This is a genomic window from Halomonas sp. 25-S5 (assembly GCF_029889845.1).
Lineage (GTDB): Bacteria > Pseudomonadota > Gammaproteobacteria > Pseudomonadales > Halomonadaceae > Halomonas.
Window position 1 is genome coordinate 1 of the sequence record NZ_JARANV010000016.1, and the last position, 55,208, is coordinate 55,208.

At 67.1% G+C, this 55,208-nt stretch carries 53 protein-coding genes, 1 pseudogene and 1 riboswitch (1 of these 55 running past the window's edge); of the genes and pseudogenes, 22 read left to right on the forward strand and 32 right to left on the reverse strand.

Annotation, left to right across the window (positions count from 1 at the left end; all coding sequences use genetic code 11):
- A partial coding sequence (locus OP498_RS11925; RefSeq protein ID WP_280553731.1) for a type II toxin-antitoxin system RelE/ParE family toxin occupies positions 1 to 100 on the forward strand: 100 nt, incomplete at its 5' end.
- A gap of 580 nt (positions 101 to 680) precedes the next feature.
- On the forward strand, positions 681 to 866 hold the full coding sequence (locus OP498_RS11930) for a hypothetical protein (protein WP_280553672.1): 186 nt from the start codon (positions 681 to 683) through the stop codon (positions 864 to 866).
- Between the two features lie 38 nt (positions 867 to 904).
- Here OP498_RS11930 and OP498_RS11935 read toward each other — a convergent pair whose 3' ends face one another.
- The 5 genes from OP498_RS11935 to OP498_RS11955 all read right to left on the reverse strand — a co-directional run bounded on the left by OP498_RS11935 (position 905) and on the right by OP498_RS11955 (position 5,229).
- Complete coding sequence (locus OP498_RS11935; RefSeq protein WP_280553673.1) at positions 905 to 1,327, reverse strand: hypothetical protein; 423 nt, start codon at positions 1,325 to 1,327, stop codon at positions 905 to 907.
- A gap of 551 nt (positions 1,328 to 1,878) precedes the next feature.
- A complete protein-coding gene (locus OP498_RS11940) occupies positions 1,879 to 2,652 on the reverse strand; it encodes an ADP-ribosylglycohydrolase family protein (protein WP_280547317.1) in 774 nt (257 codons plus the stop codon).
- Between the two features lie 106 nt (positions 2,653 to 2,758).
- Positions 2,759 to 3,604: an MOSC N-terminal beta barrel domain-containing protein gene (locus OP498_RS11945; protein ID WP_280553674.1), complete on the reverse strand. Its 846-nt coding sequence runs from the start codon at positions 3,602 to 3,604 to the stop codon at positions 2,759 to 2,761.
- A 51-nt stretch (positions 3,605 to 3,655) separates the two neighbouring features.
- Entirely contained in the window at positions 3,656 to 4,000 is a 345-nt protein-coding gene (locus OP498_RS11950) for a hypothetical protein (protein ID WP_280547319.1), read from the reverse strand.
- Positions 4,001 to 4,149: 149 nt separating this feature from the next.
- Entirely contained in the window at positions 4,150 to 5,229 is a 1,080-nt protein-coding gene (locus OP498_RS11955; protein ID WP_280547320.1) for an NAD(P)-dependent alcohol dehydrogenase, read from the reverse strand.
- Positions 5,230 to 5,425: 196 nt separating this feature from the next.
- On the opposite strand from OP498_RS11955, the gene OP498_RS11960 reads away from it, so the two are divergent.
- Positions 5,426 to 6,307: a DMT family transporter gene (locus OP498_RS11960; RefSeq protein ID WP_280553675.1), complete on the forward strand. Its 882-nt coding sequence runs from the start codon at positions 5,426 to 5,428 to the stop codon at positions 6,305 to 6,307.
- 34 nt (positions 6,308 to 6,341) lie between these two features.
- Positions 6,342 to 7,097 (forward strand): Mut7-C RNAse domain-containing protein, encoded by a 756-nt coding sequence (locus OP498_RS11965; protein ID WP_280553676.1) that lies wholly within the window; start codon positions 6,342 to 6,344, stop codon positions 7,095 to 7,097.
- Here the strand turns inward: OP498_RS11965 and OP498_RS11970 are convergent.
- The 5 genes from OP498_RS11970 to rbsD are packed head-to-tail and all read right to left on the reverse strand — an operon-like array spanning position 7,078 to position 11,967.
- Positions 7,078 to 8,097, reverse strand: coding sequence for a substrate-binding domain-containing protein (locus tag OP498_RS11970; RefSeq protein WP_280553677.1), 1,020 nt, complete (start codon positions 8,095 to 8,097; stop codon positions 7,078 to 7,080). The genes OP498_RS11965 and OP498_RS11970 overlap by 20 nt on opposite strands.
- Positions 8,098 to 8,110: 13 nt before the next feature.
- A complete protein-coding gene (rbsB, locus tag OP498_RS11975; RefSeq protein WP_280553679.1) occupies positions 8,111 to 8,998 on the reverse strand; it encodes a ribose ABC transporter substrate-binding protein RbsB in 888 nt (295 codons plus the stop codon).
- 50 nt (positions 8,999 to 9,048) lie between these two features.
- Positions 9,049 to 10,014: a ribose ABC transporter permease gene (gene rbsC / locus OP498_RS11980; protein ID WP_133635279.1), complete on the reverse strand. Its 966-nt coding sequence runs from the start codon at positions 10,012 to 10,014 to the stop codon at positions 9,049 to 9,051.
- A gap of 4 nt (positions 10,015 to 10,018) precedes the next feature.
- Positions 10,019 to 11,542 (reverse strand): sugar ABC transporter ATP-binding protein, encoded by a 1,524-nt coding sequence (locus OP498_RS11985; protein WP_280553732.1) that lies wholly within the window; start codon positions 11,540 to 11,542, stop codon positions 10,019 to 10,021.
- Positions 11,543 to 11,547: 5 nt separating this feature from the next.
- Positions 11,548 to 11,967 carry a D-ribose pyranase gene (rbsD, locus tag OP498_RS11990; RefSeq protein ID WP_280553680.1) on the reverse strand — a complete coding sequence of 140 codons (420 nt, stop codon included), beginning with the start codon at positions 11,965 to 11,967 and terminating at the stop codon, positions 11,548 to 11,550.
- 563 nt (positions 11,968 to 12,530) lie between these two features.
- Here rbsD and OP498_RS11995 point away from each other — a divergent pair.
- Positions 12,531 to 13,007, forward strand: coding sequence for a peroxiredoxin (locus OP498_RS11995; protein WP_280547322.1), 477 nt, complete (start codon positions 12,531 to 12,533; stop codon positions 13,005 to 13,007).
- Positions 13,008 to 13,171: 164 nt separating this feature from the next.
- On the opposite strand, the gene OP498_RS12000 is transcribed toward OP498_RS11995, so the two are convergent.
- From OP498_RS12000 to OP498_RS12025, 6 genes are all read right to left on the reverse strand, one after another.
- Positions 13,172 to 13,945, reverse strand: a complete 774-nt coding sequence (locus OP498_RS12000) for an enoyl-CoA hydratase-related protein (protein WP_280553682.1) — start codon at positions 13,943 to 13,945, stop codon at positions 13,172 to 13,174.
- A gap of 250 nt (positions 13,946 to 14,195) precedes the next feature.
- Positions 14,196 to 15,041 carry a 3-hydroxybutyryl-CoA dehydrogenase gene (locus tag OP498_RS12005; RefSeq protein WP_280553684.1) on the reverse strand — a complete coding sequence of 282 codons (846 nt, stop codon included), beginning with the start codon at positions 15,039 to 15,041 and terminating at the stop codon, positions 14,196 to 14,198.
- A gap of 204 nt (positions 15,042 to 15,245) precedes the next feature.
- Positions 15,246 to 16,874 (reverse strand): acyl-CoA synthetase, encoded by a 1,629-nt coding sequence (locus OP498_RS12010; RefSeq protein ID WP_280547325.1) that lies wholly within the window; start codon positions 16,872 to 16,874, stop codon positions 15,246 to 15,248.
- 61 nt (positions 16,875 to 16,935) lie between these two features.
- The gene (locus OP498_RS12015) at positions 16,936 to 18,744 is read right to left on the reverse strand and encodes an acyl-CoA dehydrogenase (RefSeq protein WP_280553685.1); all 1,809 of its coding nucleotides are present in this window, start codon (positions 18,742 to 18,744) and stop codon (positions 16,936 to 16,938) included.
- 58 nt (positions 18,745 to 18,802) lie between these two features.
- Positions 18,803 to 20,176 carry an MFS transporter gene (locus tag OP498_RS12020; protein ID WP_280547328.1) on the reverse strand — a complete coding sequence of 458 codons (1,374 nt, stop codon included), beginning with the start codon at positions 20,174 to 20,176 and terminating at the stop codon, positions 18,803 to 18,805.
- Positions 20,177 to 20,295: 119 nt separating this feature from the next.
- Positions 20,296 to 20,934 (reverse strand): class I SAM-dependent methyltransferase, encoded by a 639-nt coding sequence (locus tag OP498_RS12025; RefSeq protein ID WP_280547329.1) that lies wholly within the window; start codon positions 20,932 to 20,934, stop codon positions 20,296 to 20,298.
- A gap of 39 nt (positions 20,935 to 20,973) precedes the next feature.
- Between OP498_RS12025 and OP498_RS12030 the strand changes: the two genes are divergently transcribed.
- The 4 genes from OP498_RS12030 to thiC all read left to right on the forward strand — a co-directional run bounded on the left by OP498_RS12030 (position 20,974) and on the right by thiC (position 24,913).
- Positions 20,974 to 21,366 (forward strand): VOC family protein, encoded by a 393-nt coding sequence (locus OP498_RS12030; protein WP_280547330.1) that lies wholly within the window; start codon positions 20,974 to 20,976, stop codon positions 21,364 to 21,366.
- A 68-nt stretch (positions 21,367 to 21,434) separates the two neighbouring features.
- Positions 21,435 to 21,818: a DUF4870 domain-containing protein gene (locus OP498_RS12035; protein WP_280547332.1), complete on the forward strand. Its 384-nt coding sequence runs from the start codon at positions 21,435 to 21,437 to the stop codon at positions 21,816 to 21,818.
- Positions 21,819 to 21,821: 3 nt separating this feature from the next.
- Positions 21,822 to 22,751, forward strand: a complete 930-nt coding sequence (locus OP498_RS12040) for a lysophospholipid acyltransferase family protein (protein WP_280547333.1) — start codon at positions 21,822 to 21,824, stop codon at positions 22,749 to 22,751.
- 67 nt (positions 22,752 to 22,818) lie between these two features.
- A riboswitch (TPP riboswitch) is annotated at positions 22,819 to 22,930 on the forward strand.
- Positions 22,931 to 23,008: 78 nt separating this feature from the next.
- Positions 23,009 to 24,913, forward strand: a complete 1,905-nt coding sequence (thiC, locus tag OP498_RS12045; protein ID WP_280547334.1) for a phosphomethylpyrimidine synthase ThiC — start codon at positions 23,009 to 23,011, stop codon at positions 24,911 to 24,913.
- A gap of 96 nt (positions 24,914 to 25,009) precedes the next feature.
- On the opposite strand, the gene OP498_RS12050 is transcribed toward thiC, so the two are convergent.
- Together OP498_RS12050 and OP498_RS12055 are read right to left on the reverse strand one after the other, a co-directional pair.
- Positions 25,010 to 25,522: a porin family protein gene (locus OP498_RS12050; RefSeq protein WP_280547336.1), complete on the reverse strand. Its 513-nt coding sequence runs from the start codon at positions 25,520 to 25,522 to the stop codon at positions 25,010 to 25,012.
- 230 nt (positions 25,523 to 25,752) lie between these two features.
- Entirely contained in the window at positions 25,753 to 26,256 is a 504-nt protein-coding gene (locus OP498_RS12055) for a porin family protein (protein WP_280547337.1), read from the reverse strand.
- 254 nt (positions 26,257 to 26,510) lie between these two features.
- On the opposite strand from OP498_RS12055, the gene OP498_RS12060 reads away from it, so the two are divergent.
- The 3 genes from OP498_RS12060 to OP498_RS12070 all read left to right on the forward strand — a co-directional run bounded on the left by OP498_RS12060 (position 26,511) and on the right by OP498_RS12070 (position 31,144).
- Positions 26,511 to 27,704: an acetate/propionate family kinase gene (locus tag OP498_RS12060; protein WP_280553687.1), complete on the forward strand. Its 1,194-nt coding sequence runs from the start codon at positions 26,511 to 26,513 to the stop codon at positions 27,702 to 27,704.
- Positions 27,691 to 29,868: a phosphate acetyltransferase gene (gene pta / locus OP498_RS12065; protein WP_280553689.1), complete on the forward strand. Its 2,178-nt coding sequence runs from the start codon at positions 27,691 to 27,693 to the stop codon at positions 29,866 to 29,868. Before OP498_RS12060 ends, pta begins: the two co-directional genes overlap by 14 nt.
- Positions 29,869 to 30,007: 139 nt before the next feature.
- The gene (locus tag OP498_RS12070) at positions 30,008 to 31,144 is read left to right on the forward strand and encodes an aminotransferase class V-fold PLP-dependent enzyme (protein ID WP_280547340.1); all 1,137 of its coding nucleotides are present in this window, start codon (positions 30,008 to 30,010) and stop codon (positions 31,142 to 31,144) included.
- A 115-nt stretch (positions 31,145 to 31,259) separates the two neighbouring features.
- On the opposite strand, the gene OP498_RS12075 is transcribed toward OP498_RS12070, so the two are convergent.
- Both OP498_RS12075 and OP498_RS12080 read right to left on the reverse strand, forming a co-directional pair.
- Complete coding sequence (locus tag OP498_RS12075) at positions 31,260 to 31,940, reverse strand: CBS domain-containing protein (protein ID WP_280547341.1); 681 nt, start codon at positions 31,938 to 31,940, stop codon at positions 31,260 to 31,262.
- A 144-nt stretch (positions 31,941 to 32,084) separates the two neighbouring features.
- A complete protein-coding gene (locus OP498_RS12080) occupies positions 32,085 to 32,819 on the reverse strand; it encodes a DeoR/GlpR family DNA-binding transcription regulator (RefSeq protein ID WP_280547342.1) in 735 nt (244 codons plus the stop codon).
- A gap of 128 nt (positions 32,820 to 32,947) precedes the next feature.
- Between OP498_RS12080 and OP498_RS12085 the strand changes: the two genes are divergently transcribed.
- The 6 genes from OP498_RS12085 to cdd all read left to right on the forward strand — a co-directional run bounded on the left by OP498_RS12085 (position 32,948) and on the right by cdd (position 38,848).
- Entirely contained in the window at positions 32,948 to 34,216 is a 1,269-nt protein-coding gene (locus OP498_RS12085) for a NupC/NupG family nucleoside CNT transporter (protein ID WP_280547343.1), read from the forward strand.
- 70 nt (positions 34,217 to 34,286) lie between these two features.
- Positions 34,287 to 35,063, forward strand: coding sequence for a deoxyribose-phosphate aldolase (gene deoC, locus OP498_RS12090; protein WP_280547345.1), 777 nt, complete (start codon positions 34,287 to 34,289; stop codon positions 35,061 to 35,063).
- On the forward strand, positions 35,063 to 36,391 hold the full coding sequence (gene deoA / locus OP498_RS12095) for a thymidine phosphorylase (protein ID WP_280547346.1): 1,329 nt from the start codon (positions 35,063 to 35,065) through the stop codon (positions 36,389 to 36,391). The genes deoC and deoA overlap by 1 nt, the downstream gene beginning before the upstream one ends.
- Positions 36,388 to 37,680 carry a phosphopentomutase gene (locus tag OP498_RS12100; RefSeq protein ID WP_280553690.1) on the forward strand — a complete coding sequence of 431 codons (1,293 nt, stop codon included), beginning with the start codon at positions 36,388 to 36,390 and terminating at the stop codon, positions 37,678 to 37,680. Before deoA ends, OP498_RS12100 begins: the two co-directional genes overlap by 4 nt.
- On the forward strand, positions 37,680 to 38,414 hold the full coding sequence (deoD, locus tag OP498_RS12105; protein WP_280553691.1) for a purine-nucleoside phosphorylase: 735 nt from the start codon (positions 37,680 to 37,682) through the stop codon (positions 38,412 to 38,414). Before OP498_RS12100 ends, deoD begins: the two co-directional genes overlap by 1 nt.
- Positions 38,411 to 38,848 (forward strand): cytidine deaminase, encoded by a 438-nt coding sequence (gene cdd, locus OP498_RS12110; RefSeq protein ID WP_280553692.1) that lies wholly within the window; start codon positions 38,411 to 38,413, stop codon positions 38,846 to 38,848. The genes deoD and cdd overlap by 4 nt, the downstream gene beginning before the upstream one ends.
- Positions 38,849 to 38,870: 22 nt before the next feature.
- Here cdd and OP498_RS12115 read toward each other — a convergent pair whose 3' ends face one another.
- On the reverse strand, positions 38,871 to 39,710 hold the full coding sequence (locus tag OP498_RS12115; RefSeq protein WP_280547352.1) for a cysteine hydrolase: 840 nt from the start codon (positions 39,708 to 39,710) through the stop codon (positions 38,871 to 38,873).
- A 106-nt stretch (positions 39,711 to 39,816) separates the two neighbouring features.
- Here OP498_RS12115 and OP498_RS12120 point away from each other — a divergent pair, with 106 nt between their 5' ends.
- Positions 39,817 to 40,725 (forward strand): AraC family transcriptional regulator, encoded by a 909-nt coding sequence (locus tag OP498_RS12120; protein WP_280553693.1) that lies wholly within the window; start codon positions 39,817 to 39,819, stop codon positions 40,723 to 40,725.
- 222 nt (positions 40,726 to 40,947) lie between these two features.
- Here the strand turns inward: OP498_RS12120 and OP498_RS12125 are convergent, their stop codons facing one another.
- The 5 genes and pseudogenes from OP498_RS12125 to merF form a co-directional block, all read right to left on the reverse strand.
- Entirely contained in the window at positions 40,948 to 43,392 is a 2,445-nt protein-coding gene (locus OP498_RS12125) for a cation-translocating P-type ATPase (RefSeq protein WP_280553694.1), read from the reverse strand.
- A gap of 130 nt (positions 43,393 to 43,522) precedes the next feature.
- Positions 43,523 to 44,179, reverse strand: coding sequence for a cytochrome c biogenesis protein CcdA (locus tag OP498_RS12130; RefSeq protein WP_280553695.1), 657 nt, complete (start codon positions 44,177 to 44,179; stop codon positions 43,523 to 43,525).
- Positions 44,180 to 44,183: 4 nt separating this feature from the next.
- Positions 44,184 to 44,852: a MerR family transcriptional regulator gene (locus OP498_RS12135; protein WP_280553696.1), complete on the reverse strand. Its 669-nt coding sequence runs from the start codon at positions 44,850 to 44,852 to the stop codon at positions 44,184 to 44,186.
- 88 nt (positions 44,853 to 44,940) lie between these two features.
- Positions 44,941 to 46,329: pseudogene (merA, locus tag OP498_RS12140) on the reverse strand (mercury(II) reductase); the annotation flags it as partial.
- A gap of 10 nt (positions 46,330 to 46,339) precedes the next feature.
- Complete coding sequence (gene merF, locus OP498_RS12145; protein WP_280553698.1) at positions 46,340 to 46,633, reverse strand: mercury resistance system transport protein MerF; 294 nt, start codon at positions 46,631 to 46,633, stop codon at positions 46,340 to 46,342.
- Positions 46,634 to 46,705: 72 nt separating this feature from the next.
- Between merF and merR the strand changes: the two genes are divergently transcribed.
- Positions 46,706 to 47,125, forward strand: a complete 420-nt coding sequence (gene merR, locus OP498_RS12150) for an Hg(II)-responsive transcriptional regulator (protein ID WP_280553699.1) — start codon at positions 46,706 to 46,708, stop codon at positions 47,123 to 47,125.
- Positions 47,126 to 47,224: 99 nt separating this feature from the next.
- Here merR and OP498_RS12155 read toward each other — a convergent pair whose 3' ends face one another.
- Together OP498_RS12155 and OP498_RS12160 are read right to left on the reverse strand one after the other, a co-directional pair.
- Positions 47,225 to 48,709, reverse strand: coding sequence for a hypothetical protein (locus OP498_RS12155; protein WP_280553700.1), 1,485 nt, complete (start codon positions 48,707 to 48,709; stop codon positions 47,225 to 47,227).
- A 5-nt stretch (positions 48,710 to 48,714) separates the two neighbouring features.
- Positions 48,715 to 51,072, reverse strand: coding sequence for a mechanosensitive ion channel family protein (locus OP498_RS12160; RefSeq protein WP_280553701.1), 2,358 nt, complete (start codon positions 51,070 to 51,072; stop codon positions 48,715 to 48,717).
- 106 nt (positions 51,073 to 51,178) lie between these two features.
- Between OP498_RS12160 and OP498_RS12165 the strand changes: the two genes are divergently transcribed.
- Both OP498_RS12165 and OP498_RS12170 read left to right on the forward strand, forming a co-directional pair.
- The gene (locus tag OP498_RS12165) at positions 51,179 to 52,174 is read left to right on the forward strand and encodes an amidoligase family protein (protein ID WP_280553702.1); all 996 of its coding nucleotides are present in this window, start codon (positions 51,179 to 51,181) and stop codon (positions 52,172 to 52,174) included.
- The gene (locus OP498_RS12170; RefSeq protein WP_280553703.1) at positions 52,171 to 52,863 is read left to right on the forward strand and encodes a type 1 glutamine amidotransferase; all 693 of its coding nucleotides are present in this window, start codon (positions 52,171 to 52,173) and stop codon (positions 52,861 to 52,863) included. The genes OP498_RS12165 and OP498_RS12170 overlap by 4 nt, the downstream gene beginning before the upstream one ends.
- Positions 52,864 to 52,983: 120 nt before the next feature.
- Here the strand turns inward: OP498_RS12170 and OP498_RS12175 are convergent, their stop codons facing one another.
- The 4 genes from OP498_RS12175 to OP498_RS12190 form a co-directional block, all read right to left on the reverse strand.
- Positions 52,984 to 53,415: an OsmC family protein gene (locus OP498_RS12175; RefSeq protein ID WP_280547367.1), complete on the reverse strand. Its 432-nt coding sequence runs from the start codon at positions 53,413 to 53,415 to the stop codon at positions 52,984 to 52,986.
- Positions 53,412 to 54,116, reverse strand: coding sequence for a pirin family protein (locus OP498_RS12180; protein ID WP_280547368.1), 705 nt, complete (start codon positions 54,114 to 54,116; stop codon positions 53,412 to 53,414). The genes OP498_RS12175 and OP498_RS12180 overlap by 4 nt, the downstream gene beginning before the upstream one ends.
- Before the next feature lie 103 nt (positions 54,117 to 54,219).
- Positions 54,220 to 54,825, reverse strand: a complete 606-nt coding sequence (gene wrbA / locus OP498_RS12185) for an NAD(P)H:quinone oxidoreductase (RefSeq protein WP_280547369.1) — start codon at positions 54,823 to 54,825, stop codon at positions 54,220 to 54,222.
- Between the two features lie 253 nt (positions 54,826 to 55,078).
- Positions 55,079 to 55,208, reverse strand: the 3' end of a protein-coding gene (locus OP498_RS12190; protein WP_280553704.1) for a hypothetical protein. Its footprint extends 173 nt past the window's final position; 130 of the gene's 303 nt are visible here — the last part of the coding sequence; its start codon lies off the right edge, out of view; its stop codon occupies positions 55,079 to 55,081.

A 55,208-nucleotide genomic window follows, 5' to 3' on the forward strand; every position in this document is an offset into this window, starting at 1 on the left:
GCTGCTAGGTTACAGCTTTGATGATGGTGCTCTTGTCCTCGAACTGATGGCCCTGGGATCACACGAAAACTTCTACCGCGATCTAAAGCGGAAGAAATGACGTTGTAACGCTAAGGTAACAGGCGCCGGAGCGCCAGCGGAGGGGACCAAAAGCGGTACGCTTTTGGCATCCGGTTGACCGCCTGGTTATACCTAAACTTCATCCAAAACCGCTTTGCCAAAGGCCTCAACGGCAGCAATCCAATTGACGACTGTTCCGTGGCCAATTGATGTGACCCTATGATTTCCTCTTCCTGCCGCCTCATCATCCTGATCTGCTCGGTGGACTATTTGATGGCGTCTGTCCATGACTGGTTGAATCTGGCCAAAATGGGGTCGTATCTGCTCGACATCAATTTGAACACTTGAAAGAAATGTGGCGACTTCATCTGAATTGTTGTAGTTCGAACGTTCCAAGTATCCATTAACTGATGACTCAATAACTTCGTCTACAGTTTTCCTCGGTGGGCAGATAAAGCTCCCAATGTGAACTTCGTGGCTGGAGCCGACGAGACCAAAGGAATATTCTGCAATACCTGAGCAGACGCAGAAGGGAGCTTCCAGTATGCAATGCTGCGTAGGAGGTCTTCCATTGATGCGTGTAGCATTACAACTGCGGCTCTCAAAACATCAGTCTTTGAATGCCCCCGCCTGCCTGGACCATCTCCCATCAAGTAGTCTTTGTAGAGGTCGGCAAGGTTCTGCACTCGCTCAATATTTTGGTTAAAACGGGACTCGATGGTCGCTTTCATTCTGATCCTTTAGGTATAACGCCGCAAATCACCGGCGCAAAAAAGCAGAGCGAAGCGGCGCTTTTTGGCGTCTGAGTGCATTTGCCTTGTTAGGCCATTTTCGTTCGTTACGTTCAGTCTGTCCGCATGCATTCTTGCTTCCATGGGGAATAAATCACTTCATCGAAATCAGCGAAGCCACCATATGTTTCCATTTCATATCTTGGTTTCTTGAAATCGATATCCAAGACATGTACTGGGTGCCACACGGTATCAATTTTCTCGTAATCACTATTTAACCAAGAAACAACAACGCGTAAACCATCCCTGGATCTCCAGATAGGCAGCAAAACTGACCCTGAGGGCATAAACCATTCTGGGCCAGATATTTTCTTGTAAATAACTGATTGCTTGTCAGCCGAGAAAGTAAAAGTAAATATTGTTCTGTCTTGTTTGAAGGCTTCGCCTTCTTTAACCGTGTACCGCTCACATTGCAGTGTTTTATCTGCAAAGGCATTTGTTGCAAACAGTAATAAGGCTATGAAAAGTGTTCTCATTGTTTGTTCCTTGTGGCCTAACAGGTATTAGACGGCGCGTTCTATGATTGGATCAACGTGCCGGCACGTTTTATTGAAAAATGCTGCTTGCAAAAGCGCTTTCAATCTCTTAATTCTCCATAATTTTAATTAAAATTAGGCTACATATCCAAAATTCGCGCTCCTGCTGCATTTGCCGGAAAGGCCGCTTTGGGTCGATAGCCGCCCTTCGACCAATACAACCCATCGGCCACAGGCTGACGGGCAAGGGGCGAAATTCCCAGTCTCGGGGCACGCTACCGCCGGAAGGCGCACAAGGGGCTGCCATCCTGGCGGTTGCGGGATATCAGCGTCGCCATCCCTGCGAACATCGAATCACTTCACGTTAGCAAAGATTGCTTCGGGTTGTATCACCGCAGCCTGATGAAAAGGTCGTAGGTTTCTGGTGCCAATCGGTGGCCTGCCTAAGCCGCTGGCGGGGTCTCGATGCGAACCCGCAGCGGTCATGGGGAGCTGGCCTGCCTTCACGGCAGGGCCCTGCGTGTCTGCCGGCATCGGGGCCCGGGAAGTGGTCAGTCGAGGCCGTGGCGCGCCCGGAAGGCCTCGACGACAGAGCGCAGCTCGGGGGCGAGTCTGGCCAGGGTCTCCTTGGCGATCGGGGCCGGCACGCCGCCGTGGAAGGCTTCCGCCATGCCGCCGGCCATGCAGGCCAGGGTGTCGGCATCGCCGCCCAGCGAGACGGCGTTGCGGATGGCCTCCTCGACACCGTCCGCCTCCAGGAAGGCGATGATGGCCTGGGGCACCGAGCCCCGGCAGGTCACGTCGAAGCGGTAGCCGGGGCGGATATCGTCGAGGCGCGGCGCGAGGTCGTAGTAGAAGCGCTCCTCGATCTCGGTGAGGATCTCGAGCCGCGAGGCGCCGTGACGGGCCAGGAAGATGACGGCCGCCACGGCTTGGGCGCCACGGATGCCCTCGGGGTGGTCGTGGGTGACCTCGGCGCTGCGTCGGGCCAGCGTCAGCGCCTCGTCCAGGGAGCTGGCCGCGAACCCCACCGGACTGACCCGCATGGCCGAGCCATTGGCGAGGCTGTGATAGGGGCGACGCTCACCGCTTATCGCCCACTGGCGGAAATGGCCACCGAAACCGGCCTCCGGGTAGCGGTGATAGTAGGCGTGGAAGGCCTCGGCGAAGTCGCCTCCCTCGAGCAGCACCTCGGCCACCGCCACGCTCAGCACGGTATCATCGGTGAAGGTGCTCCCGGGCGTGAACAGCGGGAAGTCGCGGGTCTTGGTCCCCGCTTGCTCGTGGACCGAGCCGATGATGTCGCCGGCGATGGCTCCCAGCATGCGTCACCTCCGTCGTCCGGTGCCTCCAATCCCCGCCCTCTCCCGCAGTATAGTCCGGCACGGAGCGGGGGCGCGGCAGGGGCCGGGAAATCAGGGGGTCAGGACATCAGCGCGGGCTCGGCGCCAGCGCTTCGCCGACGGTAATCGTCTGGCCCTCGCCCGCCAGCAGGATGGCGTTCTGGCCGAAGTAGCCGCCGGGGGCCAGGCGGGTGCTCATCTCCACCAGGGTGCGCAGCGGCTCGCCGGGCACGGCGATCTTGCCGGTCGCCTGGTCGACGGTGGTGATCTTGCAGCGCTGGCAGGGCTTGCGCAGCCCCAGCCGGACCGCGCCCTCGTGGAGGGAAAGCTCGCCCCAGCCGTCCTCGGCGAAGGGCTCGTCACCGTCCACGACGATACTGGGCCGGAAGCGCGCCATGGGCACCGGGGCGAGGCCCTTGGCCTGCAGCGTCCGGTTGACCTCGGCCAGCGAGGCCTCGGAGACCACCAGGAAGGGATAGCCATCGGCGAAGGCGGTGTGGGCCAGTTCGCCGGGCGCCAGGAAATGCGTGTCGACCGCACGACGCTGGTCCGGCGCGAAACGCACCAACCGCAGGCCACTGCCCTTGAAGTCGCCCAGCACGGCGCCGAGCCACGCGGCGGCCTCCGCCCCCTCGTCCAGTGCCTGGCACTGGTCGTCCCAGACATACACCGGCAGTCGGGGCTGGTCGTCACGCCGAAGCGAAATGCGCAGCGGCGCCGCCTCGGGGTATTCCAGTATCAGCGCCTCGTCATCCAGGCGCACGACGATCCGCGCCATGTGCGGCAGCTGGCGCTGGGTGACGAAGCGGCCGATGTCGTCGACCACCATCCAGTGGCGGTCATAGGTCAAGCCCCGGGCGCCCAGTTCGGCCTGGCCGAGCGTGATACCGCCCAGCGATTTGACGGGATAGATATGAAGTTCGGTGATCCTCACGGGCGGCTCCTGAGGCGGGAAAGCCCCAAGCCTAGCCCAGCCAGAAAGCGATTACAGCCGGCGGGTCTCGACCACGTAGCCGATGATCGGATAACCCGCCTTGCGGGCGGCCTTCTCGGCTTCCAGCTGAGCCTCGACCTTGGAGATGCTGGAGGAGACGTGCTCGAAGACGCTATCGAGCTCCAGCGGCTTGGTGCGCACCGCCAGCTTCACCAGGTGGCCGGTCTTCGGCGCGCCGGATGGCTTGCTGCGCGTGGCCTTGGGGGCAGGGTTCGCGTCGGCGGGCCATTCGGGGGGCGAGGTCGCCGCCTTGCGACGGGTCTCCTGCTCGTTATCCATGAAGGCGTTGATCTCGCGACGCATCTGCTGCTCGAATTCATTCAGTTCCGTTTCCATCGTGTCTCCGTCAACCACAGGGATGGCGCGAGTGTACCAGAACTCTCGCGGAAGCCATGCCTCCGCCAACACCCGCCCCATGGCGCATGCCGGGTTGGCGGTCCCTCGCCGCCCCCTGTTTCAGGACCCTTTCTCGCGTTCGGTAACCCTCACGACACCTCGAGGGCGACCTTCAGCACGCCGTCACGCTGATGAGAGAAGAGGTCGTAGGCATCGACGATCTTCTCCAGCGGGTAGCGGTGGGTGACCATCGGGCCGAGATCCAGGCGGCCGCTGTCGATGATCTGCATCAGCCGGCGCATGCGCTCCTTGCCGCCGGGGCACAGCGAGGTGACGATGCGATGGTCGCCCAGGCCCGCGCAGAAGGCGTCCAGCGGGATGGTGAGGCTCTCGGAGTAGACCCCGAGGCTCGACAGGGTGCCGCCGGGCTTGATGACACGCAGCGCCTGCTCGAAGGTCTGCTGCAGCCCCAACGCCTCGATGGAGGCATCCACGCCGCGCCCGCCGGTGAGCTTGAGGATCTCGGAAACGACGTCCACCTGGCGGAAGTTGAGGGTCACGTCGGCGCCCATCTTGCGGGCCATCTCGAGGCGCTCATCGACGCCGTCCACGGCGATGATCAGCCCCGCGCCGCGCAGCCGGGCGCCGGCAGTGGCGCACAGGCCGATGGGGCCCTGGGCGAATACCGCCACGCTGTCGCCGATCTTGATGTTGGCGGATTCGGCGCCGGCGAAGCCGGTGGACATGATATCGGGGCACATCAGCACCTGGTCGTCGGTGAGGCCGTCGGGCACCGGCGAGAGGTTGGCCTGGGCATCCGGCACGCACAGGTACTCGGCCTGGGCGCCGTCGATGGTGTTGCCGAAGCGCCAGCCGCCCATGGGCTTGTAGCCGTGGGCGTGGTGGCCGCCATCCTGGGAGCTGCAGCCATCCTGGCAGGCGTAGGAGGTAAAGCTCGGGCAGATCGCCCCAGCGATCACCCGCTGCCCTTCCCGATAGCCCTGAACGTTGGCGCCGAGCTTCTCGATCACCCCCACCGGCTCATGGCCCACGATCAGGCCCGTCTCCACCGGGTACTCGCCCTTGAGGATATGCACGTCGGTGCCGCAGATGGTGGTGGTGGTCACCCGGATCAGGGCATCGTTGGGGCCGATGTCGGGAATCGGGCGGTCGTCGATCTCGATGCGGCCGGGTTCAACGAAGACGGCGGCTTTCATCATGGCGGGCATGACAGACTCCTGGCGCGTGAAGGAAAAGTACCCTTCAGCTATAGCAGGAGTTCTCCGACTCCACCTTTGATCCACATCAACGTCATGCTGCAACGCCGTATTCCGTGCCCCGTGGCATCACGGCTTCCCATGGCCCTTGAGCCGCCGTAACCTTCGGGTTCACCCGAACGCGCTTTCGCTCTCCAAAGGAACTGGAATGTCACCCGCCGATACCCTGCGCCTGCTGCTGCTCTCCTCGTTGTGGGGCCTGTCGTTCATCTTCATGCGGGTGGCGTCACCCGAGTTCGGCCCGGTGCCGCTGGTGCTGGTGCGCATGGGGGTTGGCGCGGCGCTGCTGGTGCCGCTGCTACTCAGCGTTCACTACCTCAGGCTGGTGCGGGAGCATGCGGGCAGGCTCTTGGTGCTGGGATTGATCAACCATGTGCTGCCCTTTTCGCTGCTGGCACTCGCCACTACCCGCCTGGAGGCGGGCTTCACCTCGCTGATCAATGCCACCACGCCGATCTTCACGGCACTGCTCGGGGCGCTGTTCTTCGCCACGCCCATCCAGCGCCAGCAGTACCTGGGACTGGCCATGGCGCTGTTCGGGGTCTATGTGCTCTCGGCCGACCAGCTGGACTTCGCCCTGGGCGGCGATGGCTGGTTCATCCTTGCTGTGCTGGGGGCGACCTTCTGCTACGGGGTGGCCGGCAACTACTCGAAGACCTATCTTACTCACCTGCCGGTGCGGGTGCTGGCCGCCGGCAGCACCACCATGTCGGCGCTGATCCTGCTCGTCCCGGGGCTGATGCTCTGGCCCGCGGAGCCGATCAGTGGCCTGGCCTGGGCCAACGGCCTGGCGCTCGCGGTGCTCAGCACCACGCTGGCCTTCCTGCTCTACTTCGGGCTGATCGCCAGCGCCGGGGCCACGGCCACCTCCACGGTCACCTTCCTGGTGCCGGTCAGCGCTCTGGTCTGGGGCTACCTGCTGCTGGGCGAGCGTCTCAGCCTGCAGATACTGGCCGGCATGGCGATCACCCTGGCCGGCACCGCCATCGCCACCCGCATGATCCGGCGTCGCCGTCGCCGAGTCGCCTAGACTGACCCTGCAGATACCTCGAGCGGGAAACGCCATGGCCCATGCCGAGTTCCGGTTCCATGACCGGCTGAACGATTTCCTGCCGACGGCAGCGTGCGGTAAGCCCCTCTCCCGTGACGTGTCGCGTCGGGCCGCCATCAAGGACGTGATCGAGTCGCTGGGAGTGCCGCATACCGAGGTGGACGTCATCCTGGTCGACGGAGCGCCGGTGGGCTTCGAGCACATCCTCGCCGGCGGTGAGCGGGTGGAGGTCTACCCCTGGACGGCAGCCCCGCCGGCGGCCCGCCACCTGCGCCCTCGCCCACCGGCATGCCCACGCTTCCTGCTGGATGCCCAGCTGGGCAGGCTGGCCCGCTACCTGCGCCTGCTCGGTTTCGACTGCGACTATCGCAACGACATCGGCGACGCCGAACTGGCCGCCCGGGCCGAGGAAACGCAACGCGTGCTACTGACCCGCGACCGCCGGCTGCTCAAGCGCAAGCGCATCCGCCTCGCCCACTACGTGCGCGCCGACGCCCCCTGGCAGCAGGTCGAGGAGGTGTGCCGGGAGTTCGACCTCGTCCCGGCCTTCGCCCCCTTCACCCGCTGCACGCATTGCAATGGACGTCTCGTCTCAGTGGCCAAGGAGGCGGTGATCGACCGGCTCGAGCCACTGACGCGGCAGTACGTGGACGACTTCCTGCAGTGCGAGGCGTGCGGCCGGCTCTATTGGCACGGCAGCCATGTCTCGCGGATGGAGGCGATGGTGGAGCGTCTGCGGCGGCGGGGGCTCAACCGTCGGCGGTCCTGACAGACTCGCGCACCGACTCTCGCACCACCAGGCGGGGAGCGAGCTGCAGTAGCCGCCGCAGGGGCCGGCGATGCTCCAGGCGCTCGATCAGTTGGATGCTCGCCATGGTACCGATTTCGTAGATGGGTTGCTGCACGGTGGTCAGGGCCGGGCTGAGATAGCGGCCCAGCTCGATGTCGTCGTAGCCCACCACGGAGAGGTCATCGGGCAGTGTGAGGCCGTGCTCGCGGGCCGCTCGCATGGCGCCGATGGCCACCAGGTCGTTGAAGGCGAACAGCGCCTGCGGGTAGGGGCGCCGCTTGAGGAGATGCCGCATGGCGTCGTAGCCACCGTCGGCGAGCAGGTTGGTGGCGACGATGCGCGACGCATCCGGCCGGATGCCGGCGGCATCCAGCGCGGCCAGGGCGCCGGCCAGGCGCTCCGCCGACCGGGGATGGGCCACCGGCCCGGTCAGCAGGGCGATGTCCTCGAGCCCCCGCTCCAGCAGGTGGCCGATGGCCAGGCATGCGCCCAGGCGAGAGTCGTCGTTGACCACGGCGATGTCGTCGCCGTCGGGCGGGGCGGCATCCATCAGCACGGTCGGCAGGGGCTGGCGGGCCAGCGCCTCCAGGAAGTCGGGACCGCTGTGGGCGGTCATCACGATCAGGCCGTCGACGCGCTTGTCGCGCAGGGCCTGCAGGTAGGTCAGCTGCCGGGCGTCCGCATCGCCGGTGTTGCACAGCATCAGGCTGTAGCCCTGGGCGAAGCAGTGGTCCTCGACCCCGCGGATGACCTCGGCGAAGAAGGGGTTGTTGGCGGCCGTCACGATCATCCCGATCGTGCGGCTGCGGTTCGACTTCAGGGCCCGGGCGATGCTGTCGGGGCGGTAGCCCAGCTCGGCGATGGCGCGCTGCACCCGATCCTCGGTATCGGGGGCAACGCGCCGCGTGCCGTTGACCACGTGCGACACGGTAGTGACCGAGACGCCCGATTGCCTGGCGACGTCCTTGAGGCGAATCATGGCCCTGTGGGGATTACTCCTGGGTCACCAGCTGGAGGGGGACCGGGACGTTCTCGTCCACGCTCTCGCCCCTGATCAGGCGGTCGGCGGTGATCACCCCGAGCTCGCCGATGCGCGCCGGCTGCTGGGCGATAGTGGCGGCCATCTTGCCGTCGTTGACGGCCTGGATGCCGTCATCGGTGCCGTCGAAGCCGACCAGGACGACATTCTCCAGGCCGCCCGCCTGCAGGGCACGCTGAGCGCCGAGGGCCATCTCGTCGTTCTGGGCAAACACCGCGTCGATGCCCTGGTGGGCCTGCAGCAGGTTCTCCATGACGTTGAGGCCCTCGCTGCGGTTGAAGTTGGCCGGCTGGGTGGCCACCAGCTCGATGCCGTCGACGCCCTCGATGGCAGTCATGAAGCCTTCCCCGCGGTTGCGCGTGGCCGAGGCGCCGGGCACGCCCTCGAGCTGCACGACCTGCCCCTCGCCGCCGAGCTGCTCGATGATGAACTCGCCAGCCAGCTTGCCGCCGGCGACGTTGTCGGAGGCGATGTGTGAGACCACACTGCCGCCGTTGGCGCTGCGGTCCAGGGTGATGACCGGCACGTCCTGGGCGTTGGCGGTCCGCACCCCCGAGGCGACGGCGTCGGAGTCGGTGGGGTTGATCAGCAGCACATCGATGTCACGCGCCAGGGCATCCTCGACGTTGGAGAGCTCGCGCGCGGCGTCGTTGCCCGAATCGAGCACGATCAGCTCGTGGCCGAGCTCCTCCGCCTCGGCCTGGGCGCCCTCCTGGAGGGTCACGAAGAACGGGTTGTTGAGCGTCGAGATGACCAGGGCGATACGGTCGGCCATGGCGCTCTGGGCCGTTCCGAGGCCCACTCCGGCGGCCACGGCGGTGGCCAGGATCAGCTTTTTCATGTGGCAAGGCTCCTGAGGTCTTGTTGTGGATGTCCGGGCCCGGGCCGAGCTCAGGACGAGGACTGCGAGCGGCTGTCGATCAGCACCGCCAGCAGGATGACCGCCCCCTTGGCGATCATCTGGAAGTAGGACGAGACGCCGAGGATGTTCAGGGCATTGTTGAGCACGCCAATGACCAGCGCCCCCACCAGGGTCCCGAAGATGCGGCCGCGCCCGCCCATCAGGCTGGTGCCGCCGATGACCACGGCGGCGATGGCGTCGAGCTCGTATGTCATGCCGGCATTGGGCTGGGCCGACCCGAGGCGGGCCGTCAGCACCACGCCGGCCAGGGCGGCGCAGGCCCCGGCGATGGCGTAGACGCTGACCTTGATGCGGTTGACGTTGATGCCCGACAGCCGGGCGACCTGCTCGTTGCCCCCGACAGCATAGACGTGGCGGCCGAAGCGGGTGTGGTGCAGCACGCTCCAGCACAGCACGAACACGAAGAACATCAGGTAGATGGGAATGGGGATCCCCATCCAGTAGCCGCCGCCAAGCTGCCAGAAGGCGTCGGCAACGTCGCCGCCTCCGATCGAGATCGGTCGGCCATCGGTATAGACAAGGGCCGCGCCCCGGACGACGGTCATGGCGACTAGGGTAACCACGAAGGCCTGGATCCGCCCGAAGGCAACGAAGAGCCCCGACACCATGCCCATCGCCGCCCCGGCGGCGATGGAGCCGGGCACGCTGAGCCAGGGCGCCAGCCCCGAGGCGGTCATCGAGGCGGCGAAGGCCCCGCTCAGCGCCAGCACGGCGCCCACCGACAGGTCGATGCCGGCGGTCAGGATCACGAAGGTCACGCCCATGGCGATGATGGCGTTGATGCTGGTCTGCCGGAGGACGTTGAGCAGGTTGTCCGGGGTCAGGAAGTTGTCGCTCATGGCGGCACTGACCGCGACCAGGAGCATCAGGGCCAGGAAGGCCTTGTTGTCGATCAGCATGCGCATCGCCGATCGGTTCATGGTGATAGCAGTCATGGGGTCAGGTCTCCATCGGCGTGGCGACGTGTGCCGCCGCGGTCATGATCTTTTCCTGGGTGGCGTCGTCACGCTGGAACTCGCCGCTGACGAGCCCGTTGGCGAGCACGAGGATTCGGTCGGACAGGCCGATCAGCTCCGGCATCTCGGAGGAGATCAGCAGGACGCACTTGCCCTCGCGCTTGAGCCGGTTGATCAGCAGGTAGATCTCGCGCTTGGCGCCGACATCGACGCCGCGGGTGGGCTCGTCGAGGATGACGATCTCAGGCTCGGGCATCAGCGCCTTGGCCAGCGAGACCTTCTGCTGGTTGCCGCCGGAGAGGGTCTGGGCGGGCTGGTCGGGGTCGCTCAGCTTGATGCGGAAGGCGTCGATGTAGTGGGTGACGGCCGAGCGCTCGCGGGCGTGGCGGATGAGGCCGAGCGGGCCGCAGAAGGCCGGCAGCGCGGTGAGGGACATGTTATCGGCCACCGAGTGATCGAGCACCAGGCCCGACTGCTTGCGGTCCTCGGGAACATAGACCAGGCCAGCCTTCAGGCCCTGCTGGGGCGAGGTGAACCGCACCTCGCGGCCGTGCACCCTCACTCGACCGGCGTGACGGGGCACGTCGCCGCACAGGGCCCGGCACATCTCGGTGCGCCCGGCGCCCATCAGTCCGCCGAAGCCCAGCACCTCGCCAGCCCGGGCCGAGAAGGAGATGTCCTGGACCCCAGGCGCCACGAGGTTTTCGACCTCGAGCACCACCTCGCCCGCCCGGGGAGGCTCGTAGGGATAGCGGTCGGCCAGCTCCCGCCCGACCATCTGCTGGATCAGCCGGTCCTCGTTGGACTCGGCCGTGGGGCCCTGGTGGACCAGGCGGCCGTCGCGCAGCACGGCCACGTCGTCGCACATGCGAAAGATCTCGGCCAGCCGGTGGGTGATCAGCACCAGCGACTTGCCGGCGGCCCGCAGGCTGGCCACCACCCGCTCGAGAACCGCGGTCTCGACGTCCGTCAGGGCGTCGGTGGGCTCGTCCATGACGATGATCTCGGCGTCCAGGGAGAGCGCCCGGGCGATCTCCACCATCTGCTGCTGGCCGATGCTCAGCCGCGAGACCAGCGTGCGCGGGTCGATGGGCTGCTCCAGTTCCTCCAGCAGCGCGGCCGCCTCGCGGAACAGGCGCCGCCAGTCGATGCTGCCCCAGGCCGTGAGCGGCTCACGGCCGAGGAAGATGTTCTCGCCCGCCGACAGGGTCGGCACCAGGTTGAGCTCCTGGTGGATAATGGCGATGCCCGCATCCATGGCCTGGCGCGGGGTGGCGAAGCGCACCTCGTGTCCGCGCAGGTGGATCACCCCGGCGTCGGCCTGGTGGACGCCGCTCAGCACCTTCATCAGGGTCGACTTGCCGGCCCCGTTCTCCCCGGCCAGCGCCAGCACGTGGCCGGTATGCAGCGCCAGGTCGACGTCCTGCAGCACCGGGACCCCACCGAACGACTTGCCGATCCCCTCCAGCGCCATGAGCGGCGCCGAGGCCCCGGCCTCATGCTGCACGGGGCTCAAAACGGCACCCCGCTGCGCAGCACGACGTTGGCGAAGGGCGTGCACTCGCCGGTGCGGACCACAGCCCGCGCCGAGGGCAGCAGGCGCTTGAAGTCCTCATGGGCGACCCGGGTGCGCCCCAGCGTGACGCCGTCCCGCACCTCCAAGGCCGCGAGCCGCGCCTCGAGCTGCGCGTGCAGGTCGGGACTCGCCTCGAGCATTTCGCTGGCCAGGGTCGCCTCCTCCACGCAGAGCTCGCCGGAGAGAGCGTCGAACACCTCGAGGAAGCCGGGCAGGCCTGGACGCAGCGCCAGGTCGACGCGGGGCACGCCCGGCGGGATCGGCAGCCCGGCATCGGCGATCACGAGGGTGTCGGTGTGGCCAAGTTCGGCGATGAGCTTGGCGAGGGGGGCATTGAGCAGGCCTTGGCGTTTCATGGCACATCCAGGCGTGGTTTCGCAATAATGCGCTTCAGCGTAGGACGCAAACGTTTGCGGACGCGATTATCCATAAGTCTAACCGAGCGCATGACATCCTTGGCACATGGCCATGTCCGTCGCGTTCTTCCAGGGGATGCCAAGCGTCGGCCGGCTCTATTGGCACGGCAGCCATGTGTCGCGAATGCAGAAGCGCGTGGCGCGACTGCGGCTGACGCTGGCACACCCTCCGGGATAAACCTCCCGGCCATACTGACTCGTGGGTTGAACTCTCGCGGTCTCGACCCGAGAGTACCGAGGAGTGAAACGCATGCGGGAACCCCTACCCACTGGCGAACCAGCGGATTGGCCCGGCACTGTTCCCCCCGTTTCCCCATGGGACATTCGGGATTTGCGTTACTGGAATCACGAGGAGGTTTCCCCATGGTGGAGCATCTCGACCCCTATCCCACTCGCCTGACCGAATACCGTGCGCCACTCCCTTGCCGCACGTCCGGGGCTTGGCGAAACCGCCCTCAGGGGGGCAGACTGACGACGTCATACCCCAAACCAAGGAGCCCGCCATGACGATTGCCATCGGCGACCGAATTCCCGACGTGACCCTCAAGACCAACGGCCCGGACGGCCCCCAGGACCTATCCACTGGCGAGCTGTTCGCCGGCCGCAGGGTGGTATTGTTCGCGGTGCCCGGCGCCTTCACTCCCGGTTGTTCCAACACCCATATGCCGGGCTTCGTGGTCAATGCCGACAAGATCCTCGCCAAGGGCGTCGACGCCATCGCCTGCCTGTCGGTCAACGACGCCTTCGTGATGGGTGCCTGGCAGCAGGACCAGAACGCCCAGGCCTTCACCATGCTGGCCGACGGCAACGCCGAGCTGACCCGGGCGCTGGGGCTGGAGAAGGACGCGACCGCCGGCGGCATGGGCATTCGCTCTCAGCGCTTCGCGATGATCGTCGATGACGGCGTGGTGACGTCACTGGGCATCGACGAGAAGGGCGTCGACAAGAGCAGTGCCGAGACGGTGCTGGCCCAGCTGTAGGCCTTGGCCACCCGACACGTCAGGCCTCCATGAGCCTTTCCCCTTAATATCAATACCCCCTTCGAGCGCCTGGAGAGGGTGACGGTGATCACCCGCCGGACGCAGCGCGGCCGTGGCATCCATGCCACGGCCGCGCTGTTTCTGCTTGCCAAGTTGATGACGGCTCAGAAGTTCGGCTTGCGCTTCTCGACGAAGGCGCTCATGCCCTCGGTCTGCTCGTCGCCGGCGAAGCAGAAGGCGAACAGGGCATTCTCCAGCGCCAGGGCGCTGTCCAGGTCCTGGTCCATGCCGTCGTGGATCGCCTGCTTGGCGGCGCGCACCGACCGCGGACCATTGCCGCCGATCTGCTTGGTGAGCTCATCGACGTAGCCCTCGAGCTCGGCCTGGGGCATCACGCGGTTGACCAGACCGATGCGCAGCGCCTCGGCAGCGTCGATCTTGCGCCCGGTGGTGCACAGGTCGATGGCCATGGCCGGGCTGACCCGACGCGGCAGGCGCTGGGTGCCGCCGAAGCCGGGGATCACGCCGAGCAGCACCTCGGGCTGACCGAAGATGGCGTTGTCGCTGGCCACCGCCCAGTCGCAGGCCAGCGCCAGCTCGCAGCCCCCGCCCAGGCAGAAGCCGTTGACCAGCGCCACGGTGGGCACTGGCAGGGTCTCCAGACGCTTGAAGGTCGCCAGCGCCTGACGGGCGAAGTCGCGGGCTTGCTCGGGTGTCTTCTCGCGCATCTCGGCGATATCGGCACCGGCCACGAAGGACTTCTCGCCGGCGCCAGTGATCAACACGGCACGCAGGTCGTCGCGGGCCTCGAGCTCGGCCAGCACGCGCTCCAGCTCGACCAGCACGTCGCTGTTCAGGGCATTCAGCGCCTTGGGACGGCTGATGGTCAGGCGCACGATGCCGGCGTTTTCTACAACTTCAATCGGGGACTCGCTCATTTGGGGGCTCCTGGCGTTGTTCTTGAAGGGTAGACCGCCCAACCCTAGCGAACGCTTGGTTGGGCGGCAATCCCCTCTTCGGCGTATCAACGAGAAGGAAGCATTCGATTCACGCCACGAGCGAAGATAGGCTGGTTGCCGCCGGACCGCAGCTCCCGGAGTGTAGCCTGCTACATGAGGAGAGCGACGGTCCGACGCTTCGGGACCGCCGGCGGCCAGGATATCGAGCGCAGTAGTGAATCGTCGCTTCCTAGTAGACGTGGAAGCCGCGGCCACTCTTCCGCCCCAGGTAGCCGGCGGCCACCATGCGCTTGAGCAGCGGGCAGGGGCGGTACTTGGGATCGCCGAAGCCATCCTGCAGCACCTCCATGATCGCCAGGCAGACATCCAGGCCGATCAGGTCACCCAGCGCCAGCGGGCCCATCGGATGGGCGGCGCCCAACTTCATGGCCTCGTCCACCGCCTCGGGGGTGGCAGCGCCCTCCTGCACCAGGAAGGCCGCCTCGTTGATCATCGGCACCAGCAGGCGGTTGACCGCGAAGCCGGGCGAGTCGCCCACCGGCACCGGCGTCTTGCCGAGGTCGGCAGCCAGTTGCTCGATGCGCGACACGGTAGCGTCGGACGTCTGCTCGGCGCGAATCACCTCGACCAGCTTGAGCACCGGCACCGGGTTGAAGAAGTGCATGCCCACCACCCGCTCGGGGCGCTCGCAGACGGCGGCGAGCCGCGTCAGCGACAGCGAGGAGGTGTTGGAGGCCAGTATCGCCTCGTGGCTCAGGCGGCTCAGGTCGCGGAACAGCTTCTCCTTGAGCGCCGGCTGCTCGGGGGCGGCCTCGATGATCACCTCGCAGTCACGCAGGGCGTCCAACGCCGTCGTGGTATCCAGGCGCGCCAGGGCAGCCTCCCGGTCGGCATCACTGAGCTTCTCCTTGGCCACCAGCTTGCCCAGGCCCTTGTCGATGGCCGCCCGGGCACGCCCGAGCTGCTCGTCGGCCACATCGTAGAGCTTGACGGCGAAGCCGCTGGTGGCCAGGACCTGGGCGATGCCCTGGCCCATGGTGCCGGCGCCGACCACGCCGATCGGTTGATCACTCATTGCACTCTCCTGATGATTTGTCTTGATCTGCCATGGACTGTCGCTCGAAGCTTTTTCCGGCGACAAGCCTGAAGAGGGCCTTGACCCCGAAGAGGGCCTCAGTGCTCCGCCAGACCCATCGCGATGCAAGCATCGCTCCCACAAACCCCTGCGCCTCTGCCCATGTCATAGCCGGCCAAGGCCATCGCAATGGGAGCATCGTTCCTACTTGCGCGCTTCTTCGCGCAGCACGAACTTCTGGATCTTGCCGGTGGAGGTCTTGGGCAGCTCGCTGAAGATCACCGCCTTCGGCGCCTTGAAGTGCGCCAGGTGCGCCCGGCAGTGGTCGATGATCTCCTGCTCGGTGACCTCGCCATAGCCGACCTTGAGCTTGACGAAGGCACAAGGAATCTCGCCCCACTTCTCGTCGGGCTTGGCCACCACCGCGGCCTCCTCCACCGCTGGGTGCGAATAGATGGTGTCCTCCACCTCGATGGTGGAGATGTTCTCGCCGCCGGAAATGATGATGTCCTTGGAGCGGTCCTTGATCTCGAGGTAGCCGTCGGCATGCCACACGGCGAGGTCGCCGGTATGGTACCAGCCGCCCTCCAGGGCCTGCTCGGTGGCCGCCTCGTTCTTCAGATAGCCCTTCATCACGTTGTTGCCACGCATCAGGATCTCGCCGAGGGTCTGGCCGTCCTTGGGCACCGGCTCCAGGGTGTTGGGGTCGGCCACGCAGAGCGCCTCCAGCATGGGGTAGCGAACCCCCTGACGGGACTTGATCCTGGCCCGCTCTTCCATCGGCAGCTCATCCCAGGCCTCACGCCAGGCACAGGAGGTCACCGGGCCGTAGACCTCGGTGAGGCCGTAGACGTGGGTCACGTCGATGCCGAGCTTCTCCACGCCGGCGATCACCGAGGCGGGTGGCGCCGCCCCCGCGGTGGTGACCTTGACCGGGTGGTCGAAGGCGCGCTTATCCTCCGCGGGCAGGTTGACCAGGCCGTTGAGCACGATGGGCGCGCCGCTGAAATGGCTCACCTGCTCGTCAGCGATCAGGTCCATCACCTTCTTCGCCTCCACCTTGCGCAGGCAGACGTTGGTGCCGGCGGCGGCGGCGATGGTCCAGGGGAAGCACCAGCCGTTGCAGTGGAACATCGGCAGGGTCCAGAGGTAGACCGGATGGTGGGGCATCGCCCACACCAGGATATTGCTGGTGGCATTCAGATAGGCGCCGCGATGGTGATAGACCACGCCCTTGGGCTTGCCGGTGGTTCCGGAGGTGTAGTTGAGCGAAATCGCCTGCCACTCGTCCTCGGGCAGCCGATAGGGATAGGCGGGATCGCCCTCCGCCAGCAGCGCCTCGTACTCGAGATCACCAATGGCTCGACCATCGGGCACGAACTGCGCGTCCGCCACGTCGATGATCAAGGGTTTGTTCTCGAGCTTGGCCACCGCGGCCTCGATGACATCGCTGAACTCGGGGTCGACGAGGATTGCGCTGGCCTCGCCGTGCTCGAGCATGTAGGCGATGGCCTCGGCGTCCAGGCGGATGTTCAGGGTGTTGAGCACGCAGCCGGCCAGGGGCACCCCGAAGTGAGCCTCGAACATCGCCGGCACGTTAGGCAGCATGGCGGCCACCGTCTCGCCGGGCCGGATACCGCGCTGCTCCAGCGCCGAGGCGAGCCGCCGGCAGCGCTCCCAGGTGGTGCCCCAATCGCGGCGGGTCTCGCCGTGGACCACCGCGGGATAATCCGGATAGACCGAGGCGGTACGCTCGATGAAGGTCAGTGGCGAGAGCGCCACGAAGTTGGCGGGGGTCCTGGGGAGGCCCTGCTCGAAGATGCTCTGGCTCATGGTTGACTCCGTAGCGTGGTCTGAAAAGCACGCCGCCGGCGCGAGGCCGGCGGCGGGAAGATCACTGGGTGGCCGCGTCGAAGGCGGCGAGACTCGCCATGCCGGCCTCGATCACCGCCCGCTGGGCGCGGCCCACCGGTAGCCATTGGCGAATAGCGTAGTCGGCGCTCTGGCATTTGGCCCGATAGAACGGGTCGTCGCTACCAGCGGCCTGGGCGGCGCTAGCCGCCAGCGCCGCCCGGCCCATCTGCCAGGCGCACAGCACGTGGCCAGCCAGCGACAGGAAAGGGGTAGCATAGGCCTGGACGGCATCGGCGCCGCGCTCGGGGTCGGCGCCCGCCTCAAGCACTCGCGACATGGCGGCGCGCAGGTCCGCGGCGCCCGCGGCCAGGCTCTCGCCCAGCGCGGCCAGCTCGGCGTTCTCCTCGAGCGTCGCGGCGGTGGCCTCAACGTCGTCGATCAGGCTGGCCAGCGCCGCGCCGCCATTGCGCTGCAGCTTGCGGCCGGCCAGGTCCAGGGCCTGGATGCCGTTGGTGCCCTCGTAAATGGGGGCGATGCGGGCGTCGCGCAGCAGCTGGGCGGCGCCGGTCTCCTCGATGTAGCCCATGCCGCCGTGCACCTGCACGCCCAGCGAGGCGATCTCCACGGCCTGGTCGGTGGAGAAGGCCTTGACCACCGGGATCAGCACGTCGACCCGCGCCTGGGCGGCGGCGCGCTCGCTCTCGTCGGCGGCGTGGCGGGCCACATCGAGCAGGGAGGCGCAATAGAGCGCCAGGACGCGCAGGGCGTCGGTACGGGCGCGCATGGAGAGCAGCATGCGCCGCACGTCGAGGTGATCGCTGATGGGGCAGTCGCTGCGGCCGGAGCGCGGGCTGCGGCCCTGGGTCCGGTCCAGGGCGTAGGCGAAGGCGTGCTGACAGGCCCGCTCGGCCACGCCGATGCCCTGGATTCCCACCTTGTGGCGCGCCTCGTTCATCATGGTGAACATGTGGTTGAGGCCGCGGCCCTCCTCGCCCACCCGATAGCCGATGGCGCCGTCGTTCTCGCCGAAGCTCAGGGTGCAGGTGGGCGAGCCGTGGATGCCCAGCTTGTGCTCGATGGAAGCGCAGGTGACGTCGTTGCGCTCGCCCAGGGTGCCATCGGCGTTGACCAGGGGCTCAGACACCAAGTACTTCGGCACCAGGAACAGCGAGATCCCCTTGTTGCCTTCCGGGGCATCGGGCTTGCGCGCCAATACCAGGTGGATGATGTTCTCGGCGGCGTCGTGCTCGCCCCAGGTGATATAGATCTTCTGGCCGAAGAGCCGGTAGCTGCCGTCCTCCTGGGGCACGGCACGGGTGCGCACCTTGGAGAGATCCGAGCCCGCCTGGGGCTCGGTGAGGTTCATGGTGCCGGTCCAGCTGCCATCCACCAGCTTCGGCAGGTAAATGGCCTGCTGCGCCTCGCTGCCGTGGTGGGCCAGGGCCTCGATGGCCCCGGCGGTGAGCATCGGGCACAGGCCCAGCGCCATGTTGGCGCCGTGGAGCATCTCCTGGACAGCGCTGGCCACCACCTCGGGCAGGCCCTGGCCGCCCAGCGCCTCACTGACGCCGATGCCGTTCCAGCCGCCCTCGGCGTAGGCGCGATAGGCCTCGATAAAGCCGTCGGGAACGGTCACGCCGCTGTCGTCGCGGCGGATGCAGCCCTGGCGGTCACCGCTGGCGTTGAGCGGCGCCCACATCTCGCCGGCCAGCCTGGCAGCCTCCTCCAGCACGGCCTCCACCAGGTCAGGGCTGGCCTCCTCGAAGCCAGGCAGGGCGAGCGAGCCGTGCTCGAGCATCTCCTCCAGCACGAAGCGGACGTCGCGGACGGGGGCGGCATAGGGGGCCATGGGTCACCTCGGGGAAAATGATAACGGCGATAGTAGATTCACTACTTTTCGCTGGCTATTATCCCAAAGTCTTAGTCTCCTCAGGCTCGTCGAAGTAGGCGATACGGGCCTCGTCGCGCGGTGGTGGCCCCACCAGCGGCTCGGCCACCTCCACCTCGGACACGGCCCCGGAGAGGTCCTCCACGTGCTCGTGCTCCAGGGCCCCCTGGACCCATTCCTCGGTGACGGCGAGCTCGGCGCCTGCCGCCGACATCGGCGTACTGGCATGGAAGGGCGCCACCGGCAACGGTGCCGGACGCACGCTGCGCCGCCAAACGAAGAAGGCCACCAGGAAGACACCGACGGCACCGAAAGCCCAGAACAGGCCGGCATCGCCCAGCACGCCCATCACCGGCGAGATCAGCGGTGGGCTGAGCGCCGAACCGATGGCGTTGATCAGCAGCAGGCCCTGGCTCATGCGCACCAGGGCACCGGCCGGGGCACGGTCGGCGGCATGGCCCACCGCCACCGGATACAGCGAGAAGACGCCTCCGCCGAGCAGGAACAGCAGCCCGGCCAGGAGCCACGAATTCATCGGCAGCCACAGCACCGCCGCGGAGATCAGCGTGCAGAAGGCCCCGATCAGGATGAGTACCTGCTGGCGATCATGGCGGTCCGACCAGCGCCCCACCGGATACTGCAGCAGCATGGCACCGAGCACCACCACCGCCATCATCTGCCCGATCCGGTCGACCGAAAGGCCGGTGCGCTGGAGGTAGAGCGGCAGCAGGGAATAGACGGCCGCGACCAGCAACCCCGAGCCGAAACTGCCCATCACCCCGGTAGGGGTCAGGGTGATCAGGCGCAGCGGCGAGAGCGGCTCGGCCTTCTCGATCAGCGGCGAGACCCGCGGGATCATCGCCATGGGCAGCACCGAGAGCGAGGCCAGCATGCCGATCACCATGAACGACGCCGCCCCGCCCATGGCCTCGGTGACGCCGAGCAGCAGCTGACCGAGCACGCCGGCGGCATAGAGCGAGATCATGTAGAGCGCCAGCAGCCGGCCGCGCACCCTGGCATCGCCAGAGGCCAGCAGCCAGCTCTCGATCACCAGGTAGACGCCCACCGTGGCCCAGCCGCCGACCAGGCGCAGGGCGAACCAGGCCCAGGGCTCGGCCACCAGCCCCTGCAGCAGCACCGTCACCGCTACCAGCGAGGCGAAGCTGCCGTAGGCGCGGATATGGCCGATGCGCAGCAGCAGGCGGTCGTTGAGCATGGCGCCCACCGCCAGGCCGATGAAGTAGGCCGAGGAGACCCAGCCGATCACCACCGGCGACTCGCCGGCAGCGTCCAGGCGCAGGGTGATCACCGTGGCCAAAAAGCCATTGCCGATCCCGAGGATGAAGAGCCCCAGCAGGGGGGCCAGGGCCATGGCCAGCAATTGCCGTGACATGAAGGGCCTCACAGCAGCAGGTGATAAGGGAGAAGCGTGGCAGAGAGTGCCGTGGAGCGCCTGCTCGCGGCATCGTGAGCGCGCGAATCATACTCCCGGCCGACGGCGAGTCAATCGATTTATCGACGCTGCAGCAGTGCCACGTCCGCCGCAGAAAACTCGACCCGCATGTCCAGGTGGCCGGCCAGCCACACGAAGGTCGCCTCGCTGAAGAAGGCAACATGGGTGGGATCGAGGATGTAGTGCCAGCGCGTGAAGGCCTGGTGGTCGGTGACGCGCTTGGTCATCAGCCCCAGCCAGCCGCCGGACGGAAGCATATCGGTCAGTCTCGCCAGTTCCCGACCGGGCTCGAACAGATGCTCGACCACCTCGGTGGCGGTGATAAAATCGTATTCGCCTACCAGCACGCTGGCATCCGGCGCGTAGAAGGGGTCATAGATTGCCATGGGGTGCCCCGCCTCCTCGAACATCACCGACAGGGTCGGCCCGGGGCCGGCACCGAAGTCGAGCCCTCGGGCGCCGGGCGGCAGCCGCTCGCGTAGCGGGTCGAAGAGCCGTGACAGGAAGCGGCGATAGCCGGGGTCGTCCGGGGCGTTCTGGTGCCGGTCGTAGACCGCCCGCTCCGCTGCCGGTCCGAGCCGCTGGTCGGGAGGCACGAACACCAGCGCACAGTGCCGACAGCGGTGGTAGTCGCGCCGGCCATCACGATGAAAGTACCCGGTGTCGGTGGACGTACATAGCGGACAAGTCAGCATCATCGTATCCTGCTCTCTCCAGAACCCCGCAAGGAGACCCGAATGCTGTCAGGTCTGGACCATCTGGTCATCACCGTGACCGACATTTCCCGTGCCGTGGACTTCTACTCACGGGTGCTGGGACTGGAAGTGCGCTACCGCGACCGCGAGCGCGTCGACCTGATGCTGGGCGATGTCGCCCTACGCCTGCACTGGACCGCCACCGACGTCACCCCGCGGGCCGCCACGCCCACGCCCGGCAGCCTGGATCTCTGCCTGCGTAGCCTGCTGCCGCTCGACGAGGTCCAGCGCCATCTGGAGGCGCTGGAGGTCGAGGTGGAACTCGGCCCGGTGGCCCGACAGGGCGCCACCGGCGAGATCACCTCGCTCTACCTGCGCGACCCGGACGGCAACCTGCTGGAACTCAGCCGCCCCGTGAAGCCCCGGACCGACTGAGGCCCGGTGGCATTGTCGTCCTCGACCGGTATGATTGGCGTCAGCGATTCGCTCTACGAGGACGCCCCATGAACGACCAGCTGCCACAGGACGACGACCGCGCCATTGCCAAACGGGGCTCCGCCCCCGACACGACCCTTCCCATAGTGGTGTACGTGCTGCACCTGGCCGGCATGATCACCGGCGGCCTCACCTCGCTGGTCGGCGTGGTGATCGCCTATGTCTACCGCGGCAAGGGGCCGGCGTGGCTCGACGAGCATTATCGCTACCAGATCCGGACCTTCTGGATCGCCCTGCTCTACTTCGGCATTTCCGGCCTGCTGACCCTGGTCCTCATCGGCTTTCTCACCTGGCTGGCCGCGGTGGTGTGGCTGGTGATCCGTTGCGTGAAGGGGCTCAAGGCCCTCAACGAGCAGCGTGCGCCGGACAACGTGGACAGCTGGTGGGTCTGATCCATGGCAAGAGGTGAGTCCAGCTGGAGTACCCTCCAGGCCCGTGCCATCGCCACCCTGTGGCGCCGCCTCGCCGGTCGCCGCCTCGCCACCCTGTGGCGGCTGGCCCGACTGGTCGGCCCGCTGGTGGAGCAGCTGAGCCGCCGGGAGCGTCGGGTCACCCGCACCAACCTGGCCGAGGTCTACCCCTCCCGCAGCCCGGCCGAACGTCGCCAGCTCTCCCGGCAGAGCCTGACTCACTCCACCGCCACCATGCTCGAGCTGGGCTTCGCCTGGATGGGCGACCCCGACCGCGTCGAGGCCTCGATCCTCAAGGTCCACGGCCGCGAGCTGCTCGACGAGGCCCGCGCCGAGGGGCGCGGCGTCATCGTGCTGGCCCCCCACTTCGGCAACTGGGAGGTGCTCAACTTCTGGCTCTCCGGCCACTTCCCCTTCACCGCCATGTACGAGCCCCCCAAGCTCGCCCCGCTGGACCCGATCATCCGCCAGGGCCGCGAACGCCAGGGGGCGAGCCTGGTGCCCACCAACTCCCGCGGCGTGGCCGCCCTGCTCAAGGCGCTCAAGCGCTCCGAGGCCGTGGGCATCCTGCCCGACCAGGAGCCCGACTGGGGCAGTGGCGTGTTCGCGCCCTTCTTTGGCCGGCTCGCCTACACCGCCACCCTGCTGCCCAAGCTGGTGGCGCGCACCGAGGCGCGGGTCGTCACCGGGGTGGCGCTGCGTCTGCCCGGCAAGGGCTTCGCCCTGCATTTCCTGGCCGCCGACGCGCGGGTCTACGACCCTGACGAGGTCACCTCAGCCACCGGCGTCAATGCCAGCGTGGAGGCCGCCATTGCCCTGGACCCGGCCCAGTACCAGTGGGAATACAAGCGCTACCGCAAGACCCCGGAGGAGGCCGAGGGCCGCCCCGACTTCAAGCGTTTCCGGCTCTATTGATCGCCACGGAGACCCGATAGCCCGCCTTGCCGGGCTGGCAATGGTGTCTCTTCCTGCTACAGTAGAACCTCGCTTGACGGGGTGCCGTTGAAGACGGCTGAGATCATGCGCTTTCGAGCATGGATCCCGTTGAACCTGAACTGGCTAGGACCAGCGTAGGGATCAAGCGACACGCCTCCATGGCACCCCACGCCTGGCGGCCCCTGTCCTCCCTGCTGTCCTCCCTGACAATCGCAAAACCCTCAAGGGAGAACACCATGAGCAAGACCGCCCGTTTCCTCGCCGAGACCGCCCGCGTCGACGCGGCCGCCGTCCAGCCGCTGCCCGGCTCGCGCAAGATCTTTGTGACGGGCTCACGCCCCGACATCCGGGTCCCGTTCCGCGAGATATCGCTCTCGCCCACCAGGACCTCCGGCGCCTATGAGGAGAACCCGCCGCTGCTGGTCTACGACACCTCCGGCCCCTACACCGACCCGGCGGCCGAGATCGACCTGCGCCGCGGCCTGCCCGCGCTGCGCCACGCCTGGATCGAGGCGCGCGACGATACCGAACTCCTCGACGGCCCCACCAGCGACTACGGCCGGCGCCGGGCCAACGACCCGCTGCTCGCCCCGCTTCGCTTCGACCTGACCCGCACGCCGCGTCGCGCACGCCCTTCACAAGACGGCCAGGCAGGGAACGTCACCCAGCTGCACTATGCCCGCCAGGGCATCATCACCCCGGAGATGGAGTTCATCGCCATCCGGGAAAATCAACGTCGACAAGCCCAGGGGACGGCAGAGGTGGAGCGCATCCTGGGCCACCAGCACCCCGGCGAGAGCTTCGGTGCCCGGCTGCCCGAAGAGATCACCCCGGAGTTCGTGCGCGCCGAGGTCGCGGCGGGGCGGGCCATCATCCCCTGCAACATCAACCACCCGGAATCCGAACCGATGATCATCGGTCGCAACTTCTTGGTGAAGATCAACGGCAACCTGGGCAACTCGGCGGTCACCTCCTCCATCGAGGACGAGGTCGACAAGATGACCTGGGGGATCCGCTGGGGGTCGGACACCATCATGGACCTCTCCACCGGGCAGAACATCCACGAGACCCGCGAGTGGATCATCCGCAACGCCCCGGTGCCCATCGGCACCGTGCCCATCTACCAGGCGCTGGAGAAGGTGGGCGGCGTGGCCGAGGACCTGACCTGGGAGGTGTTCCGCGACACCCTGATCGAGCAGGCCGAGCAAGGCGTGGACTACTTCACCATCCACGCCGGGGTGCTGCTGCGCTACGTGCCGCTGACCGCCAAGCGGGTCACCGGCATCGTTTCCCGTGGCGGGTCGATCATGGCCAAGTGGTGCCTCTTCCATCACCAGGAGAGCTTCCTCTACACCCACTTCGAGGAGATCTGCGAGATCTGCAAGGCTTATGATGTGGCCTTCTCGCTGGGCGACGGCCTGCGCCCGGGCTCGGTGGCGGACGCCAACGACGAGGCGCAGTTCGCCGAACTGGAGACCCTGGGCGAGCTGACCCATATCGCCTGGCGGCACGACGTCCAGGTGATGATCGAGGGTCCCGGCCATGTGCCCATGCACCTGATCAAGGAGAACATGGACAAGCAGCTCACCGAGTGCGACGAGGCGCCCTTCTACACCCTGGGGCCGCTGACCACCGACATCGCGCCCGGCTACGACCACATCACCTCCGGCATCGGCGCGGCGATGATCGGCTGGTACGGCTGCGCCATGCTCTGCTACGTGACTCCCAAGGAGCACCTGGGCCTGCCCAACAAGGACGACGTCAAGACCGGCATCATCACCTACAAGATCGCCGCCCACGCCGCCGACCTCGCCAAGGGCCACCCGGCCGCCCAGCGCCGTGACAACGCGCTCTCCAAGGCGCGCTTCGAGTTCCGCTGGGAAGACCAGTTCAATCTAGGCCTCGACCCGGACACCGCCCGGGAATACCACGACGAGACCCTGCCCAAGGACTCGGCCAAGGTGGCCCACTTCTGCTCCATGTGCGGGCCCAAGTTCTGCTCGATGAAGATCAGCCAGGAGGTACGTGACTATGCAAGCGAACATGGCCTGGACGGCGATCAGGACGCCGTCATGAAGGGCATGGAGGAGCAGGCCGAGAAGTTCCGCCGCGAAGGCAGCGAGCTCTACCGGGAGGTATAAGGCTCGACGCGGGCCTTGAAAACGGAATGTCCCGTTGCTACTTGGTAGCAACGGGACATTCTCCAAATGATATGCCGACCCGGGCGCCCGCGCGAGTCAGAACCGAAAAGTCAGGCCGAGGCTGACCGCCTCGAAGTCGATATCGGACGTGTCCAGATAGTGCATGTAGTCTGCACCGATGGCCAGGTTCGGTGTCACGTCATAGCTGGCACCGGCACCGTAGGAAACATCACTCTCGCTGTCCCTCGTCCCGTCGAACTCCACTTCAGTGGCCCCCAGCACACCATGGACCTTGAACTCCGGGGTGATCGGCAGCATGCCCTTGACATAGCCCCCGGCAAGATAGTCGAGGTTCGCCGGGCCATCGGACCCGCCGGTGCCCAGATGTCCCTCGATGGCCAGGTAATCGTTGAGTTCGACGCCACCACGTAACCTCACACCGACGCTGTCGAGGCCATCGCGGTACCCACGCCGGTCGAGCTCCCAGAACATGGCATCGACACCCGCATAGGTGGTCGGCTGGTAGGCCAAGGGCCCGCTCTGCGCCTGAACTGCCCCGGTGAAAAGCAGCGCTGCCAAGGATGCGGCGCCAATGACTGACGTCTTCATGGCCATCTCCCTTTGATTGGCTTGCCCACTTTGTCGTCGACGCCCGTGGTGCCTTACGAACCCATCCGGGCACTCACCTCCACGGCCATGTCAGGCCAGTACCGGCCCGCTGACGCGATGCAGACAGGTGGCTGCGGGACGGGCGCGGCATCCTCCAACGACAAGCGCCCCCGCTGGAAACCCGGCGGGGGCGCATTTCAGGGCATGGCGGCGTGGAACCTGCCCGGAGATCAGAAGCGGAACGTCATCCCGAGGCTGGCGGCGTCGAAGGTGTAGTTCGACTCGTCCAGGTAGCGCATGTAGTCGGCTCCCACGGCGAGGTTGGGCGCCACGTCGAACTCGGCCCCGGCGCCGTAGGAGAAGTCGCTCTCGTCATCGGTGTCGAAATCTACCTCGCTGAAGCCCGCCAGGCCGTAGAGGCGGAATTCCGGGGCGATTGGCAGGGTCCCCTTGGCATAGACGCCGGCCAGGTAATCCAGCTCGGCCGGGCCGTCGGAGCCACCGGTACCGAGATGGCCCTCGAGACCAAAATAGTCGTTGAACGCTACGCCACCGCGCAGGCGCAGGCCGGTGCTATCGAAGCTGCCACCTTCATCGGGGTCGAGTTCCCAGAACATGGCGTCACCGCCGAGGTACGGGCTCGGCTGGTAGTTCATCGGGCTGCCCTGGGCATGAGCGGTGGCCGCGGCCAGCAGCAGGGCGGCGGAGACGGCGGAAATCGTGATGGTCTTCATGGTGAACCTCCCAGTTAGGAAACAGTGTTTCCTTATACAGGATTCATTCTGGTACAGCTTCGACCAAAGTGCAAGATGTTCCGCCGCCAGCGCCCTGCCAGGGGAGAGGGAGACGGCAGGGTGCCCGGCATCAAGCCGTCCAGGTCACTGCATCCCGCACTGCAACATGCTAGATTCCCCTTGCCCGAGGGCCATTCGCCAGGCACCCCCTGGCCGCAACGCCCGCGCCCCCGACACCCCTGACAGGACGCGCCATGAACGACCCGATACTGGTACTCAACTGCGGCTCCTCGTCCATCAAGTTCGCCCTCGTCTCCACCTCTCCCGACCAGCCTCGCCTGGCCGGCCTGGCCGAGCGCCTGGGCGGCGAGGAGGCGCGTCTCACCGGGGTCGACGGCGCCGGCCATGAATTCTCATGCCCCCTGCATGGCGCCAGCCACACCGAGGCCATGGCGGCCATCTTCGAGCGCCTGGAGGGGTTGCACCCCGTGGCGGTGGGACATCGCATCGTCCATGGCGGCGAACAGTTCACCCAAGCGGCAAGAATCGACGATGTCGTAGTGGCGGCCATCAAGGCGACCACGGCCCTGGCCCCGCTGCACAACCCGGCCAACCTGGCGGGGGTCAAGGCGACCCTGGAGCTCTTCCCCGACCTGCCTCAGGTGGCGGTCTTCGATACCGCCTTCCACCAGACCCTACCCCCTCGTGCCTATCGGTATGCGCTGCCGGAAGGGCTCTATCGCAACCACGGCATCCGCCGCTATGGCTTCCATGGCAGCAGCCACGCCTATGTGAGTGCCCGGCTCGATGCCCTCAGTGGGCGGCTCCATGGCGGTTGGCTCATCGCCCACCTGGGCAATGGCTGCTCCACCTGTGCGGTCTGGCAGGGACACAGCGTCGATACCAGCATGGGGCTGACGCCCCTGGAGGGGCTGGTGATGGGCACCCGCAGCGGCGACGTGGACCCGGGCCTGCATGCCCACCTGGCCCGCCAGCTGGGCTGGTCGCTGGAGCGCATCGATACCCTGCTCAACAAGGAGAGTGGCCTACTGGGACTCTCCGGCCTCTCCAACGACATGCACCGTCTCGAACAGGCCGCCGCCGAGCATCATGCGGGCGCCGAGTTAGCCATCGAGGTGTTCTGCTACCGCGTGGCCAAGTCCCTGGCGGCCCTCTCCTGCACGCTGCCCCGCCTGGATGGCATCGCCTTCACCGCAGGCATTGGCGAGAATGCCAGCGCCGTACGCGCGCGGGTCATCGAACAGCTGCCCCACTTCGGCCTGCGGCTGGCCGCCAAGGCCAACGCCGCCACCGTGGGCGGCCGCGAAGGCCGCATCGACCTCGACCAGGGCGGACCCCAGCTATGGGTCATCCCCACCGATGAGGAAGGCCGCATCGCCGAGGAAACCCGCCAGCTGCTGCAGGAGCACCCGTATGACGCCACTTGATCACCGTCCCGAGCCCCGCAACCTGCTGCTGGTGCCCACCGACAGCGGCGTGGGCCTGACCTCGGCCTGCCTCGGGCTGATACGCGCCCTGGATACCCTCGGGCTCAAGGCCGGCTTTCTCAAGCCGTTCCGGCAAGACGAACTCAACGGCAACGGGCCGGACCGATCCTGTGCCCTGGCCACCAGCACCCTGGGCCTGTCGCCTCCCGAGCCGCTCTCCCAGGCACGGCTGGAGCGCCTGCTGCGCGAGGACAGCAGCGACGAGCTGATGGAGGAGGCCGTGGAGCGCCATGCCCGGGTCGCCTCCCCGGACGCCGGCCAGGCCCCCGAGCTGGTGGTGATCGAGGGGCTCGCGCCCAGCCAGCACAGCAGCTATGCGACCCAGCTCAATGCTCAGCTGGCGCATGCCCTCAATGCGCGCATCATCCTGGTCGCCGACGGTGACCTGAGCGCCCCCCAGGAGCTGGCCGAGCGGCTCGACATGCATGCCCAGGCCTTCGATGGCGTGGACTCGCCGCGCACCCTGGGCTGTATCCTGATGCGGCTGCGCCCGCTGCCGAACGGCGACAGCCACACGCCCCTAGCGGCCCCGGAGCTCACCGCCCAGCGTGACGCGCAGCTGATCGCCCGCCTGCGCCGCTACCTGCCGGCCCTGGGCGGCGAGCGCTTCCAACTGATCGGCGCCGTGCCCTGGCATGCGGCCCTCTCCGCCCCGCGGGTACTGGACGTCGCCCGCGCCCTGGAGGCACGCTTCCTGCACGAGGGCGAGGCCGCCAGCCGTCGTGTGCTGGGCACCAGCCTGTGTGCGCGTAGCGCCTCCCATGCCCTGCACGTGTTCCGCCCCGGCCGCCTGCTGGTCACCCCCGGCGACCGCGACGACATCCTGCTTGCCGCGGCGCTCGCGACCATGAACGGCGTGCCGCTGGCGGGCATCCTGCTGACCCATGGCGAGCTGCCGGATGAGGCCATGATCGAGTTCTGCCGCCCCGCGCTGCGCAGCGGCCTGCCAGTGATGGCGGTGGACTCCGACAGCTTCGCCACGGCCCAGCGCCTCGATCGCATGGCCAACGACATCCCCATCGACGACCCGGAGCGGGCCGAGCAGGTGACCCGCTTCGTCGCCGGCCACCTCGACCTGCAGTGGCTCAAGGAGAACCTCAGTCGCGGCTATCCAAGCCGTCTCTCCCCCGCCGCCTTCCGCCACCAGCTGGTGAAGACGGCGCAGCAGGCGGGCAAGCGCATCGTGCTGCCCGAGGGCAGCGAGCCGCGCACCGTGGAAGCCGCCGTGATCTGCCAGCGGCGCGGCATTGCGTGCTGTGTGCTGCTGGCCAAGCGCGAGGAGGTCGAGGACGTCGCCCGCCAGCGCGGCATCGAACTGCCCGAGGGCCTCGAGATCCTCGATCCGGCCGAGATCCGCCTCTCCTACGTCAAGCCGATGGTCAAGCGCCGTCCCGACAGGCTCAATGCGCTGACGGCCGCGTCGCAGCTACAGGACAACGTGGTGCTCGGCACCATGATGCTGGCCGAGGACGAGGTCGACGGCCTCGTCTCCGGGGCGATCCATACCACCGCCAACACCGTGCGCCCGGCCTTCCAGCTGATCCGCACGGCGCCGGGCTATCGGAAGGCATCGTCGATCTTCTTCATGCTGCTGCCCGAGCAGGTGGTGGTCTATGGCGACTGCGCGGTGATCCCGGATCCGGACGCCGAAGCCCTGGCCGAGATCGCCATCCAGAGCGCCCGCTCCGCCGCGGCCTTCGGCATCGAGCCCCGAGTGGCCATGATCAGCTACTCCACCGGCGAGTCTGGCAGCGGCGCCGACGTCGATAAGGTCCGCGAGGCCACGCGCATCGCCCGGGAGCGCGAACCGTCGCTGTGCATCGACGGCCCGCTGCAGTACGATGCCGCCGCCATCGAGAGCGTGGGCCGCCAGAAGGCCCCCGACTCCCCGGTGGCGGGGCGCGCCACGGTCTTCATCTTCCCCGACCTCAACACCGGCAACACCACCTACAAGGCGGTGCAGCGCAGCGCCGGGGTGGTCAGCGTCGGCCCCATGCTGCAGGGGCTCAACAAGCCGGTGAATGACCTCTCCCGTGGGGCCTTGGTCGACGACATCGTCTACACCATCGCCCTAACCGCCATCCAGGCCGCGCAGCAGGGCTGAGCGCGCGCCTCACCTTGGATCCGCAGCCCGGCGAGCCCAGGGTTGACCGCGTCGCTGGCCCGACACCGGGAATCGGAATATCCTCTGGAGACGAGCGGCCTGTTCACGACAGGCCCTGCCCCCCAACACGGAGAACGAAATGGCCGGACTGCTACCCGATGTCGACCCGGATGGACTGCTCGAGTACTCGGTGGTCTACACCGATCGCGCACTGAACCACATGTCAAAGAGCTTCCAAGGTGTGATGCGCGACGTCTCCTCCACCTTGAAGGAGGCGTACCACGCCCACTCGACGGTGATCGTTCCCGGCAGCGGGACCTTCGGCATGGAGGCCGTGGCACGCCAGTTCGCCAAGGAGCGTCGCTGCCTGGTGATCCGCAACGGCTGGTTCAGCTATCGTTGGAGCCAAATACTGGAGATGGGCAAGATCCCCTCCGAGGTCAGCGTACTCAAGGCGCGTCGCCTCGACGAGGATGACCCGACCGCGCCCTTCGGCCCGCCCCCTATCGAGGAAGTGGTCGCGTCTATCCATGACCAGCAGCCCGATATCGTCTTCGCTCCCCACGTGGAAACCGCCTCGGGCATGCTGCTGCCGGACGGTTACCTGCGCCAGATCGCCGACGCCATCCACGAGCAGGGCGGGCTCTTCGTGCTCGACTGCATCGCCTCCGGCACCCTCTGGATCGACATGCAGGACATCGGCGTCGACGTGCTGGTCAGTGCCCCGCAGAAGGGCTGGAGCGCCAGCCCCTGCTGCGGCATGGTGATGCTCTCCCGTCAGGCCCGGGAGATCATCGAGGAGACCACCAGCACCAGCTTCGCCTGCGACCTGAAGAAGTGGCTGTCGATCATGGAAACCTACGAAGCCGGGGGCCACGCCTATCACGCTACTCTGCCCACCGACGGCCTGCGCCAGCTGCGCGACGTGATGCGCGAGACCCAGCAATACGGCCTCGACAAGGTGCGTGACGAGCAGTGGGAGGTCGGGCGCCGGGTGCGCGAGATGCTCGCCGAGCACGGCTTTTTCAGCGTGGCGGCTCCCGGGTTCGAGGCGCCCGGCGTGGTGGTCTGCTACACCGAGGACGAGGGCATCGTCGGCAAGTTCCTGGCGGCCGGTGTCCAGGTGGCCGCGGGGGTCCCGCTGATGTGTGACGAAGGCGAGGACTACCGTGCCTTCCGCATCGGCCTGTTCGGCCTCGACAAGCTCCACCATCCGGAGCGCACCCTCGAGAGCCTGGAAACGGCCCTAGCCAAGGTGCAGGGCGCCAACGACTGAGTCGCCACACCACATCACCGGGCGCGGGTGTCGCGCCCGATCGTTCCTGACCATTAAAGAAAGCGGGGCGGCCATCTGGCCGCCCCGCTGTCGCATGCGCCGGGACGCCGCGGCTTCAGTAGCCGCCCATGCCCCGGGGCATGAAGCCCAGGTTGTTCTCCACCTCCGTCACGCCGCCGATGTTCTCCGCCGCGACCTGCACGGCCTGGCGCTGCTCCTTGCTGTCCACCAGCCCCCAGAGCTGCACCTTGCCCTCGGCCACGATGATGTTGAGCCGGTCGACCATCACCCCGGTGTGCTCGTCCACCTCCTTGAGGATGGCATCGCGGATCGCGCGGTCATCACCGCCACCGGCAGGCTGGCGGTTCACCGAGAAGCCGCGCAGCAGATTGGAACGGCTGACGATGCCCACCAGCTTGCCATCTCGCACCACCGGCACCCGCTTGATGCGGCGCTTCTCGAGCAGCGAGGCGATGCGGTGCAGCGGCTCGTCCTCGGTGACGGTGAGCGGATGCGGCGTCATGATCTCGCTGGCCTTGCGGCCGTGGCTCTTGACGTAGTCCACGGCATTGCCGCCGCTGAAGAGCTTCAGCCACCAGGACTTGTGCTGGTCGGTGTCGTTCTCGACCCGGCGCATCAGGTCCCCCTCGCTGACGATGCCGAGCACCTTGTCGTCGGCATCCACCACCGGCACGGCGCTGATGCCGTGTTCCAGCAGCAGGCTGGCGATCTCACTGACTTCACTGTCGGGGGTGACGGTGATCACGTTGGGGGTCATGACATCTGCGGCTTGCATCGACGTTCTCCAGCAGGTTCAGGGGCTTGTAGAACCAACATAGCAATGCCCTGTGCTCTTCGCCTTGATCCACGCCAAAAACTGTCAACGTAGCCCGGGGATACGGTCGAAGCCTGACAGCCCGGCAGGTGTCGGCGGCAGGCGTCATGCCGGCCCGCCTTCCGCGGCGAGCGTGCCATCGGTGATCACCTCGTCGACCTCCTCGAGCCCGGCGAAGCGCGCTGGCCGAATCACCCCCAGCTTGCTCTCGTCCACCACCAGCAGGCGATGCGCCGCGGTGGTGATCGCCGCCTGCTTGGGGAGCACCTCATGGAAGTGGAAGCAGCTCAGGCCCTTCTGCCGGTGCACGCCCGCCGCGGAGAGAAAGGCCTTGTTGATACCGAGGTGCCGGATGGCATCGCCCATCGCCTCGCTGGCGAAGGAGCGCGACGAGCCATGGTAGACCCCGCCCAGCAGGATCAGCCGCACCCCGGGCAGCACGCTCACCGCATCGGCCACGTTCAGGGCATAGGTCACCACGGTCAGCGACTGGTCGGCCGGCAGGCCAGCGGCCAGCGGCATCAGCGTCGTGCCGCAGTCGATGAACAGGGTGTCGCCGGGCTCGATGCGGCGGGCCGCCCGCTGGCAGAGCCGGCGCTTGGCCTCGGCATGGCGGTCCTGCTGGGCCGCCAGGTCGTAGACCGGCGCATAGCGCGGGTCGTCACTGCGCACCAGGTGGCCCCCCATCAGCCGCAGCCCGCCCTCCCCGGCGGCCAGGTCGCGGCGAATGGTCATCTCCGACACCCCGCACAGCACCGCGGCATCCTGCAGGCGCAGGCTCCCGCCGCGGGCCAGGGCATCACTCAGCCGGGCGCGGCGCCGGGCAGTGCGTTCGTTCATCTCCTGCGGCTCTCCTGAGGGCCCGATGATGGAAATATGTTAGAAAAATAACACTGAATGTTATAGATTTCACCTTACACTCATCCGCATGCCTGCCGCCCCAGGCCGCCCAGCCAGATAGGTGCCCCATGACCCTCCTCATGAGCCTGGTCGGGATGATGACGCTGATCGCCATCGCCCTGATCTTCTCTTCCAATCGCCGCGCCATCCGACTGCGCACCGTGGGCGGCGCCTTCGCCATCCAGGCCAGCATCGGCGCCTTCGTGCTCTACGTGCCAGCCGGCCAGACCGTGCTCGCCACCGTCTCCGATGCGGTCAGCCAGGTGGTGCTCTACGCCAATGACGGCATCGGCTTCCTGTTCGGCAGCCTGGCCGACGTCGAGTCCACCGGCTTCGTGTTCGCCTTCAAGGTGCTGCCGGTGATCATCTTCTTCTCCTCGCTGACCGCGGTGCTCTACTACATCGGCGTCATGCAGTGGATCATCCGCATCCTCGGCGGCGCCCTGCAGAAGGCGCTCGGCACCTCGCGCACCGAGTCGCTGTCGGCCACGGCCAACATCTTCGTCGGCCAGACCGAGGCGCCGCTGGTGGTGCGGCCCTTCATCGCGCGGATGACCCCGTCGCAGCTGTTCGCGGTGATGTGCGGTGGCCTGGCCTCGGTGGCCGGCTCGGTACTGGCCGGCTATGCGGCGCTGGGTATCCCCATGGAGTACCTGGTGGCCGCCTCCTTCATGGCCGCCCCCGGCGGGCTGCTGTTCGCCAAGCTGCTGATGCCCGAGACCGAGACGCCCGAGGACAGCGTCTCCGCCGCCGAGGAGCGACTCGAGGAAGAGGAAAACCATCCCGCTAACGTGCTCGACGCCGCCGCCTCCGGGGCCAGCTCCGGCCTGATGCTGGCCGCCAACGTCGGCGCCATGCTGCTGGCCTTCATCGGCCTGATCGCCCTGGTCAACGGCATCCTCGGTGGCGTGGGCGGCTGGTTCGGCATGGAGTCGCTGAGCCTGGAGATGCTGCTCGGCTGGCTGTTCGCGCCGCTGGCCTTCCTGCTCGGCGTGCCCTGGCAGGAGGCGACCCTGGCCGGCTCCTTCATCGGCCAAAAGCTGGTGGTCAACGAGTTCGTAGCCTACATCAATCTGGCGCCCTACCTGGACGGCGAGCAGGTGGTAGCCGCCACCGGGGAGGCCCTGTCCGGGCATTCCGCGGCGATCCTATCGTTCGCACTGTGCGGCTTCGCCAACCTCTCTTCCATCGCCATCCTGCTCGGGGGGCTGGGCAGCATCGCCCCCAGCCGCCGCCACGAGATCGCCCGCTTCGGCCTCAAGGCGGTGCTGGCCGGTACCCTCTCCAACCTGATGTCCGCCACCCTGGCCGGCTTCTTCATCGCCCTCGGGGCATGAACCGGCGACGCCGCGGCCCCGGCCGCGGCGTCAGGCTTCTCTACAGGACTCTTTTCTATAGGACCATGTCATGACCGATCTGCAACGCGCCGCCCGCCAAGCCCTGTCGCTGATGGACCTCACCAGCCTCAACGACGACGACACCGATGCCACCATCGAGGCGCTGTGCCAGCGGGCCAAGACGCCGATGGGCGCCCCGGCGGCGATCTGCGTCTACCCGCAGTTCATCGTCCCGGCCCGCCGGGCGCTGACTGCCCACCGCCTGAACGACAACGTGAAGATCGCCACCGTCACCAACTTCCCCGACGGCGGCGATGACGTCATGCGCGCTGCCCGGGCAACCCGCGAGGCGGTAGCCTCCGGCGCCGACGAAGTCGACGTGGTCTTCCCCTACCGCGCGCTGATGGCTGGCGACGAGGCCGTGGGCCAGAAGCTGGTCGAGATGTGCAAGGCCGCCTGCGGCGACGCCACCCTCAAGGTAATCCTGGAGACCGGCGAGCTGAAGGACCCGGCCCTGATCCGCCGCGCCGCCGAACTGGCCGTGGAGGGCGGCGCCGACTTCCTCAAGACCTCCACCGGCAAGGTCTCCGTCAACGCTACTCTGGAGGCCGCCGAAATCCTGCTCGAGGTGATCCGCGACAGCGGCGAGGACGTCGGCTTCAAGGCCGCCGGCGGCGTGCGCACCACCGAGGACGCCCAGGCCTACCTGCAGCTCGCCGAGCGCATCATGGGCGCCAACTGGCTCACCCCGGCACACTTCCGCTTCGGCGCCTCAGGCCTGCTCGACGACCTGCTCCTCACCCTGGGCGCCTTCGAGGGCAACGCCGGCCCCGAGGACGGCTACTGATGCTGCCCCAGGAGCTGATCCGCGCCAAGCGTGATGGCCGCGTGCTGGGCCGCGACGCGATCCGGCAGCTGGTGGCCGGCATCGCCGACGGCAGCCTCTCGGATGCCCAGGTGGGTGCCCTGGCCATGGCGGTGTTCCTGCGGGGCATGGAGGCCGAGGAGACAGTGGCATTGACCGAGGCGATCCGCGACTCCGGCGAGGTGCTCGACTGGTCCGGCCTCGACCTGCCCGGGCCGGTGCTCGACAAGCACTCCACCGGCGGCGTGGGCGACCTCGTCTCGCTGGTGCTCGGCCCCTGGATCGCCGCCTGCGGCGGTCACGTGCCGATGGTCTCCGGCCGCGGCCTGGGCCACACCGGCGGCACCCTGGACAAGCTCGAGGCGATCCCCGGCTACTCGGTCACCCCGGACACCGCCACCTTCCGCCGGCTGGTCAAGGAGGTGGGCGTGGCGATCATCGGCCAGACCGCCGACCTGGCGCCGGCCGACCGGCGACTCTATGCGGTGCGCGACGTCACCGCCACCGTGGAGTCGCTGCCGCTGATCGTCAGCTCGATCCTCGGCAAGAAACTGGCCTGTGGCCTTGATGCCCTGGTGATGGACGTCAAGTGCGGCAGCGGGGCCTTCATGCCCACAGAGGAAGCCGCCAGAGCGTTGGCGCAAACCATCGCCGAGGTAGCCAGCCAGGCCGGGACCCGCACGACGGCACTGGTCACCGACATGAGCCAGCCGCTGGCCCCCTGCGCCGGCAATGCGCTCGAGGTGCGCGAGGCGCTGCGCCTGCTCGGCGGCGAAAAGCGCCACGGCCGCCTGCTGGCGGTGACCCGCGACCTGGCCACCGAGCTGCTGCTGGCCGGCCGCCTGGCCGATTCCCGGGACGCCGCCATGGCGCGGCTCGACGAGGCGCTGGCCTCGGGGGCGGCCGCCGAGCGCTTCTCCCGCATGGTGGCGGGCCTCGGCGGGCCCAGCGACCTGCTCGAGCGCCCCGACCACCACCTGCCCGAGGCGCCGGTAACCCGCGCGGTACATGCCGAGCACCCGGGCCGGGTCCAGGCCATGGATACTCGCGCCCTGGGCCTGGCCGTGGTGGCCCTGGGCGGCGGCCGTCGCGCCCCCGGCGAGGCCATCGACCCCGCGGTCGGGCTTTCGCACATTGCCTCCCTGGGCGAAACCGTGGACGCCGAGCGCCCGCTGGCGCTGGTTCATGCCGCCAGCGCCGCGGACGCCGACCGGGCCGCCCAACAGCTCCGCGAGGCCATCCAGATCGGCGACGCCCCCGCCACGCCCCCATCCCTGATCCATGACGTCATCCGTCGGGAGGCCCCATGACCCGCGCCATCGTGCTCGTGCTCGACTCCTTCGGCATCGGGGCGGCGCCCGACGCCGCCCGCTTCGGTGACGCCGGTGCCGACACCCTGGGCCATATCGCCGCCGCCTGCGCCCGTGGCGACTGCGACCTTCCAAGGGGCCCCGAAACAGGCCCCAGCGCGGGCCGCCAAGGGCCGCTTCACCTGCCCCACCTGGCCCGGCTGGGCCTCTTCCATGCCCACCACGCCAGCACCGGCCACTGGGCCGAGGGCGTCGCGGTGCCCGACGCGGTCACCGGCGCCTGGGGCCACGCCGCCGAGGTCTCCTCGGGCAAGGACACCCCCTCGGGCCACTGGGAGATCGCCGGGGTACCGGTGCGCTCACACTGGGGCTACTTCCTCGAGGAAAAGAACAGCTTTCCCGCCGAGCTGCTCGAAGTGCTAGTGCAGGAGGCGGAGCTGCCCGGGGTGCTCGGCGACTGCCACGCCTCCGGTACCGAGATCATCGCCCGGCTCGGCGAGGCGCATGTGGCGAGCGGCAAGCCCATCGTCTACACCTCGGCGGACTCGGTGTTCCAGATCGCCGCCCACGAGGAGGCCTTCGGCCTGGAGCGGCTCTACGCGCTCTGCGAAGTTGCCCGCCGCCTGCTCGAGCCGTACAACATCGGCCGGGTGATCGCGCGCCCCTTCGTGGGCGACGCCACCGCGGGCTTCACGCGCACCGCCAACCGCCGCGACTACAGCGTCGAGCCGCCCGCCCCCACGGTGCTCCAGAAGCTGCATGACGACGCTGGCACGGTGGTGGCCATCGGCAAGATCGCCGACATCTACGCCCACTGCGGCATCACGCGCACGGTGAAGGCCAGCGGCCACGACGCCCTGATGGATGCGACCCTCGAGGCCCTGATGGATACCGGCGAGCACAGCCTGATCATGACCAACTTCGTCGACTTCGACATGGTCCACGGCCACCGCCGCGACGTGCCAGGTTATGCTGCGGCCCTGGAGGCCTTCGACGCCCGACTGCCCGAGCTGCTGGACAGGCTCCGCGACGATGACCTGCTGGTCCTCACCGCCGACCATGGCTGCGATCCCACCTGGAGGGGCACCGACCATACCCGCGAGCACGTCCCGGTGCTGGCGCTGGGCGCGGGCCTCGCCCCGGGCTCGCTGGGTGCCCGCGAGACCTTCGCCGACATCGGCCAGAGCCTGGCCACGCACCTGGGCCTCGCGCCCATGGACGACGGTGCCAGCTTCCTGCCGCCCGCCTCGTCTTCCACCACGCTATCCAACGCTACGGGAGGCCACTGATGGCAACCCCCCATATCAACGCCGAACGCGGCGACTTCGCCGATACCGTGCTGATGCCCGGCGACCCGCTGCGCGCCCGCTACATCGCCGAGACCTTCCTGGACGAGGTCCGCCAGGTCAACACGGTGCGCAGCATGGCCGGCTATACCGGGCGCTACAGGGGCCGGCCGATCTCGGTGATGGGCCATGGCATGGGCATCCCCTCGGTCTCCATCTACGCCAAGGAGCTGATCACCGAGTACGATGTCAGCACGCTGATCCGCGTCGGCTCCTGCGGCGCGGTGCGCGATGACGTGGCGGTACGCGACGTGGTGATCGGCCTGGGCGCCTGCACCGACTCGGGGGTCAACCGCACCCGGTTCGGCGGCATGGACTTCGCCGCCACCGCCGACTTCGCCCTGACGCGCGCCCTGGCCGACGCCGCCCAAGGCCTCGGCGTGGCGACGAAGGTCGGCAACCTCTTCTCGGCGGATCTCTTCTACGACCCTCGCCCCGAGACCGCCGCGCTACTCAGGCGCTACGGCATCGTCGGCGTGGAGATGGAGGCCGCCGGCCTCTACGGCGTCGCCGCCGAGTTCGGCGCCCGGGCCGCCACCGTCTGCACCGTCTCGGACCATATCCTCAGGGGCGATTCGCTCTCCAGCGCCGAGCGCCAGAGCACCTTCGACGAGATGATGGAGATCGCCCTGGAGAGCGTACTGCGCGACGACGCGGCCCGGGAGGACGAGGCATGAGCGAGCCCATGACGCCTGACGCCATTCCACAGGAGATCGTCGCGGCACTGATCGCAGTGCGCGAGAGCGCCTATGCGCCCTATTCGCGCCATCCGGTCGGCGCGCTGGTGATCGGCGAGAGCGGGAGGCGCTATGCCGGCGCCAACGTGGAGGTGGCCCACTACAAGGGGATCTGCGCCGAGGCCTCGGCCATTGCCGCCCTGGCCAGCGCCGGCGAGCGTCAGCTGCGCGAGGTCTGGGTGATCGGGCCCGGCCGGCACCTCTGCACGCCCTGCGGCGATTGCCGCCAGCGCATCCGCGAGTTTGCCACCCCCGAGACCCGCATCCGGGTGGTGGACGCCGAGGGCCGGCTGCTCAAGGAGTACGACATGGAAGCGCTGCTGCCGGACTCCTTCGGGCCCGAGAACCTGAGCCACGAGGCCCTGCACGATTAGTTCACAGGCCCCGGTTTGGCGGTCACGACTGTAGTCGTGCGACGGTCTCCTCGGTACTCCACAGGGCATTGGCCATATAGCGGAAGTTAGTCAGGGCGGCGAGGTAGCCGTCACCTTCTGGAAGCTTGGCGGCAGCCGTGGCATCGCGCACCACCACCACCTCGAAGCCTTGTTCCAGAAGCTCGCGCATGTGGGCCTCGACACACAGGTTGGCTGACATGCCGGCCAGGATGACCTGGTCGACGCGCTGTTTCCTCAGCTGCAGCACCAGGTCGTTCTGCTCGGGACCGTAGATCTTGTGGGGGGAGGTGATGATGGTCTTGCCATCCTCGATGAACTCGCGGTACTCGGGCATGAAGTCCGCTCCGCTGTCGCGCTCGAGTGCCGCCAGGGTATCGGGGCGATCGAACATGCCGATGTTGTGCATCAGCTTCTCCAGCGGGCCATTGAACTGCCAGCGGTGGTCATGCGGGTAGTAGTAGTGGGGTGAGACGGCCACGGTGATGCCGCGCTGCTTGGCAGCGGCAAACAGGCGTCGAATGTTCTCGACGGTCCCGTGTTCCCGGACGCTCTCGCCGACCACTTCCCAGGTGACGCCGTCAGGGCTCAGGAAGTCGATCTGTGGATCGGTCACCACCAGTGCGGCTCGCGCAAGGTCGAGCTCGAAGCCGGCAGCCGGCAGGGCGGCCTTCTCGGGCGGAGCGTAGGGATCGCCGGCATGCGCTTCGGCAGCGCTGGGCAGGCCACCCAGGGTGGCGGCAGTGATGCCCGCCAGCCCGCCGGCGAGCAGGCGACGGCGGTCCTTGTCGACGACGTGGAAGGTCGGCTCGGTGGCCGCGGAATGAGCCTTGTGATCGCACATGGTGTATTCCTCTCAGGCGTGGACGGTACGATGTCAGGCTAGCGCCATGCCGGTGCGATATTGTTCGCAAAGGGTGCCATTTCATCCGTTTCCATCCGGAGCCTGCATGCTCGACCAGCTGCTCAAGCGCATGACCATCGAGGTGAGATCCTTCGCCGTCTGCGAGGTGCGTCGCGGCTGGCCGCTGGAGACGCCCCCGCTGGGAAGCGTCTCGCTGCATTACGTGCTGCGTGGGGAAGGCTGCCTGCGCGACAGCTCCCATCGGTCGTTGCCGCTGGCGCCGGGCAGCCTGGTGATCTGTCCGCCGCACCAGCGATTGACCGTCAGTGAAACGGCCGGTGACCCCTTCCAGCTGCCTCACTGCGAGCCCGCCAGTGGCACCCTTGAGTGGCTGCGCAGCCAGCGTGACGACCGGCTGCCCGGGGTATTGATCCTCTGCGGGATGCTCGATGTCGGGACGCCCGAGCTGGCTGGCTCACCATTCGACCGGCTGCAGGCGCCGGTACGGATCGCCTCGGGGAACACGGCCATCTCGCCACTGTTCGAATCGCTGTTCGAGGAACTGTCCACCCAGGCGTTGGGCAGCCAGGCGATGATCGACGCGCTGATGAAGCAGTGCCTGGTGCTACTACTTCGGGAGCTCGAGGCCGGCACGACGCATCCCGCCTGGCTGCTGGCGCTGCAGGACCCGGCACTGGGGGCGGCCGTCTCGGCAATGACCGAGGACCTCGGGCGTCGCATCGGCATCGAGGGGTTGGCAGCACTCAGCCACATGAGTCGTACGACCTTCATCGCCCGCTTCAAGAAGGCCTACGGGGAGCCGCCCCAGCGCTTCCTCGCCGAGCGGCGCCTGCGCCTGGCACGTGACCTGCTGGTTAACTCATCACTTCCGGTCAAGCAGGTGGCCCTGCGCTGTGCCTACCGAAGCCGGAGCCAGTTCAGCGCCGCCTACAAGTCGCGCTTCGGGCAAGACCCCGAGCACTACCGGCGCGAGCAACGTGACGATACCCGCTGAGTCGCCGGTTGCCGGCTACTTCCCGGGGCGGCTCGTCGTCAAGATGCAGCCAGCGGGCCAGGCGGGAGTGTCGCCGTCGGCTCAGGTACCAGGGCAGCAGTGTCATCACGGCGAGTATGACCACAGCGGCCGCGATCGAAAGCAGCGGATTGGTCGGCAGTCTGACGTGCAGGGCATCCCGCCCGCTTGGAGGGCTTCCGGGCGAAATCTAGGACCATGCCTTCATGGCGTATCCGAGCGCACGCTGGCCACGGCATCGAACAGCAATGATGGTCGCTGCCACAGGGAATTGACGAAGATGGCGGTCACACTAGCGGCCATGGCCACCATGGCCCACACCGGGTAGATCAGGCCGGTGGACGCCAGGGGGATACCGATGCCGTTGAACAGAAACGCCAGCGCGACGTTCTGCAGCATCTTGCGATACCCCCAGTGGCTGATCCGCCAGGCGGTCACCACGCTGCTCACCCGTGCGTTGAGGATGATGATATCGGCGGCGTCGATGGCGATATCGGTGCCGCTGCCCATGGCGATGCCCACGTCGGCCTGCATCAGCGCCGGGGCGTCGTTGATGCCGTCACCGACCATGGCCACCCGCCCTCCGTGCTGCATCTCCCGCAGCACGTCGGCCTTTTGCTCGGGCAGTACGCCGGCATGGACGGTGTCGATGCCCACCAGGCCGGCGATATGCCGGGCGGTGCGTTCGTTGTCGCCGGTCAGCAACGCAGTATCGATGCCCAGGGATTGGAGCCGGTGCACGGTCTCCGCGGCATCGGCCCGCAGGCCGTCGCCCAGGGCGATAGCGCCGAGTAGCTGTTCGCCACGGGCGATGACGATGACCGTCTGGCCCTGATGCTCGGCGCTTTCGATGCCATTTCTCACCGGTGCCAGATCGATGCCCTGTTCGGCGAGAAAGGCTGGACTGCCGACCGACACCGGTTCGTCGTCCACCCGGGCGGTGACGCCTCGGCCGGAGTGTGCCTGGAACTCGGCGACATCGGGGATTGCCAGGTCCCGTGACAGAGCCGCTTCGACCACGGCACGGCCCAGGGGATGCTCCGAGGCGGACTCGACCGCGGCAGCCAGCGACAGCAGCGTGCCTTCATCGCCATCGACACTGATGACCTCGCGTACCGCGGGACGGCCTTCGGTGAGAGTGCCAGTCTTGTCGAACACCACGGTGGTGACGCGCCGCAGGGCCTGAAAGGACTCACCGGTGCGCATCAGCACCCCCTGATCGGCCGCCTCGCCGGCGCCCCGCACGATAGAGAGCGGGGCGGAGATGCCCACCGCGCAGGGATAGCCCATCACCAACACGGTCAGAGCGGCAAACACGGCCCGTTCCAGATCGGGCTCGGCTCCCCACAGCAGTGGCGCACTCATCCAGAACACGAAGGCCAGCGCGGAGACGACCAGCACCGTAGGGGTATAGACCCGCAGCACCCGGTCCACCAGATGCAACAGGCCCGGTTTGAGCGCCCGGGCATCCTCCAGACTGCGGACCACCTGGTGCAGAAAGCTCGACTCGCCGGTGGCCGTCACCCGCACCACCAGCGTGCCGCTGCCATTGATGGCGCCGCCGACCACCGAATCGCCTACTCCTTTCTCAATCGGCAGGGGTTCACCGGTGACCAGGGACTGATCCACGGCCGAGTCGCCCTCGGTGACCTCGCCGTCCACCGGGATACGCTCGCCGGGGCGAATACGCACCCGCATACCGGTTTCCACCTGCGCCACCGGCAGGTCCCGTTCGCCGCCCTCGTCGAGAACGTGGGCAGTCTCCGGCTGCAGATCCAACAGGCGGCGGACCGACTGGGAGCTGCGGGTCTTGACGATCAGCGAGAGCCACTCGGAGAAGAGATGATAGGTCAGCACCATGACCGAGACGGCGAAGAAGGCGGCGGTGGGGTAGCCGTCGGGCCGCAGCACCAGGCCGATGCCACCGCCGACCAGGCCCGCGAAGGCACCGATTTCCACGAGTACGTGTTGGTTGAGAATGCCACGGCGCAGCGCCTGATAGGCCATGACCAGCATCTGCCGGGCGATACCGAACACCATGGCGAGCGCCAGGACCGCGACCAGGAGCGCCTCGTGGCCCGCCAACAGGCTTCCGGCGCGTAGCCCGAACAGGACCAACCCACCCAGGGCCAACAGGGCGCTACCGCTCAAGGCGGCTCGGGTGCCCTGGCCGCGAAGCACGGCATAGCCGAAGATCACCAGGCTGACGTAGACCAAGGTGGAGAGCCCCAGGGTCCAGGGCGAGGTGGGATCGACGATCAGCCCCACTGCCGCCAGGCTGGCGCCCAGCGCCACCAGGAAGCGGTTGCGCTCACGAGCCAACTCGCGCTCCTGGTTGGCGTAGGGTTCGATCTTGCGAGGATCGCTGAGGGTGTAGCCAATGGCCTGCAGGGTGCCCATCAGCGTCTCGGCGCTAGTCTCGCGCGTGTCGTATTCCACCAGGGCCTGTTCGTGGGTGAGACTGACAGCCACGCGGCGTACGCCCGGCTTCTGTCCCAGGGCGCGCTCGATGGTCCCGGTGCACAGCGAGCAGTGCAGCCCGCCGATATGCGCCCGCACCCGCTGGATCTCCGGCTCCCCGGTGGCTTCCAGGCTCCATGGGTGGAGGCCTTCCTCCGGTGCGGCTGCGGCTGTCGCTTTCGTATTCATGGCCTGTCCCCTTGATGTAAATGGGCTCATGCGTCGAGGATAGGGGCCGTACATTGCTACGGGGTCAAGCGTCGGCGAGGATCAAGGCAGGATGGTATGAAGGTCTAGAAGAGGGGAGCCGGTCATGCCTTCACGTCGAGGAGAAGGCCAGCCACAGTGTCCAGGCTCCCAGCCCCACCAGTACGGCACCCGTCCAGCGCGGCATGCGGCCGGCGAGTCGTGCGATGGCCTCGAGCCAACGCCGGCCACGGGCGGTATAGACAGCCAGCACCAGGGGGCTGGAGAGTGTCAGACCGAACACCAGAAGCGTGACGGCGCCGAAGATGATGCCCCCACCGGCCGCGGCTCGTGCGGCCGTATCACCAAGCAGCACCGCCAGCAGAGGGGCGGCACAGGCCGGCACATTCAAGCCGAACAGCACGCCCAGCCCCAGGCTGCCCGGGGTGCCGGAGAGGTGTGGCAGTAGGCGGTTCACGCGGGCCAGGAGCCAGGGCGCGCCTCCACCGAGGTACAACAGTCCCACGCCCGCATAGAGGCTCCCCAGCAGGGCCCAGATAGCGTGCTGAAGCCCCGTGAAAACGCTGCCGATCAGTGCCGCGAGCACCCCGAGCCCGGCCATCAGCACGGCCCGGGTCAAGGTGAACAGCAGCGTCTGGACGGCCCGCATCCGGCGAGGCAGCCGTTCGAGATGGCGGATAAACAGCAGGTGGCTACCGACCGAACAGGGCTCGACGAAGCCCAGCAACCCGAGTCCGGCGGCCAGCGGCAAGGCCGTTGAAAACTCCAAGACGCTAGTCTGCCTCTGTCACCAGGCTTGCCGAATACCCGGCATCCTGTACCGTCTCGGCGAGCCGCTCAGCGGAAATCTGACTGGTGTCGACAGCCACCTTGGCCTCGCCGTTCTCATGAGAGACCGAGCACCCCTTGACGCCCGGCTGCTGTTCGAGAACATGGCGGACAATCTCTGCACAGCCGTTGCAGTGCATGCCCTTGATCGTGAGTCTTACGGTTTGCATGTCAGGCTCCTTTCGCTTGGCTGTCTCGTCGTTTGGCCCCGTGTCATGCTCCAGGGCGTCGATGATGGAGCAGCACCGCAATGGCCCTTCTCCGGGGCAACGGTCGAGCAGCGTCATCAGCCCTCGGCGGATATGCTGGAGCCGCTCGATCTTACGATCCACATCCTGGAGTTTGGCGGTGGCGCGCTGCCAAACCTCTCTGGCATCGGTATCGTGGTCGGTACGCAGCGAGAGCAGCTCGGCGATCTCGCGTAGGGAGAACCCGAGCTCCTGGGCGCGGCGAATGAACTGCACTCGCTGCACCGTCTCATCCGAATAGACGCGATATCCTCCACCCCACGGACGAGCTGGCTGTTCGATGAGCCTACGTCGCTCATAGAACCGGATCGTCTCGACCCCGACGCCCACTGCTTCGGCCACTTTGCCGATGGTCATGTCACTCATGGCAGCCCTCACGCAGTGTCCGAGAACAACTTACCGGCCGTACCATGGTACGGGGTCAAGGGCGCAGTCATGTCGGCTACGCTGTCGCTTATCCAGCACAACAGGACAACTGCGTCACATCCTTGGTGAAGGTCTGCGCACAGAGCTTGAGGCCTTCCACCATGGTCAGGTAGGGAAACAGCTCGTCGCCGATCTCCTCGACTGTCATGCGCGCCCGCAATGCCAGCGCCGCCGCCTGGATCAGCTCGCCGGCTTCTCCTGCCACCGCCTGCACGCCCAGCAAGCGCCCGGTATCACGTTGAGCGACCATCTTGATGAACCCCAGGGTGTCGAAGTTCACCAGCGCTCTCGGCACGTTCTCCAGGTCGAGCACGCGGGTATCGACGCTAAAGCCTTGCTCGAGCGCCTCGGCTTCCGTCAGGCCGACGGTGGCGACCTGGGGATCGGTGAAGATCACCGCCGGCATGGCGCTGAGGTCCAGGGTAGCCTTGCCCCCGGTCATGTTGACGGCGGCCCGGCTCCCCCCGGCGGCGGCGACATAGACGAACTCGGGCAACTCGGTGCAGTCACCGGCGGCATAGATGTCCGGCACCGTCGTGCGCAGGCGATCATCCACCCGAATTGCCCCCTGTGCGGTTGTCACGCCGATGCTCTCCAGATTCAGAGACTCGGTGTTGGGGGTGCGGCCGGTGGCAACCAGCAACTGGTCCGCCCTCAGGGTGCCAGCGTTAGTCTCCAGTACGAACTCGCCGTCGACGTGGTCAATACGGCCGGACTGGGTTTGCTTGAGAACCTCGATACCCTCGCGCCTGAACGCTGTCTCGACGGCCTCGCCGATGGCAGGGTCCTCGGCGGAGAGCAGGCGGCTGCGGGCCAGCACGGTGACCCGACTGCCCAGCCGAGCGAAGGCCTGGGCCAGCTCCAGGGCGACGAGGCCGGCGCCGAGCACGATCAGTCGTTCAGGGATGGTGTCGAGTCCCAGGGCGCTGGTGGAGGTCAGGTAGGGCGTGTTGGCAAGCCCTGGCACCGGCGGCTCAGCCGGGCGAGCACCGGTGCCGATGAAGGCACGATCGAAGTCGATGATGCGCTCACCGCCGTCGTTCAGCGTGACCGCCAGGCGGTGGGCATCGAGGAAACGCGCCTCACCGCTGAGCACCGTGATCGCCGGGTGGTCGCGCAGAATGCTCGCGTACTTGGCGTCACGCAGTTCCTCGACACGCCCCTGCTGCTGCGCGAGCAGCTTCGCCCGGTCCACCACCGGCGCCTGGGCGCTCAATCCCGTGTCGAAGGGACTTTCCCGGCGCAGATGGGCGACATGGGCGGCGCGGATCAGGATCTTCGAGGGCACGCAGCCGATGTTCACGCAGGTCCCCCCCAGGGTGCCGCGTTCGATCAAGGTGACCCGAGCGCCGCGCTCGACGGCCTTGAGGGCAGCGGCCATGGCCGCTCCGCCGCTGCCGATCACGGCGATATGCAGGGTCTTGTCATCACTCATTCGGGGAGCTCCTTGAACCTCTGGACGTACTGCGACAGCAGGCGTCGGTTTGTTTCTTGCGCCACAGCGCATAGGCGGTCAGGCCGATGAAGAAGGCCAGGGCGGGAAGCAGCACGACGTCCAGATAGCCGGTCAGTCCCGCCAAGCCGACGGAGACGAGCAGAATCACCAGGATCGGCGTAAAGCAGCACAGCGCTACCAGCACGGTGCCGGCCACGCCCACACGCAGCAGCACCTTGTCCCTACCGGCAGCCACGGGACCACGTCCCGATTTCGATATCGTCATGCCGTCTCCCTTCCATATGCCATGTTGGTTGGGATAAGGTTACTTCCGTAGTCAACTACGGAGTCAAGGCGCATGCTGAACAAATTGGACATGTTGACCATTGGTGGCCTGGCGAAGGCAGCGGGCGTTCATGTGGAAACCATTCGCTATTACCAGCGGCGCGGCTTGTTGACGGAGCCCGAACGACCTCCGGGGGGCATTCGACGCTATGGCGCCGCCGATATCGACAGGCTGACGTTCGTGAAGACGGCACAGCAGCTGGGCTTCAGCCTCGACGAGGTCGGTAACCTGCTCCGGCTGGAAGATGGCACCCACTGCCAGGAAGCCAGCGAACTCGCCGAGCATAAGTTGCGGGACGTGCGTGAAAAGCTCGACAGGCTGCAGCAGATCGAGAAGGCCTTGAGTGACATGGTGGCCCGATGCCACGCCCAACAGGGCAAAGTCACCTGCCCGCTGATTGCGTCATTGCATGTAGGGATAGGGAAGGCCTGACACCGTCGATAAAGTGATCTGGGATTTTCTGTACAATCCCCCGATTGATTCATGAAGCGGGCTGACGGAGGAATGGATCCGGCCTCAATGTGCGGCGGCTCAGCCCCCCGACGTGGCCTCGTGCCCCGGCCCCTCCTCATGAACCAGCTCCACGTCGACGATCCGCGAGCGGCTCATGACGATCTTCCAGCGCTGCAGCAGCGGCGCGCCGTCGCTCTCCACCTCGCGGATCACCAGGTTGATCAGGTGGCGCTTCTCCACCGGCTCGCGGACCACCTGCCCCTTCTCCTCCAGCCGATAGACATGGTGGCTGCCCTTGTCCATCAGCCGCGCCAGCGACGAGAGGTCCAGGGTCAGGGTCTCGCGGGTGCGGTCATAGCCGCTGAGGAAGCGGGTGGGCGACATGCGCGAGCTGGAGCGGTAATGCAGCACCACCTCCTCGCGCTGGGCCAGGTTGCGCTTGCGCACCCGACGGATCTGCTCGTCGAGCCAGGCATAGCGCTGGTAGTCGAACCACTCGAGCTGGCGACCCAGGACGGCATTGCTGGTCGGGTCCAGGTACTGGCGCCGCCACTTGGGACGGCCCCGGCGCAGCCAGCGCCACAGGGTGATGCGCAGGTCGTCCTTGAACACTTCGCGCAGCGCATAGATCACCGCCAAGGTCAGCACGAACAGCGCGGTGAGATCGCCCAGGGCCGCCCGGGCCTGCAGCAGGCCCAGGGAGACGAACACCATCACGACCGCCGTGGCGAAGGCCTTCACCGCCTTCTGCTCGCCGCCGCCGAGCTCCTGGCTGCGCTGCTTGAGGGTCACCGGATACTCGATCAGCCGCCTCAGCAGGCGCATCTTGTTGGACATCCGGGTAGGGTCGCGGGTGACCCGCTCGGAGTTGTACTCCCGGGCCCGGCGATGCTCGACCTCGTCACGGCAGATCGCCAGCAAGCGCTCGCGGATCGCCCGGTAGCCGCTGCCCCGCGGCAGGTGGGCGACCAGCGCCAGCAAGTTCTGCTCGGTGAACCAGGAGAGGTAGTTGTCGATGTTGGCGTAGTAGCGGTGCAGGCTCTCGTCGTTGGGTTCCTGGCGGCGCAGCCGCCTGAGAATGCCCCGGGCCAGGTCGGCAGCCTCCTCGAGCTGGATACGCAGCCGGTCGGCCTCGTCATCGTCCTGCGCCGTGCTGTTCCGGGTGGGCGCCGGGTCCTTCGCGGGCTTGTCGTCACCGCGCTTCTCTGCCCTTCGTGCACGACGCGACAGCTCCAGCAGCGCCTGGGTGGAGCGCTCCAGGGCCACCACGTACTGGTAGGCATAGAGGCTCAGCCCCAGACGGTACTGGTCGGCGTCGAGCCGCTTGCCCGCCAGGCGGCTCATCACCAGCGGCAGCCGGTGGCGGTCGCTGTAGTAGGTGCGCTTGACGTGGATGGCGCCATGGTAGAACGCCTCCTCCGAGAGCACATGGGGGGTGAGGCCCAGCTCGGCGGGCACGAAGAGGAAGACATCCAGCCGGTGGGAGGTCTCCTCGCGGAGCAGGCGGGAGACCTTGAGGTGCAGGCCATCCAGGCGCTCGACCGTGATCTGGTGGGTCGCCATCCGGACTAGCCGGGGTCCGGGGCGCCGCCCCGGGCACTGGTGTCGCCGGCAGGGTCGGCGACCCCCGCCTCGCCGGGCCGCCGGCCGCTGGCGTCGCGGGCCTCGGCGCCTTCACCGGTCCCGTCCAGGCGGCCCCCGCCACGCCCTTCCATGCTCACGCTGAGCCGCGGCACGCCGAGGTCGACGGACTGCGTCTCCATGCGCTGCTTGAGCAGCAGGTTGAAGGCCCGCGCCACATCCCACTGCATCTCCGGGGCGGTCCGGAAACGCATGCGCAGGATGGCGCAACCGTCCTCGAAACTGTCGATGCCCTGCATCTCCAGCGGCGACCAGATGTAGTGGCGCATCATGGGATCCTGGCGCAGTGCCTGGGCGGTCTCCTGCATCAGGGTGGTGGCATCGTCGATCTTCATGTCGAAGGGGATGCGGACCCGCATCAGGGCGACGCCGAACTGGCGCGACATGTTGTGGATGGAATCGATGCGGCTGAAGGTGATGATATGGACGATGCCGTCCAGGTCACGCAGGCGCACGGTGCGCAGGGTCAGCCCCTCGACGGTGCCCATGTGACCGTTGATCTTGACGAAGTCATCCACCGCCAGCGAATCCTCGATGAGGATGAAGATGCCGGTGATCAGGTCCTGCACCAGGGTCTGGGCGCCGAAACCGACGGCCAGGCCGATCACCCCGGCACCGGCCAGCAGCGGGGTGACGTTCACCCCGAGGTTGGCCAGGCCGACGATAGAGGCGATGATCACGATGGTGGCGAAGATGATGTTGCGAATCATCGGCGTGATGGTCTGCGCCCGAGCCAGGTTGACCCGCCGCCCGCGGGCTCGCGCCGGGCTGGTCAGGGCGCGCTGGATGGCGGTGTCGGCGAAGATCCAGATCAGCCAGGCCAGCAACACGGTGAAGCCGATGGCCAGCAGGGCCTGTCCGATGCGTACGCTGGCCACCCCCTGCTGGCCGATGCCGATCAGCGAGCCTCCCCACACCTGCAGCGAGAGCTCGGCGAAGGCGATCCAGGCGAGCACATGGGCCAAGGCATAGCCGAAGCGTTCCAGGCGCCTGCGGTAGTCGCTCAGCCGGCGGCGCTTCGAGCGACCCTCGCCGTGCCGGCGGATCAGGCCGGTGACCACCAGGGTCAGCACCAGCAGCGACGCCGAGATGATCGAGCGGGCCAGCGCCGTGCCCACGTCGCCCACGGTGATGAAGATCGCCAGCAGCGAGCCCCCCACCAGCAGCAGGGCCGGCACGTGCCACAGGCCGCCCATCAGCCGGACCACCTCGGAGGCGCTGCCCCTGTCGCGCCGCACGGAATAGGGGCGGTTGCGGATCAGGTGCTTGATCGGACGCTTGAAGCGCAAGATGAAGCGCCCGCTGATCATCGCCGCCACCACATTGGATAGCACCGACATCAGGCTCGCCAGGTCGCTACCCATGATCCCCGAGAGACGAGTGGAGTTGAAGGCATCACCCAGCGCGATCAGCGCGCCGATGACGAACAGCGGCCTCAGGCTCTGCTGCTGCAGGATCTGCACGGCGATGAAGCGATGGCCGCTGGTGAAGACCGAGATCACCGTCTCCACCACCACCGACAGGGTGCGCCCGCACAGCGCCACATAGGCGATCACCAGGGTCGCGGTGCGCCCCGAACTCTCCGGCACCAGCTGGGCGATGCCCAGCACCAGCGCAAAGGCCAGCGCCCAAGGCAGCATGCGGCGCAAGAAATGCACCACCAGCAGCCAGGCCCGGGGCTCGCGGGGCAGGTCCAGGGGCCAGCCCCGACGCCGGGCCAGCAGCCGCCCCAGGGCGATCAGGATCACCAGCAGCCCGGCCCAGATCACCAGCAGCACGGTCAGCTCGATGACGAAGCGCAGCAGCTCGGCGTTGCCGGTCTGCACCACCAGGGCCACCAGGTCGGACCCACCCTGCCGCAGCTGGCGCCGCCACTCGTCCACCGGCGACCGGCCGGCCTCGGCCTGTGCGCCGAGGTCGCTGATGGTCTCCGCCAGGGCACCGAGCAGCCCCTGGGGACGGGTGATGCCGGTCTCTTCGGCGGCCGGGTCGTGGGCCTGCTGCAGCTGGCGCAGGTTCTCCAGCAGCGCCTGGCGCTGGTCGGCATCCTCGAGGGTGGCGATCACCTCGTCCAGCGAGGCCTGGAAGGCCTGGGGATCGTGGGCGGCCGGCTCATCGCCGCTCCCCGGCGTCAGGCCGGACAGGGGCAGCGGCTGGGCCGAGGCCGCCGTCGACAGCAGCAGCGTCAGTAGCAGCCACAACAGCAGGCCGCGAACGACAACGAACAGGCGGTTCGCTTCAGGCACTCTCGCGACTCCCCCTCTCTCGACTCCCTGGCATTTCATCTCCCTGGTCTCTCGTTTCTCTGGCGTACGGAGGGCGGGCGTACCGCATCCAAGATTCCCGAAGCAGTGTGATAGGCTGCCGACAACATGCCTACAGGATGCCGACATGACGCCGCAACCGCCACCCGAAGCCCGCAATGCCGACGGCGAGACGCGTCGCGTCGGCGTCGAGATCGAGTTCGCCGGCCTGCCGCCACGGGAAACGGCCGAGCTGGTGCGCGAGCTGTTCGGCGGCGAGGTCGAGGTGCTCAGCCCCCACCGCCTCAAGGTCGCCGGGAGCCGCTGGGGCGAATTCGGCATCGAGCTGGACACCCAGTACGCCCACCCAGACCAGACCGTGGTGGATGCCGAGGCCGCCGGCGACAGCGAATGGGAGCGCATGCGCCTGGACTTCCACGCCCGGACCCGCGAGCTGATCGGCGACGTGGTCACCGGCCTGGTGCCCACCGAGATCGTCTGCCCGCCGGTGCCCTGGGACGAGCTGGAGGAGCTCGACGCCCTCTTCGAGGCGCTGCGCACCCACGGGGCCAAGGGCACCGAGGCCAGCCTGCTCTACGGCTTCGGCCTGCACCTCAATCCCGAGGTACCAAGCCTCGAGGCCGAGAGCCTGCTGGCCTACCTGCGCGCCTACCTGCTGAGTGCCGCCTGGCTACGCGAGCAGATCCACGTGGATATCACCCGCGAGGTGCTGCCCCATGCCAACCCCTTTCCCCGGGCCTATGCGCTCAGGGTGCTCGACCCGGACTATGATCCGGACCTCGACACCTTGCTCGACGACTACCTGGCCGACAACCCGACCCGCAATCGCGAGCTGGATCTCTTTCCGTTGTTCGCCTATCTGCGCCCCGACCATAGCCATGCGCTGCTGAGCAACAAGCTGGTCAAGGCACGACCGACCTTCCACTACCGCCTGCCCAATGCCCAGCTCTCGGAACCCGGCTGGGGGGCAGTGACGGAGTGGAACCGCTGGCTGGAGGTCGAGCGCCTGGCCACCACCCCGGAGACCCTGGCCGAGCGCAGCGCGCAGTTTCTCGCCCGCCACCGACCCTCGGCACCGCGCCGCTGGCTGACCCGCCTGCGCCGCTGGGTATCTCGCCAATGAGCCGCGCGACGCGTCCACTGATCGGTATTACCACCTCCGACGCCAAGAGCCGGATTGCCTGGTGGTTCGACTGGTTTGCCGTATGGCGCCACGGCGGCCGACCGCGGCGGCTGTCGCCCTCGCGCCCTTTCCCCGAGGCACTCGATGGCCTGATCATCGGCGGCGGCGACGACATCCAGGCCCACCTATACGGCGACGAGATGCGCCTGGACGTCCGCGTCGACCCGCAGCGCGACGAACTCGAGCTCGAGCTGCTGGAATGCTTCATTCCCCTGGGCAAGCCGGTGCTGGGCATCTGCCGCGGCGCCCAACTGATCAACGTCTACCAGGGCGGCACCCTGGACCCGGACATCTATACCACCCACGAGGGGCTCAAGCGCCGCCGTACCGTGCTGCCGCGCAAGACCGTGGACATCGTCGCCGACAGCCAGCTCTACCGGATCCTCGAGGTCACCTGGTGTCGCATCAACAGCCTGCACCATCAGGCGGTGCACCGGACGGGAAAGGGCATCGAGATCGTCGCCCGGGACCGCCATGGCCTGGTGCAGGGCATCGAGTCCCGCGAGCACGATTTCCTGATCGGCGTGCAGTGGCACCCCGAATGGCTGATCTTCAACCGTCCCCAGCAGCGGCTGATCCGCGCCCTGGTGGAGGCCGCCCAGCGCGGCATCGCTTCGCCCGCACCTTAGCTCCCCGGGACAAGTGCAGCGCCCGGGACAAGAGCGACACCCGACACAAGACGCCGGGGCCACCCTATGGTGGCCCCGGCGCGATGCTGCCCGGTCCGGCCGATCAGGCCGGGGCCGGTTTCAGCCTTCCAGTTTCGCCGACAGGCTGATCTCGGCGTTGAACAGCTTGGAGACGGGGCACCCCTCCTTGGCCTTGTCGGCCGCGTCCTGGAAGGCCGCCTCGTCGGCACCGGGGATCTTCGCCACGGTGTCGAGGTGGATGGCGGTGATGGCGAAACCGCCCTCGACCTCCTCCAGGGCCACCTTGGCCTCGGTGGCGATGCGCTCGGCGGTCAGGCCGGCCTCGCCCAGGATCAGTGACAGGGCCATGGAGTAGCAGCTGGCATGGGCGGCGCCGATCAGCTCCTCGGGGTTGGAGCCCGCCTCGCCCTCGAAGCGCTTGGCGAAGCTGTAGGGAATGTCCTGGATCACGCCGCTCTGGGTGGACACCGTCCCCTTGCCGTCCTTGAGGCCGCCCTGCCAGACGGCGCTGCCGGATTTCTTGATGCTCATGTCGACTCCTTCTCGTTATCAGGGGTAAAGCGTTGCCTTTTCACCATACACCATGGGGATGCCCCCCTCCTGGTGCAAGGGAATCGCTGCCCACATACCGGGGGCGAATCGCCCATCCGATGGCCGTTGACCTTCGCCTCTCCCCGTGCCATCTGCAGCCAGGCATGGCGGAGGGTCGGCGTCTTCGCCTGTTCACCGGCATCGAACAGCCCTGCATAGAGGTTGACGTCCTGGTTCACGCTGACAGCGCCGTCACGCCCCTCCTGGGAGACGACCAGGCGCCACTGTCCCTGTCGTTCCTGCGCAGGAAAGGCCTTCTGTTGGTAACTGGGGGCGATGCCGTGTTGCTGCGGCTCGATCCAGATCTGCAGGAAGTGGAGTTCCTCGCTGGAGGAGTGATTGAATTCGCTGTGCAGCACACCTGTGCCGGCCGACATGCGCTGTACATCGCCAGGGCGCATGACCGCCCCGTTCCCCATGCTGTCCTTGTGGGCCATGGTGCCCGACAGGACATAGGAGATGATCTCCATATTCCGATGCGGATGGGTACCAAAGCCCGCACCACCCTGGACGCGGTCTTCATTGATGACACGAAGCCTCCTGAACCCCATATGGTCGGGGTCGAAGTAGTTGGCGAACGAGTATGTTCCTCCTTTCCTGAGAGCGGGATACGTCCTGTCACTACGAGACAACTCGCTCATTGGTGGATGGGTCAATGTTCATAAAAAATCGGCAAGGCCCCACCTTGACCAGGACCTTGCCGACTCGTTGTTTTAGGGGCTTATCGGGAGATGATACTGAGCGTCAATCGTTGGCCTTGAGTCGCGCTGCCACCTTGGCCACGGTCTCGCCCTGGAAGCGGGCAATGGTCAGCTCACGATCATCGGGCTGGCGAGAGCCATCACCTCCAGCGATGGTGGATGCCCCATAGGGGGTGCCGCCGCCGACCTGGGAAATATCGAACAGCTCCGGGGTGGCATAGCCGATCGGCACGATGATCATCCCGTGGTGCGCCAGGGTGGTCCAGGTCGAGGTAATGGTCATTTCCTCGCCCCCTCCAGTACCGGTGGAGGTGAAGACACTGGCCACCTTGCCCACCAGGCCTCCATTGGCCCATAGACCCCCGGTCTGATCGAGGAAGGTGCGCATCTGGCCGGCCATGTTACCGAAACGCGTTGGCGTGCCGAAGATGATCGCATCGTAGTCGGCCAGCTCCTTGGGAGAGGCCTCCGGGGCCTGATGGTCGGACTTGCCACCGGCGGCCTTCAGCGCTTCCGGGTCCATGGTTTCCGGTACGCGCTTCACCGTCACCTCGACGCCGTCCACCTGGCGTGCACCGTCGGCAATATTGTTCGCCATCGTCTCGATATGGCCGTACATGGAGTAATAGAGAACCAGTACCTTGGTCATGGGTTGTACCTCCTGGGTGGTGCTGCGGGCTTTCGGTCTTCCAAACAAACGGGCAATTGCCTCGGTCAGCGATGCCATGGGGCGTCTCCGGTGAGTCCGTGAGGCTAATCCTGATGCCAGTCTTCTCTACGAGCGCCCAGCAAAGGCACCGTAGCACTAGCCTGGCATGAGACCTGGAGAATTGCTGATACCAACTGAACGAATACGTCGATCAACTCCTTGCAGCAATTCTGGCTAGGCTAGGATGTCGCTCTTATTTGGTCGCTTTTCGGGCCGGGGTCAGCGGGCCGCCAGCCAATTCGATGGCTTGTGTGTGATGGTCTTTCGCGTTCAGGGTAGCGCGGGCTTTCGCCAGGGCAGTGCTGTTTCCGTCATTCCCGATA

Excerpts from the sequence above, each read along its gene's own strand:
- OP498_RS11930 (WP_280553672.1), top strand. The coding sequence starts at position 681 with ATGCCCCCGCCTGCCTGGACCATCTCCCATCAAGTAGTCTTTGTAGAG.
- OP498_RS11935 (WP_280553673.1), bottom strand. The coding sequence starts at position 1,327 with ATGAGAACACTTTTCATAGCCTTATTACTGTTTGCAACAAATGCCTTT.
- OP498_RS11940 (WP_280547317.1), bottom strand. The coding sequence starts at position 2,652 with ATGCTGGGAGCCATCGCCGGCGACATCATCGGCTCGGTCCACGAGCAA.
- OP498_RS11950 (WP_280547319.1), bottom strand. The coding sequence starts at position 4,000 with ATGGAAACGGAACTGAATGAATTCGAGCAGCAGATGCGTCGCGAGATC.
- OP498_RS11955 (WP_280547320.1), bottom strand. The coding sequence starts at position 5,229 with ATGCCCGCCATGATGAAAGCCGCCGTCTTCGTTGAACCCGGCCGCATC.
- OP498_RS11960 (WP_280553675.1), top strand. The coding sequence starts at position 5,426 with ATGTCACCCGCCGATACCCTGCGCCTGCTGCTGCTCTCCTCGTTGTGG.
- OP498_RS11965 (WP_280553676.1), top strand. The coding sequence starts at position 6,342 with ATGGCCCATGCCGAGTTCCGGTTCCATGACCGGCTGAACGATTTCCTG.
- OP498_RS11970 (WP_280553677.1), bottom strand. The coding sequence starts at position 8,097 with ATGATTCGCCTCAAGGACGTCGCCAGGCAATCGGGCGTCTCGGTCACT.
- rbsB (WP_280553679.1), bottom strand. The coding sequence starts at position 8,998 with ATGAAAAAGCTGATCCTGGCCACCGCCGTGGCCGCCGGAGTGGGCCTC.
- rbsC (WP_133635279.1), bottom strand. The coding sequence starts at position 10,014 with ATGACTGCTATCACCATGAACCGATCGGCGATGCGCATGCTGATCGAC.
- rbsD (WP_280553680.1), bottom strand. The coding sequence starts at position 11,967 with ATGAAACGCCAAGGCCTGCTCAATGCCCCCCTCGCCAAGCTCATCGCC.
- OP498_RS11995 (WP_280547322.1), top strand. The coding sequence starts at position 12,531 with ATGACGATTGCCATCGGCGACCGAATTCCCGACGTGACCCTCAAGACC.
- OP498_RS12000 (WP_280553682.1), bottom strand. The coding sequence starts at position 13,945 with ATGAGCGAGTCCCCGATTGAAGTTGTAGAAAACGCCGGCATCGTGCGC.
- OP498_RS12005 (WP_280553684.1), bottom strand. The coding sequence starts at position 15,041 with ATGAGTGATCAACCGATCGGCGTGGTCGGCGCCGGCACCATGGGCCAG.
- OP498_RS12010 (WP_280547325.1), bottom strand. The coding sequence starts at position 16,874 with ATGAGCCAGAGCATCTTCGAGCAGGGCCTCCCCAGGACCCCCGCCAAC.
- OP498_RS12015 (WP_280553685.1), bottom strand. The coding sequence starts at position 18,744 with ATGGCCCCCTATGCCGCCCCCGTCCGCGACGTCCGCTTCGTGCTGGAG.
- OP498_RS12020 (WP_280547328.1), bottom strand. The coding sequence starts at position 20,176 with ATGTCACGGCAATTGCTGGCCATGGCCCTGGCCCCCCTGCTGGGGCTC.
- OP498_RS12025 (WP_280547329.1), bottom strand. The coding sequence starts at position 20,934 with ATGATGCTGACTTGTCCGCTATGTACGTCCACCGACACCGGGTACTTT.
- OP498_RS12030 (WP_280547330.1), top strand. The coding sequence starts at position 20,974 with ATGCTGTCAGGTCTGGACCATCTGGTCATCACCGTGACCGACATTTCC.
- OP498_RS12035 (WP_280547332.1), top strand. The coding sequence starts at position 21,435 with ATGAACGACCAGCTGCCACAGGACGACGACCGCGCCATTGCCAAACGG.
- OP498_RS12040 (WP_280547333.1), top strand. The coding sequence starts at position 21,822 with ATGGCAAGAGGTGAGTCCAGCTGGAGTACCCTCCAGGCCCGTGCCATC.
- thiC (WP_280547334.1), top strand. The coding sequence starts at position 23,009 with ATGAGCAAGACCGCCCGTTTCCTCGCCGAGACCGCCCGCGTCGACGCG.
- OP498_RS12050 (WP_280547336.1), bottom strand. The coding sequence starts at position 25,522 with ATGAAGACGTCAGTCATTGGCGCCGCATCCTTGGCAGCGCTGCTTTTC.
- OP498_RS12055 (WP_280547337.1), bottom strand. The coding sequence starts at position 26,256 with ATGAAGACCATCACGATTTCCGCCGTCTCCGCCGCCCTGCTGCTGGCC.
- OP498_RS12060 (WP_280553687.1), top strand. The coding sequence starts at position 26,511 with ATGAACGACCCGATACTGGTACTCAACTGCGGCTCCTCGTCCATCAAG.
- pta (WP_280553689.1), top strand. The coding sequence starts at position 27,691 with ATGACGCCACTTGATCACCGTCCCGAGCCCCGCAACCTGCTGCTGGTG.
- OP498_RS12070 (WP_280547340.1), top strand. The coding sequence starts at position 30,008 with ATGGCCGGACTGCTACCCGATGTCGACCCGGATGGACTGCTCGAGTAC.
- OP498_RS12075 (WP_280547341.1), bottom strand. The coding sequence starts at position 31,940 with ATGCAAGCCGCAGATGTCATGACCCCCAACGTGATCACCGTCACCCCC.
- OP498_RS12080 (WP_280547342.1), bottom strand. The coding sequence starts at position 32,819 with ATGAACGAACGCACTGCCCGGCGCCGCGCCCGGCTGAGTGATGCCCTG.
- OP498_RS12085 (WP_280547343.1), top strand. The coding sequence starts at position 32,948 with ATGACCCTCCTCATGAGCCTGGTCGGGATGATGACGCTGATCGCCATC.
- deoC (WP_280547345.1), top strand. The coding sequence starts at position 34,287 with ATGACCGATCTGCAACGCGCCGCCCGCCAAGCCCTGTCGCTGATGGAC.
- deoA (WP_280547346.1), top strand. The coding sequence starts at position 35,063 with ATGCTGCCCCAGGAGCTGATCCGCGCCAAGCGTGATGGCCGCGTGCTG.
- OP498_RS12100 (WP_280553690.1), top strand. The coding sequence starts at position 36,388 with ATGACCCGCGCCATCGTGCTCGTGCTCGACTCCTTCGGCATCGGGGCG.
- deoD (WP_280553691.1), top strand. The coding sequence starts at position 37,680 with ATGGCAACCCCCCATATCAACGCCGAACGCGGCGACTTCGCCGATACC.
- cdd (WP_280553692.1), top strand. The coding sequence starts at position 38,411 with ATGAGCGAGCCCATGACGCCTGACGCCATTCCACAGGAGATCGTCGCG.
- OP498_RS12115 (WP_280547352.1), bottom strand. The coding sequence starts at position 39,710 with ATGTGCGATCACAAGGCTCATTCCGCGGCCACCGAGCCGACCTTCCAC.
- OP498_RS12120 (WP_280553693.1), top strand. The coding sequence starts at position 39,817 with ATGCTCGACCAGCTGCTCAAGCGCATGACCATCGAGGTGAGATCCTTC.
- OP498_RS12125 (WP_280553694.1), bottom strand. The coding sequence starts at position 43,392 with ATGAATACGAAAGCGACAGCCGCAGCCGCACCGGAGGAAGGCCTCCAC.
- OP498_RS12135 (WP_280553696.1), bottom strand. The coding sequence starts at position 44,852 with ATGAGTGACATGACCATCGGCAAAGTGGCCGAAGCAGTGGGCGTCGGG.
- merF (WP_280553698.1), bottom strand. The coding sequence starts at position 46,633 with ATGACGATATCGAAATCGGGACGTGGTCCCGTGGCTGCCGGTAGGGAC.
- merR (WP_280553699.1), top strand. The coding sequence starts at position 46,706 with ATGCTGAACAAATTGGACATGTTGACCATTGGTGGCCTGGCGAAGGCA.
- OP498_RS12155 (WP_280553700.1), bottom strand. The coding sequence starts at position 48,709 with ATGGCGACCCACCAGATCACGGTCGAGCGCCTGGATGGCCTGCACCTC.
- OP498_RS12160 (WP_280553701.1), bottom strand. The coding sequence starts at position 51,072 with ATGAAATGCCAGGGAGTCGAGAGAGGGGGAGTCGCGAGAGTGCCTGAA.
- OP498_RS12165 (WP_280553702.1), top strand. The coding sequence starts at position 51,179 with ATGACGCCGCAACCGCCACCCGAAGCCCGCAATGCCGACGGCGAGACG.
- OP498_RS12170 (WP_280553703.1), top strand. The coding sequence starts at position 52,171 with ATGAGCCGCGCGACGCGTCCACTGATCGGTATTACCACCTCCGACGCC.
- OP498_RS12175 (WP_280547367.1), bottom strand. The coding sequence starts at position 53,415 with ATGAGCATCAAGAAATCCGGCAGCGCCGTCTGGCAGGGCGGCCTCAAG.
- OP498_RS12180 (WP_280547368.1), bottom strand. The coding sequence starts at position 54,116 with ATGAGCGAGTTGTCTCGTAGTGACAGGACGTATCCCGCTCTCAGGAAA.
- wrbA (WP_280547369.1), bottom strand. The coding sequence starts at position 54,825 with ATGACCAAGGTACTGGTTCTCTATTACTCCATGTACGGCCATATCGAG.